A 57115-nucleotide genomic window follows, 5' to 3' on the forward strand; every position below is an offset into this window, starting at 1 on the left:
CGTCGAGGTGACGTGGAAGCCGAGCGCCGGGTCGACGTTCCTCGTCGCGATCCAGGTCGAGGCCCTCGACCGCCACAAGCTCCTCGCCGACGTGACTCGGGTGCTGTCCGAGGAGAAGGTCAACATCCTGTCGGCGACGGTGACCACGACGCGGGACAGGGTGGCCGTCAGCCGGTTCACGTTCGAGATGGCCGACCCGAAGCACCTGGGGCACCTGCTGAGGGCCGTACGTGGCGTTGACGGGGTCTACGACGCCTACAGAGTCACCTCCGGGGCTTAGGCCGTTTGGACCCGCTGAGGACGACGCTGGACTGCGCACTGGCAAAATGCGCAGGGCGAGCCCTGGCGCCTTTCGCCACTGCTTGCCAGCGCCGCCCTCAGCGGGCCACTGCGCCTTAGATCAAAACCTTTTTGACGGTTACGGTGGTTCCTGCTTTGGCATGCATCGGTTCTTCCTGTTCCGCCCGGGGCGGGTATCAGGGGGCGGTCTCGTCGGCTGTGGTGATGTGCTCCGCGATCGTCAGCAGGTCGTGGCGCTGCCGGAAGGTGAACGATTCGGTGGAATCCGGTCGGCGGAGCGCCCGCACGTGCAGGGCCAGGAGTGACCGGTCGGCCGGGTCGAGCCGGCCCGTGGTCAGGCAGGTGGTGGCGAGTCCGCGCAGGTCGACGGCTGCCGGGTGGCCCGTGGCGGTCAGCGCGGCGAAATGCCGACGCGTCCAGCACCACAGTGCGTGCAGGGCGCCCTCGCGGGGATCGGCGTCCCACCGGAGGCTCCGGTGCGGGTAGGGCTCGTCGGGGCCGGGTACCCGGCGGCCGGCCCGCTTGGCGGCCGTGCGCCGGGCCGCGTAGGCCTCCGACGCGCGGTGGCGGGCGGCGCGGCTGGCCGACAGCAGGTCCAGGGCCGCCAGCAGGGTGGCCTCGTCCCGCGCGTACGGACCGGCCAGCCTGGTCAGCAGGCTCAGAGTGATGTTGAAGCCCAGCGGGCGGTAGATCTGCACGCACGATCCCAGGGCGTTGACCCGCCGGCCCCAGGGCAGGTCGGGATTGCGGACCCGCGCGGCCGAGCTGGCGAAACTCACCGGGCATCTCCTGGGCCGAGTCGGTGCGAGGGGAGGTCCCGGGCTGCCCGGTGAGCGCCGGGGTGCCCGGGGGAGTGGCGTGGCGTACCCGAAAAGGAAGGGCGCCCCGGGAGATCCCGGAGCGCCCCACTCTCGTGCGGTGTGACCTGGTGTTACGGCGCCGGGGTGGGGCTGGTGCCCGCGCTCGTCGACGCCGACGGCGCGGCGGTGACCGGGCCGACCGTGAGCGTCTTGATCTCGAACGGCTGCTTGGGCTCGCCGTCCGTGGCGTCCGCGCCCGTCTTGTCCTTGGCGCCCTTGGCCGCCACGGCCTTCACGATGTCGAGACCCTTGGTGACCTTGCCGACGATGGTGTAGTCGGCACCGAGGTCGGTGTCGGCGTACACGATGAAGAACTGGCTGCCCGTGGTGTTGGGGGCCTGGGTCTTCGCCATCGCCAGGGTGCCAGCCGGGTAGGCGGGCTTCTTGCCGGTCGGCAGGTTCTCCTCGGCGAACTTGTACATCGGGCCGCCCATGCCGGACGCCGACGGGTCGCCGCACTGCAGCACGGAGATGCCGGCCGTGGTCAGGCGGTGGCACTTCGTGTTGTCGAAGAACTTCCGCTCCGCCAGGTACGCGAAGCTGGCCGACGCGCACGGCGCGTGCGCGACGTCGAGCTCGAAGGACACGTCACCGAGGTTCGAGGTGATGTCCATCGTCCGGGTGCCGGTGTGCGGCTCGCCGGCAGGCGGCGTGCCGACGTCCTTGAGGCTCGGGTTGCCGCCCTTGTCCTCCGGCAGCCAGTTGCACGCGCCCGCCGACGGGGTCGCCCCCGGCTTGGCCGTGCTGTCCTTCTTGCCACCGCTGAACACCGCGATGCCCACCCAGATGCCGATGCCGACGACCAGGACGAGGGCGATCGCGGAACCGATCGCGGCCTGCAGCTTGCGGCGCTTCGCCGCGGCCTCGGCCTTGACGGTCATGCCCTGCTGGAGTTTGGCGCGCGCGGCGTCCCGCTGCGCGCGCTCCCGCTGAGAACTCACGTGAACTGCTCCTCTGTCGCTCAGGTGGCCGATTCGGTCGGCTTAGCGACGGTCAGGGACTGGATGATGATGTCGTTCTTGGGCTTGCCGTCCTTCACCTTGGCACCGCTGGCGTCCACGGCGCCCGCCTCGGCGGCCTTCGTGATGAGGTCGAGACCCTTGGTGACCTTGCCGACCACGCTGTACGCGGGGCTCGCCGGCGTGTCCTTGTAGAAGATCATGAACTGGCCGCTGTTGGTGTTCGCACCCTTGGTGACCAGGGCGATCGTACCCGCGGCGTAGGTGACCTTCGGCTCGGTCGGCGTCGCCGACGGGCTGGCGGTCGGGTCCGGCGCCGGCACCTGCGGCAGGTTCTCGCTGGCGTAGGTGTACCCGGGCTCGCCCGTGCCCTCGGCGTTGTGACTGCCGCACTGCAGGACGAACAGGTTCTCCGTGGACAACCGGTGGCACGGGCCGTTGTCGAAGTACTTCTTGCTGGCGAGGAAGCGGAAGCTCTCCGCCGCGCACGGCGACTTCGCCACGTCGAGCTCGGCCGAGATCGCGCCGAGGTTCGTCGTGATCTCCATCGGGGCGACGCCGGACTTGGCCATCCCGGTGGTGGCCGGCGTGCCGACGTCCTTCACGCCGGGAGCCTTGTTGGGCTGCCAGGTGCAGTCGCCGATCGCGGCGGGCGGCGTGGGCTTCTTGTCGAAGACCCCGCCCATCCACAACGCGCCGACGACGATGACGAGCAGCGCGATCCCGCCGGCCACACCGGCGCGGATCTGCCGCTGTCGCCGGGCGCGAGCGGTCCGCCGGGCGGTCTGTCGATCGAGCTTCGCCCGGGCCAGCTGGCGCTGCCGGTCTCTGCTGGAAGCCACGTGTGCTCCCTCCCCAAGGTGGGCACGGTGGATCCGTGCCGTAGGTCACATCCGCCCGAGTGTACGGTCGGGTCGGTTCGCTAGGGTACCGGGTCAACCTGTATCTGTGTGCGGCCGTCCGGCCGGGCTCGGTAGGCTCTATGGCGGAGTCGTCGCCTCGCCTGAGAAGGACCCTTTCGTTGTTTATTGTCGGGTTTCCCGCCGCCGCCCTCGGTACGAATTGTTACGTCGCAGCGGGCGACGGGCCGGGCGGCGCGTGCGTGGTGGTCGACCCGGGCGTCGGCGTGCTGGCCGATCTCGACGCGCTCCTCGCCGAGCACCGGCTCACCCCGGTCGCGGTCCTGCTGACCCACGGCCACTTCGACCACGTCTGGTCGGCGGCCGCGCTGTGCGCGGCCCGCGACATCCCGGCGTACGTGCACGCCGGCGACCTCGGGCTCCTCGCCGACCCGACCATGGGTCTCCCGATCAGCCTCGACCAGCTGGTGGGGCCGGGGCGGGACTACACCGGCCTGGTGGAGCCGCGTCTCGTGGCCGACGGCGACGTGCTGGAGCTGGCCGGGGCCGAGTTCACCGTCGACCACGTGCCCGGCCATACCGGCGGGTCGGTGCTGTACCGGACCCTCGGGGCCGAGCCCGTCTGCTTCACGGGCGACGTCCTGTTCGAGGGCACGATCGGCCGCACCGACCTCCCCGGCGGGGACACCGCGACGATGATGGCCAGCCTGCGCGAGCGGCTGCTGACCCTCGACGACGCGACGGTGTGCCTCCCGGGGCACGGCGCCCGGACCACGATCGGGCGCGAGCGGGTGGCGAACCCGTACCTGACCGGCCTGGCCGCGCCGGAGACCCGGCGGACCGGCTTCTAGATCCCGTCCGCGTCGTTGTCCTCCCGGAGGGCGGCGACCCCCGCACGGCGAAGACTCTGATACGAGAGAGAGCACCCGACATGACCCGTCCGACTCCGCTCAGCGGCTTCCCCGAGTGGCTGCCCGGCCAGCGCATCATCGAGCAGACGGTCCTCGACCGGATCCGGGGCACCTTCGAGCTGCACGGCTTCGCGCCGATCGAGACCCGCGCCGTCGAGCCGATGGACCAGCTGCTCCGCAAGGGCGAGACCTCCAAGGAGGTGTACGTGCTCCGCCGGCTGCAGGCCGAGGGCGCCGACTCCTCCGACTCCGGCCTCGGCCTGCACTTCGACCTGACCGTGCCGTTCGCCCGCTACGTGTTGGAGAACTCCGGCAAGCTGGCGTTCCCGTTCCGCCGGTACCAGATCCAGAAGTGCTGGCGGGGCGAGCGCCCCCAGGAGGGCCGCTACCGCGAGTTCTACCAGGCCGACATCGACATCATCGACCGCGAGACCCTGCCGAACCACTACGAGGCCGAGTTGCCCGTCGTGGTGGCCGACGCCCTGGCGAGCCTGCCGGTCCGGTTCACGATGCACGTGAACAACCGCAAACTGTCCGAGGGCTTCTACCGGGGCCTGGGCCTGTCCGATCCGATGGCGGCGCTTCGGGTGATCGACAAGCTGGACAAGGTCGGCCCGGACAAGGTGGCCGTGATGCTCGCCGAGCAGGCCGGCGCGTCGGAGGCCCAGGCGGCCGCGTGCCTCAAGCTCGCCGACATCTCCACGCCCGACAGTTCCTTCGTGGACGCCGTCCGCGCGCTCGGCGTCACCGACCCGCTGCTCGACGAGGGCCTCGAGGAGCTGGCCGCCGTGCTGGACACCGCAGCCGAGCACGCGCCCGGCCTGCTGGTCGCGGACATGCGGATCGCCCGGGGCCTGGACTACTACACCGGCACCGTGTACGAGACGTTCATCGAGGGCCGGGAGAAGTTCGGCTCGGTCTGCTCCGGCGGCCGGTACGACACCCTGGCCCAGTCCGGCAACGACACCTTCCCGGGCGTGGGCCTGTCGATCGGGGTGAGCCGGATCCTCGGCGTCCTGTTCGGCTCCGGCGCGCTGACCGTGAGCCGGCCGACCCCGACCTGTGTCCTGGTCGCGCTGCCCGCCGAGGAGGACCGGCCGGCGTGCAACCGGATCGCGGCGGCCCTGCGCGGGCGGGGGATCGCGGTGGAGGTCGCCCCGGCGGCGGCGAAGTTCGGCAAGCAGATCAAGTTCGCGGAGAAGCGCGGGATCCCGTTCGTGTGGTTCCCCGGGGACGAGCAGCAGGTGAAGGACATCCGCAGCGGCGAGCAGGCCGTGGCGGACCCGGCGACGTGGACGCCTCCGGTGGCGGATCTGCGGCCGACCGTCGCGTGAGTTCGCGGCGCCGCGGGCCTCCGTCGAGGACCGCGGTGCCGCCGACCCGGCCGCCCTACGCTGCCCCCGCGCAGACCCGACAGCCCTTCGCCGCCCCTCCGCGCCGGCCTGGTGGCCCCCGGGCGCGCGGCCGGCCCGGTGGACGCTCAGTCCCGTCGCGCCGGCGCCGTCGCCACCATCCACGCCGCCTGCACCCCGAGGAACACCAGCGCGCACAACAGCAGCGCCTCCACCTGCAGGTTCGTCAGGTCGCCCCGGATCGCGGCCCCCAGCGGGGGGATCGCGGCGACGGCGGCGACCGCCAGGTACACCGGCACGGCGCACAGCAGCACCCTGCCGGCCGCCCGGCGCCCGGTCGCCTGGCGGAGCGCCGGCACGAGCAGCGCCACGGCGAGTGCCCCGACCAGCCCGGCGAACGTGAACGACGACCGCCACAGCGCTGGCACGTCCGGCGCGACCTGGGACAGCAGCGCCATGGTGCCGGGCACGACGAACTGCAACGAGACGAGGTAGGCGGCCTGGTGCACGGCCGAGCCGGGGTCCGCGAGGTCGGCCCGGTCCTTGGTTGTCACCCACCACAGGCCGAGCAGGGTGAAGTTGACCGCCGCGACGACGCCGTAGAACGCGCTGAGATCCACGAGAGCTCCTAGGGGCGCGTGATTATGCACTGATTGTAGGAGTTTGCCTGGTCTGGGCACGGCGCAACGCCCACGTGGTCCGGCGCCGCCGACCCCGGAGGGCGGCCATCGTCCGGGGCCTGCCGGGACCACGGCCCGCCAGGGCCGGTCCGGACAGCGCCCGCCGCCGGCGAGCCCTGACCGTGGCCCGCCCAGGCCGGCGCCGCCGACCGCCCGGCGACGGTCCGGAGCCCCGACAACGGAGCCGGACCGAGGCTGTCGGCCCGGCCCGCCCACGGCGGGGGTGCCCAGCCCAGCGCCCACCGGGCGCTCTGCGAGAATGTTGCGCGACGAAAACGGACGAAGGAGAAGCTCTGTGATCCGCACCCACGAGGCCGGGGCGCTGCGTTCCACGCACGTCGGCGAGCGCGTGACCCTGGCGGGCTGGGTCGCCCGGCGCCGCGACCACGGCGGCGTGATCTTCATCGACCTGCGCGACGCCTCCGGGTTCGTCCAGGCCGTGTTCCGCGGGGAGGACGACGCCGCCCACGGCCTGCGCAACGAGTACTGCGTGAAGGTCACCGGCACCGTCGAGCTGCGCCCCGCCGGCAACGAGAACCCCGAGCTGCCCACCGGCGAGATCGAGCTGAACGTCACCGAGCTTGTCATCCTGTCGGAGGCGGCCCCGCTGCCGTTGCCGATCGACGACCACGTCGAGGTGGGCGACGAGGCCCGGCTGAAGTACCGCTACCTGGACCTGCGCCGCTCCGGCCCGGCGAAGGCGCTGCGGATGCGCTCGGACGCCAACCGGATCGCCCGCGACCTGCTCAACGAGCGCAAGTTCGTGGAGATCGAGACCCCGACCCTGACCCGGTCCACCCCGGAGGGCGCGCGCGACTTCCTGGTGCCGGTGCGGGTCAAGCCGGGTTCCTGGTACGCGCTGCCGCAGTCCCCGCAGCTGTTCAAGCAGCTTCTGATGGTCGCCGGCATGGAGCGGTACTACCAGATCGCCCGCTGCTACCGCGACGAGGACTCCCGCGCGGACCGGCAGCCGGAGTTCACCCAGCTCGACATCGAGATGTCCTTCGTGACCCAGGAGGACATCATCGAGCTCGGCGAGTCGATCGCCGCCGCCCTGTGGCGCGAGCTGGTCGGCTACGAGATGCCCCGGCCGCTGCCGCAGATCACCTGGCACGACGCGATGGACCGGTACGGCTCCGACAAGCCCGACCTGCGCTACGGCGTGGAGCTGGTCGAGCTGACGACCTACTTCCAGGGCACAGAGTTCCGGGTGTTCCAGGCCCCCTACACCGGCGCGGTCGTCATGCCGGGCGGGGCGGCGCAGACCCGCAAGGAGCTCGACGGCTGGCAGGACTGGGCGAAGTCCCGGGGCGCACGCGGCCTGGCGTACGTGCTGTTCGACGCCGAGACCGGTGAGGCCCGGGGCCCGGTCGCCAAGAACCTGTCCGAGGCGCACCTGGCCGGCCTGGCCGACGCGGCCGGCGCGAAGCCGGGTGACGCGGTGTTCTTCGCCGCCGGCGAGCGCCGCGCGTCCCAGGAGCTGCTGGGCGCGGCCCGGATCGAGATCGCCAGGCGGTCGAACCTGATCGACGAGGCCGCGTGGGCGTTCTGCTGGGTGGTCGACGCCCCGATGTTCGAGAAGAACGACGACGGTTCCTGGACCGCCGTGCACCACCCCTTCACCTCGCCGAACGAGGAGTGGGAGCCGAAGTTCGAGGAGTCCCCGGACGGCGCCCTGGCCTACGCCTACGACATCGTCTGCAACGGCAACGAGATCGGCGGCGGCTCGGTCCGTATCCACAAGGGCGGTGTCCAGCGCCGGGTGTTCGACCTGCTGGGCATCACCGAGGAGGAGGCGGCGGACAAGTTCGGCTTCCTGCTGGAGGCGTTCAACTACGGCCCGCCGCCGCACGCGGGCATCGCGTTCGGCTGGGACCGGGTCTGCATGCTGCTCGCCGGCTCGGACACGATCCGCGACGTGATCGCGTTCCCGAAGTCCGGCGGCGGCTACGACCCGCTGACCGGCGCGCCGACCCCGATCACGGCCCAGCAGCGCCTCGAGGCGGGCGTGGACGGCCCCCCGAAGAAGGCATAAACCCAACCCATTTTTCGGGTACGGGGAAGCGTCACCCGAGCGCGGCGGCCGATCGGCCGCCGCGCCGGCGTTAGTCTCCTCCCGTGGACACTCTTCTCATCACGGGCGCGTCCGGCTTCCTCGGCGCGGAGGTCGCCCGCCGGGCGGTCGCCGCCGGCTGGCGGGTCGTCGGCACCTACCAGTCCCGGGTCCCCGAGATCGGCGGCGTCACCTGGCACCGCCTCGACGTCACCGACCGGGTCGCCGTCGCAGCCCTGGTCGAGGACGCGGACCCATCCGCCGTCGTGCACACCGCCTTCGCCCGGAACTCCTGGTCGGTCAACGCCGACGGCGCGGCGAACGTGGCCTTGGCGTCGGTGGGCCGCCGGCTGGTGCACGTGTCCAGCGACGCGGTGTTCGCCGGTCGCACGGCGCCCTACACCGAGCAGGACACCCCGGAGCCGATCACGTCCTACGGCGGGTCGAAGGCCGCGGCGGAGACCGCGATCCACGCCGTACACCCGGACGCGGTGATCGTGCGCAACTCCCTGATCCTCGGCGACGGCGACAGCGCCCACGAGAAGATCATCCGGGATCTGGCGGAGGGCCGCCGCGACGGCGTGCTGTTCACGGAGGAGCTGCGCTGCCCGATCCACGTCGCCGACCTCGCCTCGGCCCTGCTGGAACTCGCCGGCAACGACCACGCCGGCGTCCTCAACGTCGCCGGCCCCGACGCCGTCAGCCGCTACGAGCTGGGCGTCCTGTTCGCCGCGCGGCTCGGGATCGACCCGGACAGACTGCGAGGCGGACCCGCCCCCTTCGCGTGCCCGGGGGAGATCCGCCTCGATACCAGCCTTGCCCTGGACCTGCTGCACACCAGGCTCAGGGGCGTACGCGAACTCGCGGCCTGATCAGCTCAGAGCCGGGAGTCGTCGTTCGTGCAGGACAGCCACCCGCTCGTCGCCTCGCGGGCCTCGGCCGCCTGCGCCGCTGTCACCAGTCCGTTCACGTCGGAGGACCGTCCGAGGATGGCCTCCACCTGGGCGCGCTGTTCGACCGTGATCGCCCAGAAAGCGGACGACGCGCTTCCGTCAGCGTGCCAGTCCACAATGCTCAACGTGCGTCGCTCAACCATCACTGCCTCCCGCAACCGTGTGAGGGCGCGGTCTAACGGCGGGGAGAGCTGGCTGCCGTCAGATCGCTTTGACGTTTTCCGCCTGCGGGCCCTTCTGGCCCTGACCCACATCGAACTCGACCCGCTGGTTCTCATCCAGGCTGCGATAGCCCTGGCTCGCGATAGCGGAGAAGTGCACGAAGAGATCCTGCCCGCCGTCGTCCGGAGTGATGAAGCCGAAACCCTTTTCGGCGTTGAACCACTTCACTGTTCCTTCGGCCATTGACCCGGCCTTCCTGTTGCTACCGCGTGACTTACCCCCCAGCCTAGCCCGGTATCGCCCCGCGAACACGCGAATCGGACGATGCCAACCTGCCGGCGGTCCGCGCGATGGTCCCCCGGTAGCCCAGTCGGCTGTACAGGGCCGCGGCGCGGGCGTTGTCCGAATACACCCCCAGGCCGGTGATGCCGTGCTCGGCGAGCAGGGTCCGGGTCACCGCGGCCGTCAGCGCCGCGCCGAGGCCGCGGCCCTGGTGGGCGGGGTGCACGGCGATCCCGGAGACGACCCCGAACCCGGGGGAGCTCTCGTCGGCGGCGACCGCGGCGAGAGCGCCGGCGACCCGGATCCCGAACCATCCCCGGGCCTTCCCGTCGGTCGGCCGGATCGAACTCTCCGGCAGCGCCAGGTCCAGGACGGCGTCGATCTCCGCCGCGGACGTCGGGCCGTCGAGCCGAAGCACCTCGGGCGCGTCGGGCGCCTCCGGCGGGGCGGACTCCGTCCACAGGAAGTCCCACTCGTGCACCCGTCCCTCGAACCCGGCGGCCACGCCCCGGGGCCCGTTGAACCAGTGCCCGGCGGCCAGCAGCCCCTCTTCGCGGGCGAACGCCAGCAGCGCGGCGCAGGCCCCCGGGTCGCCCAGCCCGTGGCCGCGGGGCTCGCCGTCGGGCCGTCGGCTGAGGACGAGCAGGGCGCCGCCGTGCGCGTACCCCGTGACGGGTGCCTCCTCGAGGAGCACCAGGCGCAGGTAGGGGCTGTCGTCGAGCGCGCGCAACGCCGCGCGGTCGGTGAGGATGACGGGTTCCACGCCCCGACGGTACCGGTGAGCGTCGTCACCGCTCGCCGGGCGATGACCGGGTTCCGTCGGGGGTCGCCGGTAAGGTCTGCGGCGTGGACGCGCTGTTCGAGATGTCGGAGCCCGGGGGTTCGGCCACCGCGTCCCCCGGCGAGTTCGCCGACGTGCCGCCGGGAGCCCCGCTGGCCGTCCGGATGCGACCCCGCGCCATCGACGAGCTGGTCGGTCAGGCGCACCTGCTCGCGCCGGGGGCCCCGCTGCACCAGCTGGTCAGCGGCGACTCTCCGATGTCGGTGATCCTCTGGGGCCCGCCCGGCTCGGGCAAGACGACTGTCGCGCACCTGGTGGCCCGGTCCTCGCAGCGCCGGTTCGTCGCCCTGTCGGCCCTGTCCGCCGGGGTCAAGGACGTCCGCGAGGTGATCGCCGCCGCGAAGGCCGACCGCCGGCGCTCCGGCCGGGCGACGGTGCTGTTCATCGACGAGGTGCACCGGTTCACCAAGACCCAGCAGGACTCGCTGCTGGCCGCCGTGGAGGACCGCACGGTCACCCTGCTCGCGGCGACCACCGAGAATCCCTACTTCTCGATCGTCTCCCCGCTGCTGTCCCGGTGCGTGCTGCTCACCCTGCGGGCGCTGGACGAGGTGGCCGTCGGCGGGCTGGTCGACCGGGCGTTGACCGACGAGCGCGGCCTGGCCGGCACGGTCACGCTGACCCCGGAGGCGCGCGACCATCTCGTGCGGCTCGCCGGGGGAGACGTCCGCAAGGCCCTCACGGCCCTGGAGGCCGCCGCGTCCGCGGCCCGGGCCCCGGGCGACGCCGCGCGGCCCGAACAGGCGTCGGGTGACGCTGCCGCGGCACCCGGAGACGCCGCCCGGCCCGACCCGGCGGCCGACGGTCGCGCGTCGGCCGTGCCGGGGGCCGCGGGGCCTCGTACCCGGATGATCGATCTCGCGACGATCGAGGCGGCCATCGACGTCGCCGCCGTGCGCTACGACCGCGACGGCGACGGCCACTACGACGTGACCAGCGCGTTCATCAAGAGCATGCGCGGCTCCGACGTCGACGCCGCCCTGCACTGGCTGGCCAGGATGCTCGTCGCGGGTGAGGACCCCCGGTTCATCGCCCGCCGGCTGGTCATCTTCGCCAGCGAGGACGTCGGGATGGCCGACCCGACGGCGTTGCAGGTCGCGACGGCCGCCGCGCAGGCCGTGGCGCTGATCGGTCTGCCGGAGGGCCAGCTCAACCTGGCCCAGGCCGTGGTGCACCTGGCCACGGCCCCGAAGTCCAACTCGGTGACCACGGCGATCTTCGCGGCGATCGCCGACGTGAAGGCCGGCCGGACCGGCAACGTCCCGCCGGCCCTGCGCGACGCGCACTACGCGGGCGCGAAGGGCCTCGGCCACGGCGCCGGTTACCGCTACCCGCACGACGACCCGCGCGCCGTCGTCGCCCAGCAGTACGCGCCGGACGAGGTCGTCGGCCGCGACTACTACCAGCCCAGCTCACACGGCGCGGAGCGCGCGGTGTCCGAACGACTCGACAAGCTGCGGACCATCATCCGCTCCCGGGGAGACTCCTAGTGCGCACGAAGTTCCTGGTCGCCCTGTCCGTGGCGGCCCTGGCCCTGACCGGCTGCGGGGGCCCGAGCGGTGCCGCCGAGGCGCTGGACAAGGTCGAGGCGCCCGACTGGCTCGGCAAGCCGGCCGACACGACGAAGGGCGACAACCTGGTCCGGACGTACGTGGGGGTGCCCCGGCGGGCGGCGGAGGCCGAGTCGGCGTACTCGCAGGCGCTGGACCGGGCCGGCTGGCGGTTCCACGACGGCGGCCCGTCGTGCGGGAAGAATCCGACGAAGGACGGCTGCTGGACGGCGGAGGACCTCCTGATCACGGTGTCAGGTGGTGGTAACGACAGTGCCACTCCGGATGCCACTCCGGCGACCACCTTGACCATCATGGTGATGGCGAAGCCCTAGCCGGTGCCTCCGGGGGTCGCGCCGTCGCGGAAGGGCCGTCGCGTGTCCGTGAAGGCCTGGCGCTGGTCGGCCGGGAGCTAGCGATAGGGTCAGCGCGAGAGGTTTGTCACGAAGGGGGACCGCAGTGTCGTTCGGAGAGGTCGCGGCCCTGATCGCGGCCGTCGCATTCGTAGGTCTGGTGGCGGCCCTCGCGGTGCCGATCCTGAGGCTCCGGCACACCGTGGACGCGGCGACCCGGGCGCTGACGGACCTCACCGACCGGACCGGTCCGCTGCTCGGCAACGTCAACACGACGGTCGACAACGTCAACGTGGCCCTCGGCCAGGTGCAGGTGACCCTGGACGGCGTGAACGAGCAGCTCGCCCGGGTGGACACGATCACCAGCCACGCCTCGCAGCTCACCGCCAACGTGGCGAACGTGAGCACCCTGGTGTCGGCGGCGGTGGCCAACCCGCTGGTGAAGGTCGCGGCCCTCGGCTACGGGTTCCGCAAGGCCGCGGCCAAGCGCCGTGCCGCCGACGAGGACCGCGAGGTGCGCGACGAGCTCAAGTCGCGCCGCAAGGCCGCCAGGAAGGGCTGACATGTTCAAGCGACTGCTGTGGCTGGGCGTCGGGGTCGCCGTCGGGGTGGTCGTGGTCCGCAAGCTGACCCGCACCGCGCACGCGTTCACGCCGGCCGGCATCGCGGGCAACCTCGGCCAGTCCGCTGGCGGGCTGCTCGACTCGGTCCGTAGTTTTGTGGAAGACGTCCGCGAGGGCGCGGCCGAGCGCGAGGCGGAGATCGCCGACGCGATCGCGCACGGCCTTCTGATCACCGACCCTGAGATGGAAAGCGAAGAATACTGATGCGGACCGCGGAGATTAAGCGCCGGTTCCTGGCCCACTTCGAGGCGAACGGGCACACGGTCGTGCCCAGCGCGCCCCTGCCAGCGATTGATGACCCGAACCTGCTGTTCATCAATGCCGGTATGGTGCAGTTCGTCCCCTACTTCCTGGGCCAGCAGGCAGCTCCGTGGAAGCGTGCGGTCTCGGTGCAGAAGTGCATCCGGACGCCCGACATCGACGAGGTCGGCAAGACCAGCCGGCACGGCACGTTCTTCCAGATGAACGGCAACTTCTCCTTCGGGGACTACTTCAAGGCCGAGGCCATCCCGATGGCGTGGGAGCTGCTGACGAAGTCCCTGGACCAGGGCGGTTACGGCCTGGATCCGGAGTCCCTGTGGGCCACCGTCTACCTCGACGACGACGAGGCCATCGACATCTGGCACCACACCGTCGGGCTCCCGATGGACCGGATCGTGCGCCGGGGCAAGAAGGACAACTACTGGTCGATGGGCATCCCCGGCCCGTGCGGCCCGTGCTCGGAGATCTTCATCGACCGCGGCCCGTCCTACGGCCGCGAGGGCGGCCCGGAGGTCGACGAGGACCGCTACATGGAGATCTGGAACAACGTCTTCATGCAGTACGAGCGCGGCCCGGGCACCGACAAGGAGAACTTCCCGATCCTCGGGGAGCTGCCGGCGCGCAACATCGACACCGGTATGGGCCTGGAGCGGATCGCCTCCGTCCTGCAGGGCGTGGACAACCTCTACGAGATCGACGAGGTCCGGCCGCTGATCGAGAAGGCCGAGGAGCTGACCGGCAAGCGGTACGGCGCGTCGAAGAGCCACGTGGCCTCCGAGTCCCACCCCGACGACGTGCGGCTGCGGGTCATCGCCGACCATGTCCGCACCGGCCTGATGCTGATCGGCGACGGCGTGACCCCGGGCAACGAGGGCCGGGGCTACGTGCTCCGCCGCATCCTCCGCCGGGCGATCCGCTCGATCCGCCTGCTGGGCTTCGAGGGTCAGGCGATGCCGCACCTTATGCCGGTCGCCCGGGACTGCATGGCCCCGAGCTACCCCGAGGTGGCCAGCGACTACGACCGGATCGCGCGGTACGCGTACGCGGAGGAGGACGCCTTCCTGTCCACCCTGCGGCAGGGCACGACGATCCTGGACCTGGCCCTGACGGAGACCAAGTCGGCCGGCGGCGAGAAGCTCGCGGGTTCCAAGGCGTTCCAGCTGCACGACACGTTCGGCTTCCCGATCGACCTGACGCTGGAGATCGCCTCCGAGCAGGGCCTGTCGGTGGACGTGGAGGGCTTCAAGGCCCTGATGCTCGAGCAGCGGACCCGGGCGAAGGCCGACGCGGCGGCGCGCAAGAGCGGGCACGCGGACCTGTCGGCGTTCCGGTCGGTACTCGACGAGCACGGCCCGACGGACTGGGTGGCGTACACGACGCTGGAGTCCGACGCGACGATCCTGGCGATGCTCAAGGAGGGCCTGCCGACCCGGCACGCCGCCCCGGGCGAGGTCGTCACCGTGATCCTGGACCGGACCCCGTTCTACGCCGAGTCCGGCGGCCAGGACTCCGACGCCGGCCGCCTCGTCGGCACGGACGTCGAGGCCGAGGTGCTCGACGTGCAGCGGCCGGTGAAGAAGCTGGTCTCGCACCAGGTGCGGGTGCTGCACGGCGAGCTGCACGTGGGCCAGAAGGTGCACGCGGCGGTCGACAAGGAGTGGCGGATCGGCGCGCGGCAGGCGCACTCGGGCACACACGTGGTGCACGCGGCGCTGCGCCAGGTGCTCGGCCCGGCGGCCCTGCAGTCGGGTTCGTACAACCGCCCCGGATACCTGCGGTTGGACTTCTCGTGGCGCGGCGCGCTGTCGCCGGAGACCCGCAGCGAGATCGAGGAGGTCTCCAACCTCGCGGTCCGCAGCGACCTGCTGGTCACGGCGAACGTGATGCCGATCGCGAAGGCCAAGGACCTGGGCGCGATCGCCCTGTTCGGCGAGACGTACGACGAGGACGTCCGGGTCGTGGAGATCGGCGGCGAGTGGTCGCGCGAGCTGTGCGGCGGCACGCACGTCGAGCGCTCGGCGCAGATCGGCCCGATGGCCGTGACCGGCGAGTCCTCGGTCGGCGCGGGTTCCCGCCGGATCGAGGCCGTGGTGGGCCACGAGGCGTTCCGCTACCTGGCCCGCGAGCGCGACCTGGTGCTGCGGCTGGCCGAGCTGTTCCGGGTGCCCAGTGACCAGCTGGGTGACCGGGTGGCGCAGATGATGGCCCAGTTCAAGGACACCGAGAAGGAGCTGGAGAAGCTGCGGGCCCAGATGGTGCTCGCCAACTCCGGCGGTCTGGCGGCGGGCGCGAAGGACGTGCGCGGCGTGGCGTACGTGGGCGCGGAGGCCCCGGAGGGCACCGGCGCGAACGACGTGCGGACCCTGGCGCAGGACGTCCGGGGCAAGATCGACCCGAAGCGGCCGGCCGTGGTGGCCGTGACCGCGCGGGCCAACGGCAAGGCGTCGATCGTCATCGCGGTGAACGCCGCGGCCAAGATCGCGGGCCTGTCGGCCGGCGAGCTGGTGAAGGGCGCGCTGTCGGGCAAGGGTGGCGGCAACGCCGACCTGGCCCAGGGCGGCGGCGTCCCGGCGGATCAGGCCGCGGCGCTGCTGCTCGCGGTCGAGAAGCTGGTCGCGGAGCGGCCTTGACCGGCACCGGCTGGCAGCGGGGCGTCCGACTCGGAATTGATGTCGGGAACGTCCGGATCGGGGTCGCGCGCTCCGATCCGGACGGCATCCTCGCGACCCCGGTCGTCACCGTCGCCCGGGACCAGTCCGAGGCGGAATCTCCCACCGATCTGTCGGAGATCGCCAAACTTGTCACCGAATATGATGCAATCGGGGTCGTTGTAGGGCTTCCAATCGCTCTGAATGGCAAAGAGGGACTGGCGGCGAAGGCTGTCCGTGACTACGCTGCGCGTTTGGCCGTGGTGCTGGGGACCGTGCCGATCCACCTGTCCGACGAGCGGATGTCCACCGTCGTGGCGGGACGTAGGCTCGCGGAACGGGGTGTCAAGGGGAAGCGCCAGCGCGCTGTCGTCGACCAGGCGGCCGCGGTGGAGATCCTGCAGGGTTGGCTCGACGCTCAGCGGAGGCTACGCGGATGATGGACGAACTGGGGTTGTACGAGGACGTCGACCCCGGCCGGCACCGCCGCCGGAAGAAGAAGCGCGGCAGGAGCGGCCTCGCGCTGGTCCTCGTGGTCGTCATCCTCGGCGTGCTGGGCGCCGGCGCCTGGTGGGGCGCGAACAAGATCGGTGACATGCTCACCACCCCCGACTACGCCACGGGCGGGACCACCGAGACCACGGTGCAGGTCAAGCCCCGCCAGACGGTCGCGGACATCGCCAACACGCTGTACCACGCTGACGTGGTGAAGAGCGCGAAGGCGTTCGTCGAGGCGGCGGGGGAGAACCCGAAGGGGACGGCGTTTCAGCCGGGCACCTACAAGGTGCACAAGCAGATGCGGGCCAAGGACGCGGTGACCGCGCTGCTCGACCTGAACAACAAGATCACCACCAAGGTGACCCTGCGCGAGGGCCTGACGTACAAGGGCACGTTCGCCGAGTTGGAGAAGGTCACCAAGATCCCGGCCGCGGAGTTCGAGGCGGCGGCGAAGGATCCGGTGGCGCTCGGCGTGCCGGACTTCTGGTTCAAACGCGGTGACGGCAAGCCGGTGGAGAAGTCCATCGAGGGCTTCTTGTTCCCGGACACCTACGAGTTCGAGCCCGGCTTCACGGCGACGTCGATCCTGGAGCGCCTGGTCGCCCGGTTCAACGAGGAGATGGAGTCCAGCGGCTTCATCACCAAGGCGGAGAAGGAGCGGCAGATCTCGCCGTTCGAGGCGCTGATCGTGGCCTCGCTCGCCCAGGTGGAGGCCGGCAACGCCGACGACCTGGGGAAGGTGGCCCGGGTGGCCTACAACCGGGCGTACAAGAAGAACATGCCGCTCGAGTTCGACGTGACGGCCAACTACTGGCTGATCAAGCAGAACAAGCCGTCGAAGAGTTCGTCCGACCTGACCCCGGCGGAGCTGGACGACCCGAAGAACCCGTACAACGTGAAGAGCGTGCGGGGTCTGCCCGCCGGGCCGATCTCCAACCCGGGGGCCGCGGCGCTGAAGGGCTCGATCGACCCGCCGGTCGGCGACTGGGTGTACTTCGTCGCCGTCGACAAGCAGGGCCACTCCGCGTTCGCCGTCACGCTCGCCGAGCACGACGCGAACCGGCGCAAGGCCTGCCAGGCCGGGGTGCTGACCGGGGACGCCTGCCGGTGAGGGCGGCGGTGCTCGGTCGACCCGTCGGCCACTCGCTGTCCCCTGTCCTGCACAACGCCGGTTACGCCGCCCTGGGCCTGTCCGACTGGTCCTACGCCGCGATCGACGTCGGCGAGGACGAGCTGGAGTCCTTCGTGGCCGGTCTCGGCCCGGAGTGGGCCGGGCTGTCGCTGACCATGCCGCTCAAGGAGGTCGCGCTCTCGGTGGCCACGGAGGTGACCCCGCTGACCCGGGTGCTGGGCGCGGGGAACACCCTCGTGCTGCGGGGCGGCGGGCTGTTCCTGGACAACACCGACGCGCCCGGCGCGGTGGCGGCGCTGGCGGACGCTGGCTGCACGTCCGCCGCCGAGATCGCGATCGTGGGCGCTGGCGGCACGGCCCGCGCGGCGCTGGCGGCGGCGTCCTCGCTCGGGGCCCGGGCCACGGTCTACGCCCGGCGTCCCGCCGCCGTGGTGGACCTGCTGCCCGTCGCGGCCCAGCTGGACGTGCCGATCGTCGCCGCGCACTGGGAGGACCTGGCCGACGCCGCGCGCGCCGACGTGATCGTCTCGACGGTGCCGAAGAGCGCCGCCGGCAGCCTCGCAGACCTCAAGCCGCATCCGGACACCGTCGTGTTCGACGTGCTCTACGACCCGTGGCCGACGCCGCTGGCCGCTGCGGCGCTGGCCGCAGGCTGCCGGGTGGTGAGCGGGCTGGACCTGCTGGCCGCGCAGGCGTATCTGCAGTTCGCGCTGTTCACGGGGCTGGCGGCCCCGAAGGCCGCGATGCGCGCCGCCCTCGACGCGGCGGTCGCGGCACGCTGAGAGGCCCGCCCCGCGAAGGGACGGGCCTCTCAGATCATTCGACGGGTACGTCTAGAACGGGCTGTTGTCCGCGGCGCACACGAGGTTCTTCGGCGGCAGGACCCCGGTGAACAGGTAGTCCCGCTTGGCCTTCTCGCCACAGGTGCTCGGCACGTACATGCCGGTGTGCCCGGCGCCCTCGATCACCATCAGCTGCGCGTTGGCGAGCTCGGCGGTGCCGTCCTGCGCGCCGTGCAGCGGGGTGGCGGGGTCGTACCGGTTGTTCACGACCAGGATCGGGGCCGGGGTCCACCGGTTCCACGGGCCCATGAACCGGTCGGTGTCGTGGCCCGGCCAGGTGGCGCACGGCTGGTAGTCGAAGACGCCGGTCCGGCCGAAGTACGGCACCCGCTGGTCCTCGGGGTCCGCGAGCCGGCTGTAGGTGGCGTTGTTGCGGGGCACGACACTGTCGGTGCAGTTGATGGCGAAGTACGCCTCGCTGCGGTTGTCCAGATACTGCTCGCCGAGCAGTGGCTTGGCCGGCCGCGCCGCGAGGAGGGACTTCGCGGCGGCGGGCTGGACGTTCGCGAGCCGGTCGAGCAGGGTCGCGAGGTCCTTCCACCACGCCGGGTGGGCGAGGTTGCCGCCGACGGAGCTGATGATCGTCGTGTACGACCAGCTCTCGCCGTCGAGCACGATCGGCGCGACCCGCGCCCGGTCGGTCAGAGCCTTGAACCGGTCTTTGGGAGAGCCGCCCTTGGCGAACGCGCACCGGTCCGGACCAGCCGCCTCGCACTGGGTGAGGAACTGGTCGAACGTCTCGGCCATGCCCCGGGGCACGTCCTGGCGGGTGTCGATCGGCTTGGTGAAGCCCTCGATGCCGTGGCCGGTGGCGCTGCCGGCGAAGTCCAGCGCGCCGTCGAGGACCAGGGCCCGGAACTTCGTCGGGAACAGGTTGGCGTAGGTCGCGCCGACGTGCGTGCCGTACGACAGGCCGAGGTAGCTGAGCTTGTCGTCACCGACGGCCCGGCGCATCACGTCGAGGTCGCGCGCGGTGTTGGCGGTGGACAGGTGGTTGATCAGGTCCCCGCCGCGTTCCTTGCAGCGGGTGGTGAGGTCGGCGGCCTGCGCGTAGAACGCCGGCTCCTGCGCTGCGGTGGCCGGGAACGCCGGGACGGCGTTGAAGTAGGTCTCCTGCTCGGCCTTGGTCTCGAAACACCGGATGGCCGTGCTCCGGCCGACGCCCCGGGTGTCCCACGAGACGACGTCGAACCGGGCGCGCAGCTCCGGTGAGAACAGCCAGTCCCAGTGGCCGCGCCACTGGAGCCGGTCGACGCCGGACGCGCCGGGACCGCCGAAGTTGACGAACAGCGAGCCGATCCTGTGCGCCGGGTCGGTGGCCGGCATCCGGATCATCGACAGCGAGATCTGCTCGCCGCGCGGCCGGTCGTAGTCGAGGGGGGCGGCGGCGGTCGCGCACTCATAGCCGTCGGCGCAGGTGCTCCAGGTGAGCGTCTGGGCCGGGGGAGCCTCCGCGACGGCCCCGGCGGGCGATGTCACGGCCAGGGTGGCGGCCACGGCCGCGAGGGCCGTGCCCGCCGCCATCCGGAGCCGGGTGAAAGGGGTCATGCAGGCAACTCCTTCGGATGAGGGATTCCTAGTCACAAACGTTATGGCTCCACCCAAGGTTGCACCCTGTGATGTTGATCATGAAACCGTTTGCGCCCGGTCGGTATAACTACGGCGTGATCTGGGTCGCCGTGCTGCTCGGGGTCGGATGCGGGCCGGTCCTCGTCGGGGCCGCCGACCGGTGGTGTCCGACGCCGGCCACCTGGCGGGACCGGTGGATCGGCGCGCTGGTCCTGGCGGGTGCGCTGGTGCTGCTGGTGGCCAGGCCTCCGCTGGCGCCCGCCAGCCCACCAGTGTCCGCCCCCGGCGCGCTGGCTCGGCTCGGGTGGACGGCGGCAGCGGTGGCGCACCTTCCGGCCACTGTGTCCGACTGGAGTCCGATCGTCACAATGTGTTACTTCCCGCTCGCGGGGCTCGGGCTGGTCCTCGCCCGGGTGGACCTGGCCGCGCTGCGGTTGCCGGACGCGCTCGTGCTGCCGGCGTACCCGATGGTGGGTCTGCCCTTGATCCTCGTCGCCCCCGGCGGGACGCCGCGCGCCCTGCTCGCCGCCACCGCCTGCCTTCTCGGGTACGCCGCGCTCTGCGCCACCGGCGGCCTCGGCTTCGGCGACGTCAAACTCGGCGGGGTCCTCGGTCTGGCCACCGGCTGGGTGTCCTGGCGGGCCGTCGCGGCGAGCGTCCTGATCGGCCTCGGGTGCGGCGCGGCGCACGCGGTGACCCGCCGGCTGGCCGGCCGCCCCGGCCCGGCGCCCTACGGTCCGGCGATGCTCGCCGGGGCCCTCGCGGCGCTCGCGGTCCCGTGGTGACCGTTCGCGCTGGGGCGCGAATTGCCCTGATCGAAGCTACTCTGCGGCCCCCCGGTCCCAGAGGCTGAGAAACGCGCGGACACGCCCCGGAGCCGCCCTGCTGACCCGTCCGGGCACGTGAAAGACTCGTCACGTGCTGCGATGGTTCACTGCTGGAGAGTCCCACGGTCCCGCCCTGGTCGCCATCCTCGAGGGGGTGCCCGCCGGGGTCGCGTTGACGACCGCCGAGATCGAGCGCGAGCTCGCCCGACGCCGCCTGGGCTATGGCCGCGGCGCACGGATGAGCTTCGAGCGCGACGTCATCGAGATCATCGGAGGGCTGCGGCACGGTGTGACGCTGGGTAGCCCGTTCGCGGTCCGGGTCGGCAACAGCGAGTGGCCCAAATGGCAGACCGTGATGGCCGCCGACCCGGTGTCCGCCGAGGAGCTCGCCGCCCAGTCGCGCAACGCGCCGCTGACCCGGCCCCGCCCCGGCCACGCGGACCTGGCGGGCATGTCGAAGTTCGGGCACGACGACGCCCGGCCGATCCTGGAGCGCGCGAGCGCCCGGGAGACCGCCGCCCGGGTCGCGATCGGCACGGTGGCCAAGGCGCTGCTCAAGCAGGCCTACGGCATCGAGATCGTCTCGCACGTCGTCGAGCTGGGCTCCGTGGCCGCCAAGCCGGGGGTCCTCCCGCTGCCCTCCGACGAGGAACGGCTCGACGCCGACCCGCTGCGCTGCCTCGACCCCGAGGCCAGCGCCCGGATGGTGGCGGAGATCGACGCGGCGAAGAAGGACGCGGACACCCTCGGCGGCATCGTCGAGGTGCTCGCCTACAACGTGCCCGTCGGCGTCGGCACCCACACCCAGTGGGACCGCCGGCTCGACGCGAAGCTGGCCGCCGCCCTGATGTCCATCCAGGCGATCAAGGGCGTGGAGGTCGGCGACGGCTTCACCCAGGCACGCTCGCGCGGCAGCGTGGCCCACGACGAGATGTTTCCGGCCGCGAGCGGCCAGACGAATCCGCTCACTGTGCGCCGTGAGACCGACCGCGCGGGCGGCATCGAGGGCGGCATGTCCAACGGGCAGCCGATCCGGGTCCGCGCGGCGATGAAGCCGATCTCCTCACTGAACCGCGCGCTGGCCACGTTCGACACCACCACCGGCGAGGCGGCGACCGCGATCAACCAGCGGTCCGACGTGTGCGCCGTGCCTGCCGCGGGGATCGTCGCCGAGGCGATGGTGGCCCTGGTGCTGGCGGACCTGGCGGCGGAGAAGTTCGGCGGCGACTCGGTGGCCGAGATCCGGCGCAACGTCGCCGGCTACCTGGACGGCCTGGCATGACCCGCCCGGTGTGCGTCCTGGTCGGCCCGCCCGGCGCGGGCAAGACCACGGTCGGCCTGGCCCTCGCCGAGGCGCTGGGCGTGGCGTTCCGCGACTCCGACGCCGACATCGTCGCGGAGGCCGGCAAGGAGATCCCGGAGATCTTCGTCGACGACGGCGAGGACGTGTTCCGGGCCCTGGAGCGCAAGGCCGTCGCCGACGCGCTCGCCGACCACCCGGGCGTGCTGGCCCTCGGCGGCGGGGCCGTGCTGGCCGAGGAGACCCGGGCCCTGCTCATGGGCCACGTCGTCGTCTACCTGGAACTGGACCTGTCCACGGCCGTCAGCCGGGTCGGTCTGCAGGGCGGCCGGCCGTTGCTGCTGTCCAACCCGCGCGCGACGCTGAAGTTCCTGCTCGACCAGCGCCGCCCGCTGTACGAGGAGGTGGCCGACGTGATCGTCCCCGCCACCGCGGCCCCGGGCGACATCGTGGCCATGATCCGCGAGGCGTTGAAGGAGTTGGCTGCCCAGTGACGACGATCCCGGTCGGCGACGACTACGAGGTGCGGATCGGCCGGGACCTGCCGGTGGAGATCCCGAAGGCCGACCAGGCGGCCGTGCTGTTCGCGGCCCCGCTGCGCGCGCACGCCGAGCGGATCGCGGCCCGGATCGACGCGAAGGTCACCCTGATCGAGGTGCCCGACGCGGAGGCCGGCAAGAGCCTGGCCACGGCGGAGAGGTGCTGGGCGACGCTGGGCGCGGCCGGGTTCACCCGCCAGGACGTGGTCGTGGGCGTCGGCGGGGGAGCGGTGACGGACCTGGCCGGGTTCGTGGCGGCGTGCTGGCTGCGCGGTGTCCGGGTCGTGCAGGTGCCCACGAGCCTGTTGGGCATGGTCGACGCGGCCGTGGGGGGCAAGACCGGCGTGAACACCGGCGCGGGCAAGAATCTGGTGGGCGCGTTCCACCCGCCGGCCCTGGTGCTGTGCGACCTGGCGACCCTGGAGACGCTGCCGGAGCCGGAGCTGGTCAACGGGATGGCCGAGGTCGCCAAGTACGGCTTCATCGCCGACCCGGTGATCCTGGACCTGATCGCCGACGACTTCCGCCGGCACGTGCCGGAGCTGGTCGAGCGGTCGGTGCGGGTGAAGGCGGAGGTGGTCGCGGACGACCTGCGCGACACCGGCCGGCGCGAGTTCCTCAACTACGGCCACACCCTCGGGCACGCGATCGAGAACCGGGAGAAGTACCGCTGGCGGCACGGTCACGCGGTCTCCGTGGGCCTGGTGTTCGCCGCCGCGCTGGCCCGACTCGACGGCCGGCTCGACCAGGCGACGGCGGACCGGCACCGCGCGGTGCTCAGCGGGCTGGGGCTGCTGACGGCGTACCCGAAGGAGGCCTGGCCGGACCTGCGGGCCGCGATGCGCGTCGACAAGAAGTCGCGGGGCGCTACCCTGCGGTTCGTGGTCCTCGACGGCCTGGCCCGGCCGACCATCATGACGGCCCCGTCGGAGGAGCTCCTGGAAGCGGCCTACGCGGAGGTGGCGTCATGAGCGAGCGACCAGGAGACGCGGTGGTGCGCCTGAGCGGCGCCGCCGGGCGGAGCGAGGTGGCGTCGTGAGGGTGTATGTCCTCAACGGACCGAACCTGAACCGCCTGGGCACCCGCGAGCCCCTGATCTACGGCTCCACCACCTACGCCGACCTGGTCGCGCTGTGCGAGTCCACCGGCAGGGAGCTCGGCCTGGACGTGGACGTCCGGCAGACCAACGCCGAGCACGAGCTGATCGGCTGGCTGCACGACGCCGCCGACGAGGGCGCGGCCGTGGTTCTCAACGGCGCGGCGTGGACGCACTACTCGATCGCGGTCCGCGACGCGTGTTCGCAGCTCACCGGCCCGCTGGTCGAGGTGCACATCTCCAACATCCACGCCCGCGAGGCGTTCCGGGAGCACTCGGTGATCTCCGCGGTCGCCACGGGCGTGATCGTCGGGCTCGGGGTCGACGGCTACCGGCTGGCGCTCCTGCACCTGGCCGGCCGGCAGCCGAAGCCGCTGTCCGCCTAGCCTGCGTACCCGGCGAAGATCTTGGAGAACTCGTACGGGGACTGCGGGATGTTCGTGCACCGGTAGAGCGGGCCGGTGCACGCGTTGCGGTCGCGGGTGGCCTCCCAGAACGCCAGCATGCCCAGGTGCCTGGACTGGGCGAAGGCGACGAGTTGGCGGGCGTCGGCCTGGTCGTACACCCGGCCGTCGTCGTTCTTGCCGAGCATCGGCGTGACGCCGACCATCTTCCAGACCTGAGCGTCGGTCTTGGCCGGGTAGAGCGCCTTGAGCTGGGTGAACGTGCTCTGCGCCGCCTGCACGGCGAAGCCGCCGTAGTCGCCGTCGCGGTAGTAGTCCATCGCCATGATGTTGACGAGGTCCAGGTTCACCCCGGCGTCGCGGGCGGTGCGGACCACGTTGAGGCCCTCGGTGGTGAGACCCTCGGGCAGCACCGGCAGCGTGAGCGAGACCTTCAGCCCCGGATTGGCCCGTTGCAGGTTCGCCATGGCGGTGTTCCGCCGGGCGATCGACGCCGGCTCGGCGATGGCGGCGCCCTCGATGTCGAAATCCACATACTTCAACTGGTACGCGGTCACCACGGCCTGGTACTCCGCGGTCAGCGCCCCGGTGTCGGTGCACGCTTGGGCGAGTTCCGCCCCGGAGGCCCCGCCGAAGGACACCTTCACGTCCCCGCCCCGGGCCCGCAGCTTGTCGATCTCGTCCTTCTGCCAGCCGGTCCGCGGGTCGTACGCGTTGAACCACATGGCCTTGCACGCCGACGCGGTGACGAACCCGAGGCTGTAGCCCTGGGTGGCCTCGTCCGACAGCACCGGCGTGGGCCACGCGCCCATGTCGATGTACGGCGCGACGGGCAGCGGCCCGGCGACCGGCGGCGGCCCGGTGGGGGAGACCGTGGGGGTCGGCGACGGGCCGGCGCCGTCACAGGACGCCCCGTTCACGGTGCAGCCCGTCGGCAGTCCCGTGCCGCTGACGACGAAGCCGAACACGACGCTGGCCCCGGGGGCCACGGTGCCGTTGTAGGTGCGGTTCGCGGCCATGGTGTGCGTGCCGGTCGTGGTGACGAGCGCGTCCCAGTAGGTGCCCATCGTCGTGCCGGCCGGCAGGTCCCAGCCGACGGTCCACGAGCTGATCGACGAGCCCGTGCCGTTCGTGACGGTGTACTGGGCCTGGTACCCGCTGGCCCACACCGACGTCCGCGCGAACGTCGCCGTGACCCTGCCGGCCGCGTGCGCCGTCCCGACCAGGCCGCCGGTGACCAGTAGTGCGATGGTGGCCGCGACGAGCGCGGCACGATGTCTGAGCATGACCATCTCCTTGAGGGGTGGGGGTGATGATCAGCTCTCCTCTCCGTCCGGCCAGCCTAGGCAGGCCCGGGACCCCGGTCAATCGATGGAACGCTATCCAGTGCTTCGTGTCCCAGGTGCGGACCGGCACCCGGGGCGTCTCGGCCACGGCCGGCGCGAACGGCAACGGCGGGGGCGGGGGCAGGGGGCTGGGCCGCGTCGTGGGCGGCGGGGTCGCCGGCGGCGGGACGGCGGGTGCGGCCGGCGGGGGCGCTTTGCTGGCCGGCCGCGGCGCGGCGACGGGAGCACAGCCGGTCGCGTCGCTGGTGGCAGCCAGGGGACCGGACCCGAGCCGGGTCACGGCGGCCGGCCGGTCCAACGGGACGGCGTACCAGGTGGAGTGGCCGGCCCGGTTGTTCTCGAGCGCGTAGAGCACCCGGCCGGGCCCGAGGAACGCCGAACCGTACGCGGACCCCGGCAGTCGGGCGACGGTCCGGGTGGCCCCGGTCGCCGGGTCGGTGCGCAGCAACTGTGCCGGCCCGCGCCCGTCGGCCGTGACGCCGTACAGCCCGCCGTCGGCCGGGTCGTACTCCCAGTCGCCCACCGTGGCCGCCGTGCCCATCGGCGCGCTGCTCAGTACCCGTCCGGTGGTCGGGTCGATGACGTGCATCCGGCCCCCGGCGGCCACGACGTAGTGGCCTGCGACCATCGTGCCGGCGTAGGACTCGATGGTCCCGGTGCCGACGGCGCCGTGGTCGTGGGTCGTGCCGTCCGGGTCGATCGTGACCAGGTGCGCGCCGTCGCCGAAGGGCGCGCCGTGCCAGCGGATCGCGAGCGCGTGCAACCGGGGGCCGTCGACGGCGAGGGCGTTGAGCTGGTACCCGGTCCGCGTGACCCGCCCGTCGGGCCAGGTGAGCCACGAGTCGGTGTACGGCGTCGCCGCGTACACCACGTGGCCGCACGGCAATCCGGCCGGCGGAGCGGCGACCGGCACGCTCCCGACGACAAATATGGCGGAAAACAAGACATTAAACATGATTTCTGGAGTTTATTACCTCAAAATGCTCAAGGTGAACATCTACCTCGAAGGTTTGCTGTGGGTCGTCGGCGCGGGGGTCCTCGCCGGGGCACTCGTCTACCTCCAGCACCGGTACCTCTCGGCGGAGCTGCGGGCGCAGCACAACGACGTCACCGGCGCGTTCTTCGAGATCATCGGCGTGCTCTACGCCGTGATGCTCGCCTTCATCGTCATCGCGGTGTGGGACACGATGAACGAGGCCGAGGACAACAGCTACAAGGAGGCCAACGCCCTGGTCGAGGTCTACTGGGTCGGCCACAACGCGCCCGAGCCCCAGCGCGCCACGATCGAGGCCCTCAGCCGGCTGTACGCGAACACCGTCGTCGACAAGGAGTGGCCGCAGATGGCCGCCCGCGACGAGATCTCCCCGGAGGGCTACGCGATCCTCGACGACCTGCGGGTCCAGGTCGAGAGCCTCAAGTCCACCGACCCGGTGACCACCAAGCGCTACCAGGACACGGCGGACAAACTCCGCGAGGTCGTCGGCGCCCGGGGTGCGCGGCTGTCCGCGGTCGACGGCGGGGTCAACCCGGTGCTGTGGTTCGCGCTGATCGCCGGCGCCGTGCTGTTCGTCGCGTTCGCCTACCTGTTCGGGGTGCCCGGGCGGCTCGCGCACGCGACAATGGTCGTGACGGTCACCATGATGGTGGTGATGCTGCTGTACGCGGTCTACGAGCTGGAGTTCCCCTTCAGTCGGGGGACCGCCGTCGGGCCGGACGCGATGCGGTTCGCTCTGGAGCGGTTCGTGCAGATCGGCGGTGGTGGGTCCGTTCCACCGAGCCGGTAGACTGTCCGACGGCCAGTAGCGGCCACCGTACCGAAGTAGTCAACCCATACGAAAGAGGACGTAGCGAGGCATGGCATCCACTAACGAGCTCAAGAACGGCCTCGTCCTCAACCTCGATGGCGAACTCTGGACCGTCATCGAGTTCCAGCACGTCAAGCCCGGCAAGGGCCCGGCGTTCGTCCGGACCAAGCTGAAGCACGTGCTGTCCGGCAAGGTGGTCGACAAGACCTTCAACGCCGGCATCAAGGTCGACACCGCGACCGTCGACAAGCGCGACATGCAGTACCTGTACGCGGACGGCGAGGACTTCGTCTTCATGGACACGTCCAGCTACGAGCAGCTGCACATCTCCGGCAAGATCGTCGGCGACGACGCGGGCTTCCTGCTCGGCGAGATGATCGTGACCGTCGCCACCCACGAGGGCGCCGTCCTGTTCATCGAGCTGCCGACCAGCGCGCTGTTCGAGGTCACCTACACCGAGCCGGGCATGCAGGGCGACCGCTCCACGAGCGGCACCAAGCCCGCGACCCTGGAGACCGGCGCCGAGGTGCAGGTCCCGCTGTTCATCAGCATCGGCGAGAAGGTCAAGATCGACACCCGAGACAAGCGGTACCTCGGTCGTGCCTGAGTCCTCCCACGACCCGGCGTACAACCCGGCGCGCCGCAAGGCGCGCCGGCGCGCGCTGGACGTGCTGTACGAGGCGGACATCCGGCAGATCGGCATGCTCGGCGTGCTGACCGCGCGGCAGAAGATCTCGCTGCGCGAGCCGGAGGCCCCGAAGTTCTCGGAGTACGCCGTGACCCTGGTCGAGGGCGTCGCCCAGCGGCGCGAGGAGATCGACGAGTTGATCTCGACCTACGCCGAGGGCTGGACCCTGGAGCGGATGCCGACCGTCGACCGCAATCTGCTGCGGATCGCTGTCTTCGAGCTGATGTGGGGCGACGGCATCGACGCGCCGGTCGCGATCAGCGAGGCCGTCGAGTTGGCCAAGGAGCTGTCCACGGACGACTCCCCACGCTTCATCAATGGCGTACTGGGTCGGATATCCGACTATTCCGGCCGCTGGTAACCACAGCCCCGCCGCGCGGACGTCGAAACCGTTCGTGGCGGGTTGGTGTGAAGAGAGTCAAAGGCTCTTCTCTCTTCACGCCAACCCGCCACGAACCCCCGCGCGAGAACCAAAAAACTGAACCGGCCACTACGAGACGGGGGGTTGTCTCACAGTGCCCGGTTCAGGCGTTTTTACAGGGGACCGCCTAGTTCTGGCCACCCTGGTTCTGCATCAGCGAACGCGGATCGGCGACCAGCACGCCGAACTCGTTCAGCTGCTCGACCAGCCCCGACGGGGTCGTGTCGAACACGACGGCGAGGGTGCGCAGGTCGTCGGCGCGGATGGACAGCACCCGGCCGTTGTAGTCGCCGCGCTGCTGCTGGATCCCCCGGGCGTACCGGGCGACCACCGTCAGCTCTTCGGCGGGGTGCTCGTACAACTTCTCAAGATCAAGAATGATCTTGTTGGCCTGCTCATGGCGGACGCTGCTGCCGTCAGGCAACAGTTCACCCACCGGTACCCGGTAGAACTCGGCGAGTTCTGCCAGACGGGCGACAGTTACGGCACGGTCGCCGCGCTCGTAGGAACCGACAACCACGGCCTTCCAACGACCGCTCGACTTCTCCTCGACACCCTGCAGGGACAGCCCCTGCTGCTGCCGGATGGAGCGGAGCCGAGAGCCGAGGGCCTTCGCGTACTCAGAGGGCATGCGGACACTCCCAGTCACTTGCCCGGGGACGCTCCCCAGTTCATCGCTACGGAGCGTGACGGTACGGCTCTTTGAGGGCTCGGTCAAGTAGTTGTTACCCACCCGTTGAGTTCGACCAGGCAGTTGTTAGGCTCGAGCACGCCAGACAACCTTTAACGACCCGTCCAGTGAGGCGGGGAAGGCGGTTTGATTGATATGAATGACACCACTATGCCCGAAATGTCTGACGTGAAGGAGATTCTCTCCGCGTCGGACATCACCCGGATCGTGGACCGGGTCGCGCACCAGATCCTGGAGAAGACCTCCGGGGCAGCCGACACCGTCCTGCTGGGCATCCCCACCCGGGGCACCCCACTGGCCCGTCGCCTGGCCGAGCGGATCCACGCCTTCGAGGGGATCGCGGTGCCGCACGGCACCCTGGACATCACCCTCTACCGCGACGACCTGCGGCTGCACAGCGCCCGCCCGGTCGGCCCCACCGACCTGCCGCCCGGCGGCATCGACGGCCAGCGGGTCATCCTCGTCGACGACGTGCTCTTCTCCGGTCGTACGGTCCGGGCCGCCCTCGACGCGTTGAGCGACCTCGGCCGCCCACGGCAGGTGCAGCTCGCCGTCCTCGTCGACCGGGGCCACCGCCAGCTGCCCATCCGCGCCGACTACGTCGGCAAGAACATCCCCACCTCGCTGTCGGAGAGCGTCCGGGTCTCCCTCGCCGAGATCGACGGCACCGACGCCGTCCTGCTGACCGGGAACATCTGATGATCAAACACCTGCTGTCCGCCGCGGACCTCGATCTCGACTCCGCCACCCTGGTGCTCGACACGGCCACCGAGATGGCCGCGATGGCCTCCCGGGAGGTGAAGAAGCTCCCCACCCTGCGCGGGCGCACCGTCGTGAACCTGTTCTACGAGGACTCCACCCGCACCCGGGTCTCGTTCGAGACGGCGGCCAAGCGGCTGTCCGCCGACGTGATCAACTTCTCGGCCAAGGGTTCCTCGGTGGAGAAGGGCGAGAGCCTCAAGGACACCGCGCTCACCCTGCAGGCGATGGGCATCGACGGGGTCGTGGTCCGCCACCCCGCCTCCGGCGCGCCCACCACGCTCAGCCAGTGGGTCGACGGTTCGATCATCAACGCCGGCGACGGCACGCACGAGCACCCGACCCAGGCGCTGCTGGACGCGTACACGATGCGCTCCCGGCTCGGTCAGCTCAAGGGGCTGCGGGTCACCATCGTCGGCGACGTGCTGCACAGCCGGGTCGCCCGGTCCAACATGCTGCTGCTCACCACCCTTGGCGCGGAGGTGACCATGGTCAGCCCGCCGACCCTGGTGCCGGTCGGCGCGCGGGACTGGCCGGCGAAGGTGTCCTACGACCTCGACGCCGCCCTGCCCGACTCCGACGTGGTCATGATGCTGCGCGTGCAGCGCGAACGCATGACCGAGGCGTACTTCCCCTCCACCCGCGAGTACGCCCGCCGCTACGGCCTCGACGTCCGCCGAATGAAACTTCTTCCGGAGCATGCAATAATTATGCATCCCGGCCCGATGATCCGGGGCATGGAGATCGCCCCCGAGGTGGCCGACTCCCCGCGCTCCACGATCGTCGAGCAGGTCGCCAACGGCGTCAGTGTCCGGATGGCCTGCCTCTACCTGTTGCTCGGCGGGAGATCCCTGTGAACGCCAGTCCCGCCGCCGCGAACGAAAGGCCCCCAGTGACCACGTACCTGATCAAGAACGTCTCGGTTCTCGGCGCGACACCGACGGATCTGCTACTGCGCGACGGCCTGGTGCACGACGGCGCCGGGCAGAGCGCGGACGTCGAGATCGACGGCAAGGGCCTCGTCGCCCTCCCCGGCCTCGTCGACCTGCACACCCACCTGCGCGAGCCCGGCCGCGAGGACGCCGAGACCGTGGAGACCGGCTCCCGGGCCGCGGCGCTCGGCGGCTACACGGCCGTGTGCGCGATGGCCAACACCGACCCGGTGGCCGACACCGCCGGCGTCGTCGAGCAGGTCTGGCGGCTCGGCCAGGCGGCCGGCCTCGTCGACGTGCAGCCGATCGGGGCCGTCACCATCGGCCTGGCCGGCGAGCAGCTCGCCGAACTCGGCGCGATGGCCGATTCGCCGGCCAAGGTGCGGATGTTCTCCGATGATGGGTTCTGTGTCCACGATCCGCGCCTCATGCGACGGGCCCTCGAGTACGTGAAGGCCTTCGACGGGGTCATCGCCCAGCACGCCGAGGAGCACCGGCTCACCGTCGGTGCCCAGATGCACGAGGGCGTCGAGTCGGCCAAGCTCGGCCTGACCGGCTGGCCGGCCGTCGCCGAGGAGGCGATCATCGCCCGCGACGTGCTGCTCGCCGAGCACGTCGGCTCCCGGCTGCACGTCTGCCACGTCTCGACGGCCGGCAGCGTGGAGATCCTCCGGCACGCCAAGGCGCGCGGCGTGCACGTCACCGCCGAGGTCACCCCGCACCACCTGCTGCTCACCGACACCCGGGCGTGCACGTACGACCCGGTGAACAAGGTGAACCCGCCGCTGCGCACCCAGTCCGACATCGACGCGCTGCGCGCCGGGCTCGCCGAGGGCGTCATCGACGCCGTGGCGACCGACCACGCGCCGCACGCGACCGAGGACAAGGAGTGCGAGTGGGCCCGGGCCCGGCCCGGCATGCTCGGCCTGGAGACGGCGCTGTCGATCACCGTCCAGGTGCTCGCCGGCCGCGAGGACGCGGGTGCCGGCGACGGCGGCGTGACCGACGCGGCGCTCTGGGACCTGATCGCCGAGCGGATGAGCCGCACCCCGGCCCGGATCGCCGGCCTCACCGGCCACGGCCACGACCCGGTGCCCGGCGCGCCGGCCAACCTGACCCTGGTCGACCCGGCCGCGCGCTGGACGGTCGACCCGGCGGCGCTGGCCAGCCGGAGCAGGAACACCCCGTACACCGGAATGGAACTCCCGGGCAGGGTCGTCGCGACCTTCCTGCGCGGCGAGGCGACCGTGCTCGACGGAAAGGCTCAGAAGTGACTGACGCGATTCTGGTACTCGAGGACGGCCGCACCTTCCGCGGCACCGCCTACGGCGCGGTGGGGGAGACCTTCGGCGAGGCGGTGTTCTCCACCGGGATGACCGGCTACCAGGAGACCCTGACCGACCCGTCCTATCACCGCCAGGTGGTGGCGATGACCGCCCCGCAGATCGGCAACACCGGCTGGAACGACGAGGACGACGAGTCCTCGCGGATCTGGGTCGCCGGCTACGTGGTCCGCGACCCGGCCCGGGTGCCCTCCAACTGGCGCTCGACCCGGTCCCTGGAGTCGGAACTGGACCGGCAGGGCGTCGTCGGCATCAGTGGCATCGACACCCGGGCGCTGACCCGGCACCTGCGCGAACGCGGCGCGATGCGGGTCGGCATCTCCAGCGTCTCCACTGACGTGGACGCGCTCCTGGCCCGCGTGCGGGACAGCGCGGAGATGACCGGCGCGAACCTGGTCGCCGACGTCACCACCGCCGCCCCCTACGTCGTCCCGGCCGTCGGCGACAAGCGCTACACGGTCGCGGCGATCGACCTGGGCATCAAGAGCAACACCCCGCGCCGGATGGCCGAGCGCGGCATCGAGACCCACGTGCTGCCGGCGACGGCCACGATCGAGGACGTGCTGGCCACCGGCGCGGACGCGGTGTTCCTGTCCAACGGCCCGGGCGACCCGGCCACCGCGGACCTGACCCTGGTCCGCGAGGTGCTCCGCCGCAAGCTGCCGCTGTTCGGCATCTGCTTCGGCAACCAGATCCTCGGCCGGGCGCTGGGCTTCGGCACCTTCAAGCTCAAGTACGGCCACCGGGGCATCAACCAGCCCGTGATGGACCGCACCACGGGCAAGGTCGAGGTGACCGCGCACAACCACGGGTTCGCCGTGGACGCCCCGATCGGCGAGGTGGTCGACACCGAGTTCGGCCGGGTCGAGGTCAGCCATGTCTGCCTCAACGACGACGTGGTCGAGGGGCTCCGGTGCCTGGACGTGCCGGCGTTCTCCGTCCAGTACCACCCCGAGGCCGCGGCGGGCCCGCACGACGCCGACTACCTGTTCGACCGGCTGGTTGAGCTGATCGAAGGGAACCGCAATGCCTAAGCGCGAAGACATCAAGCACGTCATGGTCATCGGCTCCGGGCCGATCGTGATCGGCCAGGCCTGCGAGTTCGACTACTCGGGCACCCAGGCCTGCCGGGTACTGCGCGCCGAGGGCATCCGGGTGTCCCTGGTCAACTCGAACCCGGCCACGATCATGACGGACCCCGAGTTCGCCGACGCCACGTACATCGAGCCGATCACGCCCGAGTTCGTGGAGCAGATCATCGCCCAGGAGCGCCCCGACGCGCTGCTGGCCACCCTCGGTGGGCAGACGGCGCTGAACACGGCCGTGGCGTTGCACGAGGCGGGCGTGCTGGACAAGTACGGCGTCGAGCTGATCGGCGCGAACATGGAGGCCATCCACCGGGGCGAGGACCGGCAGATCTTCAAGGGCATCGTCGCCAAGGCCGGCGCGGCGCTGGGCTGGGGCGACGAGCCCCTGGTGCCCCGCTCGCGGGTCTGCAAGACGATGGAGGAGGTCCGCGACACCGTCTCCGAACTCGGCCTCCCCGTCGTCGTCCGGCCGAGTTTCACCATGGGGGGCCTCGGCTCCGGCATGCCGCACACGCACGAGGACCTGGAGCGGATCGCGGGCGCGGGCCTGGCGGCCTCCCCGGTGCACGAGGTGCTGATCGAGGAGAGCGCGCTCGGCTGGAAGGAGTACGAGCTCGAGCTGATGCGCGACCGCAACGACAATGTGGTGGTCGTCTGCTCGATCGAGAACATCGACCCGATGGGCGTGCACACCGGCGACAGCGTCACGGTCGCGCCGGCGATGACGCTGACGGACCGCGAGTACCAGCGGATGCGCGATCTGGCCATCGCCGTGATCCGCGAGGTCGGCGTGGACACCGGCGGCTGCAACATCCAGTTCGCGGTGCACCCGGAGACCGGGCGGCTGATCGTGATCGAGATGAACCCGCGCGTGTCGCGGTCGTCCGCGCTGGCGTCGAAGGCCACCGGCTTCCCGATCGCGAAGATCGCGGCGAAGCTGGCCATCGGCTACACCCTCGACGAGATCGCCAACGACATCACCAAGGAGACCCCGGCGGCCTTCGAGCCGACGCTGGACTACGTGGTCGTGAAGATCCCGCGGTTCGCGTTCGAGAAGTTCCCCGGGGCCGACGCGGAGCTGACCACCACGATGAAGTCCGTCGGCGAGGCGATGAGCATCGGCCGCAACTTCACCGAGGCGCTGGGCAAGGCGATGCGCTCGATGGAGGAGAAGCGGGCCGGGTTCTGGACCGGCCCGCCGGTCGAGGGCAACCTGCTCGACAAGCTCCGGATCCCGCACGACGGCCGGCTCTACACCGTCGAGGCCGCCCTGCGCGCCGGGCACAGCGTGGAGGAGGTGCGCGACGCGTCCGGCGGGATCGACCCGTGGTTCATCGACCAGATCCTGTACCTGGTGGAGCTGCGCGCCGAGATCCAGGCTGCCCCGGTGCTCGACGAGAAGCTGCTGCGCTCCGCCAAGCGGGCCGGCCTGTCCGACCGCCAGCTCGCGGAGCTGCGGCCGGAGTTCGCCGGCGAGGACGGGGTGCGCCTGCTGCGCCACCGGCTCGGGCTGCGTCCGGTGTACAAGACCGTGGACACCTGCGCGGCGGAGTTCGCGGCGGCGACGCCGTACCACTACTCGACGTACGACGAGGAGAACGAGGTCGCCCCGAGCGACCGGCCCAAGGTGATCATCCTGGGCTCCGGCCCGAACCGGATCGGCCAGGGCATCGAGTTCGACTACTCGTGCGTGCACGCCGTGATGGCCCTGCGCGACGCCGGCTACGAGACCGTCATGGTCAACTGCAACCCGGAGACGGTGTCCACCGACTACGACACCGCCGACCGGCTGTACTTCGAGCCGCTGACCTTCGAGGACGTCCTCGAGGTCATCCACGCCGAGAACGCCTCCGGCGCGGCCGGCGGCGGCCCGGGCGTGGTGGGCGTGGTCGTCCAGCTCGGCGGACAGACCCCGCTCGGCCTGGCCCAGCGGCTCGAGGACGCCGGCGTGCCCATCGTCGGCACCTCCCCGGCCTCGATCCACCTCGCGGAGGAGCGCGGCGCGTTCGGCGCCCTGCTGGCCCGCGCCGGCCTGCCCGCGCCGAAGTACGGCATGGCCACCTCGTTCGCCGAGGCCAAGGCCATCGCGGACGAGATCGGCTACCCGGTCCTGGTCCGGCCGTCCTACGTGCTCGGCGGCCGGGGCATGGAGATCGTCTACGAGGACTCCGTCCTGGAGGCCTACATCGCCCGGGCCACCGACATCTCGCCCGAGCACCCGGTCCTCGTGGACCGCTTCCTCGACGACGCGATCGAGGTCGACGTCGACGCGCTCTGCGACGCCGACGGCGCGGTGTTCCTCGGCGGCATCATGGAGCACATCGAGGAGGCCGGCATCCACTCCGGCGACTCGGCGTGCGCCCTGCCGCCGATCACCCTCGGGGACGCCAACATCGCCGAGATCCGCCGGCACACCGAGGCCCTCGCGCGCGACATCGGGGTCCGCGGTCTGCTCAACGTGCAGTACGCGCTCAAGGACGACATCCTCTACGTCCTGGAGGCCAACCCGCGCGCGTCGCGGACCGTGCCGTTCGTGTCCAAGGCCACGGCCGTGCCCCTCGCGAAGGCCGCCGCCCGGATCGCCCTGGGCGCGACGATCGCCGAGCTGCGCGCCGAGGGCATGCTCCCGGCGACCGGGGACGGCGGCAAGCTGCCCGAGCACGCGCCGATCTCGGTGAAGGAGGCGGTGCTGCCGTTCAAGCGGTTCCGCACCCCCGCCGGCCGGGGCGTGGACAACCTGCTCGGCCCCGAGATGAAGTCCACGGGCGAGGTGATGGGCATCGACGTGGCCTTCGGGCACGCGTTCGCCAAGTCCCAGGCCGCCGCCTACGGCTCCCTGCCGACCAGCGGCACGGTGTTCATCTCGGTCGCCAACCGGGACAAGCGCGCGATGGTCTTCCCGGCCAAGCGGCTGGCCGACCTGGGCTTCGACCTGGTCGCCACCGCAGGCACCGCCGAGATGCTCCGCCGGCACGGCATCGAGTGCCAGGTGATCCCGAAGCACCTCGACGGGGTCGAGGGCGTCATGCACGCCGTCGAGTTCGTCGAGGCCGGCAACGCCGACCTGGTCATCAACATCCCGGCGGGCTCCGGGGCCCGGGTCGACGGCTACGAGATCCGCTCGGCGGCCGTGGCCACCGACACCCCGTGCATCACGACGGTGCAGGCCGCCGCGGCAGCGGTGATGGGCATCGAGGCGCTGATCCACGGCGAACTGCGGGTCCGCCCGCTCCAGGCCCTGCACGCGGCGCTGCGGGCCAAGCCGTGACGACGGGTACGAGGGCCGGCGGCACCGCCGCCGGCCCCGCCCTCCGGCGTGCCCTGACATCGGGGCGAGATGCCTGCTTCACCCTGGTTGCTCAGGATTCGTTCGGAGGTGCCGCGTGATCTACGAGAAGACCCTGCGCCCGGTCCTGTTCCGGCTCCAGGGCGGTGACGCCGAGCGGGTGCACGAGTGGACGATGCGCCGGCTGGCGGCCCTGGCCGGAAGGCCGCGGATGGTGCGTACCCTCCAAAAGGTCTTTTCGATCCAGGCTCCTAGGACGCTCTTCGGGGTGAGATTCCCGTCACCCGTCGGCCTGGCCGCCGGCATGGACAAGGACGGTCACGCCCTGCCGGCCTGGCCTGCCCTCGGCTTCGGCTTCGTCGAGGTCGGCACCGTCACCCGGCACGCCCAGCCCGGCAACGACCGCCCCCGGCTCTTCCGCCTGCGGGAATCCGAGGCGATCGTCAACCGGATGGGGTTCAACAACGCCGGAGCGCAGGCCCTGGCGACCCGCCTGGCCAGGCTCGGGCCGCTGAGCGTCCCGCTGGGCATCAGCCTGGGCAAGTCCAAGGTGACACCCCTGGAAGCCGCCGCGGAGGACTACGCGGCCTCCTACGCGGCTCTAAAGGGCTACGGCGACTACTTCGCGGTCAACGTGAGCTCGCCGAACACCCCTGGCCTGCGCGCACTGCAGGACCGGGCGGCCCTCGGGGACATCCTGGCGGCCCTGCGCGGCGACAAGCCGATCCTGGTGAAGATCGCCCCGGACCTCACCGACCACGCGATCGGCGAACTCCTCGACGTGTGCGCCGAGCACGGCGTCGCCGGCCTGATCGCCACCAACACCACCCTGGGCCGCGGCGGGCTCGCCCCGGCCGACCGGGAACTCGGCGGCGAGGCCGGCGGCCTGTCCGGCCGTCCGCTGACGGAGCGGGCCCGCGAGGTCGTCGCCCTGGTCTCGAAGGAGACCGGCGGTCGGCTGCCGATCATCGGCGTCGGCGGACTCGGCAGCCCGGACGACGCGCTGCGGATGCTCGACGCCGGCGCGAGCCTGCTGCAGCTCTACACCGGCTTCATCTACCACGGCCCGCCGCTGGTCCGCGCGATCAACCGCGCGGTGGCCGCCCGACCCACGGTCTAGGAGAAAACCCATGGATTCTTTTGGTACCCGGCTGCACGCCGCCCTCGACGAGCGCGGCCCGCTGTGCGTCGGCATCGACCCGCACAGCCAGCTGCTGGCCCACTGGGGCCTGGAGGACGACCTGGCGGGGCTGGAGAAGTTCTCCCGCACGGTCGTGGAGGCCCTGGGGGACCGGGTGGCGGCGCTCAAGCCGCAGTCGGCGTTCTTCGAGCGGCACGGTTCGCGGGGGATCGCCGTGCTGGAGAGCGTCGTCCGTGAGGCCCGCGCGGCCGGCGCACTGGTGATTCTCGATGTCAAGCGCGGCGACATCGGCTCGACCATGGCGGCGTACGCCCATGCGTACCTGGACCCGACGAGTCCCCTGGCCGTGGACGCCGTGACGGTAAGCCCTTACCTGGGGTTCGGCTCGTTGAGTCCGATAATTGACACTGCGGCCGCGCACGGGGGTGGCGTGTTCGTGCTGGCCCTGACCTCGAACCCGGAGGGTCCGCAGGTCCAGCACGCGATCACCACCGAGGGGGTCACCGTGGCGCAGACGATGCTGGATGCAGTGGCGGACCTCAATGAAGGTGCGGTACCGCTAGGTTCGTTCGGAGTCGTCGTCGGCGCGACAATCGGGGAGACTGCACACGATATTTCCCGACTTAACGGTCCAATTCTCGTCCCCGGGCTCGGCACCCAGGGTGGCCGTCCCGAGGATCTTCGGCGCATTTTCGGCGAGTCCGCCGCCGCGATCCTGCCCTCCTACTCCCGGGAGGTGTTGGCTCACGGACCCAGCGTGACGGGCCTGCGGGACGCTGCTGGCCGGGCCCTCGAGGAGTGCCGGGCGGCTCTCCAGCCGAATGTAAACGGCTAAAAATTTACGCCCGATAAGTACGTTTTGCCCGGAAATTCCGTCGGAATATCGGTGCGTGGTTAGATGATCACGCGCGGCGACGTTGCCGGAATGGGCCTTTGGCCACTAGGTTTCCAGCGCTGGAACCACCTTTCGCCTGTTCCTCGACCAAAGGAGACCTGGTGTCGCTCCCCACGCTCACCCCCGAGCAGCGCGCCGCCGCGCTGGAGAAGGCCGCCGTAGTCCGTAAGGCCCGTGCTGAGCTCAAGGACAAGCTCAAGCGCGGCGAGACGACCCTCGGTGAGGTCATCGAGCTCGCTGACGGCGACGATGTCGTCGGCAAGCTCAAGGTGTCGGCCGTGCTCGAAGCACTGCCCGGCATCGGCAAGATCCGCGCCACCGCCATCATGGAGCGCCTGAAGATCGCCGACTCCCGCCGCCTGCGGGGTCTCGGCGAGCAGCAGCGCAAAGCACTTCTGGGGGAGTTCCCCGCAGCCGGCAAGTGAGCGGTTGCTAGAAACACCTAGTGAGCTTTGAAGAAGACGCACGTCCGGCCGGGTGGAGTGACGCTCGACTGCTGGTCCTTTCCGGCCCCTCCGGGGTCGGCAAGGACAGCGTGATCGAGTGGGTCCGGAGCCACCCGCACGAGTTCTGGCTGTCGGTTTCGGTGACCACCCGGCCGCGGCGCGCGTACGAGGTCGACGGGGAGCACTATTTCTTCGTCGACAACGCCGAGTTCGACCGGTTGCTCGAGACGGGGCAGTTGCTCGAGTGGGCGGAGTTCGCCGGCAACCGGTACGGCACCCCGCGCAAGCAGGTGCTCGCCCGGTTGGCGGAGGGGGTCCCCGTCCTCCTCAAGATCGATCTCCAGGGTGCCCGGCAGGTCAAGTTGACGATGCCGGAGGCGCTGCTGGTGTTCCTCGCCCCGCCGAGCTGGGACGAGCTGGAGCGCCGCCTGCGGGGCCGGGGCACGGACGACGCCGAGACCATCGCGCACCGTCTGGAGCACGCCCGCGAGGAGCTGGCGTCCGAGGCGGAGTTCGACGTGACGGTCGTCAACGGCTCCGTCGAGAAGGCCGCGGCCGAGTTGATACAATTGCTCGATTCCTCATCCAAGACTCCTGTGAGTCACCGTCGATCCAGAGGTTGATCCGCTTTGTCTGGAACCGTTGCTAACCCCGTAGGCATCACCAACCCGCCGATCGACGAGCTGCTCGACAAGACCCAGTCGAAGTACGCGCTGGTGATCTTCGGCGCCAAGCGCGCCCGGCAGATCAACGCGTACTACAGCCAGCTGGGCGAGGGTCTCCTGGAGTACGTCGGCCCGCTGGTGGAGACCACCCCGCAGGAGAAGTCGCTGTCGATCGCCCTGCGGGAGATCAACGCCGGCCTGCTGACGGCGGAGCCCACCGAGGGCTGATTGCTACGCGATCGCGGGATGCCGCTTCGCGGCGCCACCTGCGATGCTCGACCCCGTGATCCAATAGTGGTCACGGGGTTCGTCCGTTCTTAAGGTGGTGTTCGTGAGAATCGTGCTCGGAGTCGCCGGTGGCATCGCCGCCTACAAGGCGTGTGAGCTGCTCCGGCTGCTGACGGAGGCCGGGCACACCGTGCGGGTCGTGCCGACGGCGGCGGCGCTGCAGTTCGTGGGCGCCCCGACCTGGGCGGCGTTGTCGCACCAGCCGGTGAGCGCCGACCCGTTCCACGACGTGCACGAGGTGCCGCACGTGCGGATCGGCCGCGAGGCGGACCTGCTGATCGTGGCCCCGGCGACGGCGGACCTGATGGCGAAGGCGGCGCACGGCCTGGCCGACGACCTGCTCACGAACACCCTCCTGACTGTGGGCTGCCCGGTGATGTTCGCCCCGGCGATGCACACCGAGATGTGGGAGCACCCGGCCACCGTCGCCAACGTGGCCACCCTGCGCGCCCGGGGCGTGGTCGTCGTCGAGCCCGCCGTCGGCCGGTTGACCGGCTCCGACACGGGCAAGGGCCGGCTGCCGGACCCGACCGAGCTGTTCGCGGTGGCCAACCGGCTGCTGCGCGGGCGGACGGCCCCGGACATGGCGGGCCGGCACGTGCTGGTCACCGCCGGCGGTACCAGGGAGCACCTGGATCCGGTGCGCTACCTCGGCAACATCTCCAGCGGCAAGCAGGGCTACGCGTTCGCCAGGACGGCTGTGGCCCGGGGGGCGCGGGTCACGTTGATCAGCGCCAACGTGTCGCTGCCGGACCCGGCCGGGGTGGAGGTCGTGCGGGTGGGTTCGACGGCGGAGTTGCGGACGGCGGTGCTGGAGCACGGCGACGATGCCGACGTGGTCGTGATGGCCGCGGCACCGGCGGACTTCCGGCCGACGAAGTACGCCGAACAGAAGATCAAGAAGGCCGTCGACGGGACCGCGCCGGTGATCGAGCTGACGACGAATCCCGACATCGCCGCGGAGTTGGGCGCGCAGCGTCGTCCGGGGCGGATTCTGGTCGCGTTCGCCGCGGAGACGCAGGATTTCGTGCGCAACGCCCAGCAGAAGTTGACCCGGAAGAACGCCGACCTCATCGTTGTCAATGAAGTGGGAAACGGCAAGGCGTTCGGCACCGACGACAACGCGGTCACGGTGCTCACCAGGGACGGAACCGAGACCACTCTTTCGGCGGCACCGAAAGAGGACATCGCTGACGCGGTGTGGGATATTGTCCTACCTCTGTGGTAGGGATTACAGATTCAGGTCTGACCAGGCTGCTATGCCGTGGTCAGCGCACGGAGATAGACTTCCCCAAACCCAACAAACCCCGCTAGGAGAGCTGTGGCACGCCGTCTCTTCACGTCCGAGTCTGTGACCGAGGGTCACCCGGACAAGATCGCTGACCAGATCAGCGATGGCATTCTTGACGCGCTGCTCGCCCAGGACCCGAAGAGCCGGGTCGCGGTCGAGACGCTGATCACCACCGGACAGGTGCACGTGGCCGGCGAGGTCACCACCTCGGCGTACGCGGACATCCCCTCGATCGTGCGCGACACAATCCTGCGGATCGGCTACGACTCGTCGAAGAAGGGTTTCGACGGCGCCTCCTGCGGGGTCAACATCGCGATCGGCGCGCAGTCCCCGGACATCGCGCAGGGTGTCGACACGGCTCTGGAGAACCGCAGCGGCGAGTCCGGTGACGCTCTCGACCTGCAGGGTGCCGGCGACCAGGGCATGATGTTCGGCTTCGCGTGCTCGGAGACCCCCGAGCTGATGCCGCTGCCGATCGCGCTGGCGCACCGGCTGGCCCGGCGGCTGGCGGCGGTCCGCAAGGACGGCACCGTGCCGTACCTGCGTCCGGACGGCAAGACCCAGGTCACGGTCGAGTACGAGGGCCTGCGCCCCGTCCGGCTGAACACCGTGGTCGTCTCCTCGCAGCACGCCCCGGACATCTCGCTGGAGTCCCTGCTCACGCCGGACATCCGCGAGCACGTCATCGCGCCGGAGATCGAGGCCCTGGGCCTGGAGACCGAGGGCTACCGCCTGCTGGTCAACCCGACCGGCCGCTTCGAGATCGGCGGCCCGATGGGCGACGCCGGCCTCACCGGCCGCAAGATCATCGTCGACACCTACGGCGGCTACGCCCGGCACGGTGGCGGCGCCTTCTCCGGCAAGGACCCGTCGAAGGTCGACCGCTCCGCCGCCTACGCCACCCGCTGGGTCGCCAAGAACGTCGTCGCCGCCGGCCTGGCCGAGCGCTGCGAGGTCCAGGTCGCCTACGCGATCGGCAAGGCCCACCCGGTCAGCCTCTTCGTCGAGACCTTCGGCACCGAGGTCGTCCCGGTCGAGCGGATCGAGAAGGCCGTCCAGGAGGTCTTCGACCTGCGCCCGGCCGCGATCATCCGCGACCTGGACCTGCTCCGCCCGATCTACCAGCAGACCGCCGCCTACGGCCACTTCGGCCGCGAGCTGCCGGACCTGACCTGGGAGCGCACCGACCGCGTCGCCGACCTCAAGTCCGCGGTTTCGTAAGACCCGCTGAGAACGACGCTGGACTGCACGAAAGGAACACCCGCAGGGCGCTGCCCTAGCGGGTGTTCCTTTCGTTTGCCAGCGCCGCCCTCAGCGGGCCACTTCGCCTGAGATCAAATACCAAGATCATTCTTTTGTCACGGTGGGGACCGGCCCTGCGCGCGGCGGTCGGGGCCCAGTGGGGTCCCGGCCCGTGTCCGGGTGACGGGAGTTCTCGGGATCGGGGCTGTCGGGCCGTCCCGTCGGTGCGGCTCGGTTGCGGGGAAAGTCGTAGGGGTCTGGTAGGACTTTGGGCGTGACTGAAGACGGGCTGTTCGAGCTGCCGGCCGTGCCAGCCCCCCGGGGAGCCCGGTCGGCCGTCAAGCCGCCCGCGTCGAAGACCCCGGCCGAGCACCTGCCCGTGGCGCGGATCTGCGTCGACCTCGCGTTGCCGCATCTTGACCGGCCGTTCGACTATCTCGTGCCCGCGAGCATGGATGCGAAGGTCGTCGTCGGTGGCCGCGTCCGGGTCCGGTTCGCCGGGCAGAAGGTCGACGGCTACGTGCTCGACCGGGTCGCCGCCAGCGAGCACGGCGGCAGTCTGTCGTTTCTCGAGCGGGCGGTGTCCGCCGAGCCCGTGGTGTCGCCGGAGATCGCCCGGCTGGCCAGGGCCGTCGCGGACCGGTATGCGGGCAACCTCGCCGATGTCCTCCGGCTCGCCGTGCCACCCCGGCACGCCCGCGCGGAGGCCGCGGTCCCACCCCGGCAGGCCCGCTGGGAGGCTGTGGTCCCGACCGGTGATGTTCCCGCGGAGACGGAGGTCCCGACCCGGGCCGGGGGGGTGTCGGGCTCTGGTGGGAAGCCGGGTGAGGGGTCCGAGGTCTCCGGGGACGGTGATGGTGGCGGGCCGCCAGGCCGGCCGGCGTTCCCGGCCACGGTTGGCTGGGCGGCGTATCCGGCCGGGGCAGCCTTTCTGCGCGCCCTCGCCGACGGCCGGGCGCCCCGCGCGGTGTGGACCGCCACGCCGGGGGAGGACTGGGCGGCCCGAGTCGCCGAGGCCGTCGGGGCGACCCTGTCGGGTGGCCGGGGCGCGGTGGTGGTGGTGCCCGACGGCCGCGACCTGCACCGGCTCGACCGGGCGCTCCTCTCGCTGCTCGGCGAGGGGCGGCATGTGGCGCTGTCGGCGGCGACCGGGCCGGAGGAGCGCTACACCCGGTTCGTGACGGCGCTGCGCGGCCATGTCGGGGCCGTGATCGGGACCCGTGCGGCGATGTTCGCCCCCGTGGACGACCTGGGCCTCGTGGCCATCTTCGACGACGGCGACGACGTGCACGCCGACCCGCACGCGCCGTACCCGCACGCCCGCGAGGTGCTGCTCACCCGCGCGGAGCTGGCCGGGGCGGCGGCGCTGGTGGCGGGGCACTCCCGGACGGCGGAGGGGCAGCTGCTGTTGGCCACCGGCTGGGCGAAGGAGCTGACCGCCGACCGGGAGTCCCTGCGGACCCGTGCCCCCCGGGTGGTGACGACCGGCGACGACGTGCAGCAGTCCCGGGATCCGGGAGCCGTGTCGTCCCGGCTGCCGAGTGTCGCACTGCAGGCCGCCCGGGTGTCCCTCGCCGCTGGCCGGCCGGTGCTGGTCCAGGTGCCGAGGCGGGGTTACATCCCGGCCGTGGCCTGTGAGACGTGTCGGGCTCCGGCGCGTTGTCCGCACTGTTCCGGGCCGCTCGCGCTGGAGTCCGGGGTCCTGGGCGGGAACGCCGGGGTGGCCGGCGCGTCGCCGGAGCACTCGGGGCCGAGCTGCCGGTGGTGTGGACGTGGTGCGACGGGTTTCACCTGCCCGGTGTGCGGGGGGCGTCGGCTGCGCGCGTCGGTGGTGGGCGCCCGTCGGACGGCGGACGAGATGGGCCGGGCGTTCGCCGGCGTGCCGGTGCGCACATCGGGGCGCGGTGAGCTGCTCGACACCGTTCCGGACGGTCCCGCGCTGGTGGTGGCCACGCCCGGGGCCGAGCCGGTCGCCGACGCTGGCTACGGGGCCGTGCTGCTGTTGGACACCTGGGCGCTGCTGACCCGGGCGGATCTGCGGGCCGGTGAGGAGGCGCTGCGGCGCTGGCTGTCGGCGGCGGCGTTGGCGCGCGCGGACGGCACCGTGGTGATCGTGGCGGACGCGTCGGTACCCGTCGTGCAGGCTCTGGTTCGTTTCGACCCGGCCTGGTATGCGGCCCGGGAGCTCGACGAACGCGCCGAACTCGGCTTCCCCCCGGCCGTCCGGGTGGGCAGCCTGACGGGTTCGCCGGCCGCGATCGCCGAGCTGCTGGCGGGTGCGCGGATGCCGGCGGGGGTGGATGAGCTGGGGCCGGTTCCGGTGTTCGGCGGGGACGAGGGCGTGGAGCGGCTGCTGCTGCGGGTGCCGCGGTCGACGGGGCCGGCGCTGGCGCGGGCGTTGCACGAGGCGGCGGGGGTTCGCAGCGCGCACCGGGCGAAGGAGCCGGTCCGGGTCCAGATCGACCCGCTGGAGCTGCTGTGACCCGGCCCAGGTCCGGCGTGGGGAGTGGGCGTGCGGGTCTGTTTCGGACGTTGGTGTCACCTGTCGTCGGTAGGCTGCGGTGATGAGGATCGTTGAGTGTCTGGCCCCGTTCGTGGGCGACTGGCAGGGCGTCAACCGGCTGCGGCTGATGCCGACGGAGGAGTACCGGGAGTCGGACGCCGGCGCGACGGTCAGTGTGACGGCCGGGGAGTTCGTGACGGTCGCCTACACCTGGTCGGAGGGCGGCAAGCCGCAGAACGGTCTGATGCTGCTCGGTGGCAAGGCCGCTCCGGCCGGGGAGGCCCCCAATCCTGAGGAGGCCGCGGGCCCCGGGGAGGCGGCGGACGGTCCGGGGGAGGCGACGGTGGTGTGGGTCGACTCGTGGCACACGGGGCCGACGTGGATGACGCTGTCGGGGCCCGTCGGCGAGGACGGCGTGGTCAGGCTGACCGGTTACTACCCGGCCCCGACCGGGCCGGACTGGGGCTGGCAGATCCACATCGACCCTGGTCACGGCGACGGCGGGGTCATCACCATGCACAACATGGTGCCGGGGGAGCCCGTCTACCAGGTCGTCGAGATCGTCTGTGACCGGCGGCGGTCCGGGTCGGCGGCCTGACCGGTACGCCGGCCGCGCGGCTGCCCGGGACGCCCTTCAGCGGCTGCCCGGGACCGCGTTCAGCGTCCGCCCGGGTTCGGCGAGCCCAGGGCCGCGGGGGACTCGCCGTCAGGTCGCGTCAGCCGATCACCGGCGGATGAAGGACGTGAGCGTGTCCGCGTACCGGTCGGGTTCCTCGAGGTGGGCGAAGTGGCCCGAGTCGTCGAACATCTCGGTCCGGCCGTGGGGCACCGAGGCGCGGAACGCCGCGACGTCCGCCGGGGCGGTGACGTTGTCGTGCCGGCCCTTGATGAGCAGCGCCGGATGCGTCAGTTCGCCGAGCAGGGGAACCAGGGACTCGTACAGGCTCGGGTGTGCTGAGATCTGGTCGAAGTGCGTGCCGGCGCGGGTCCACGTGTCCCGGGTGAAGGGCGCGGAGTCCAGGCAGGCGGCCATCCGGGCGGCCGCTGCGGCCTGGTGGACGTAGATCTCGTTGCGCCGGTCGCCGAGCAGGCCCAGGGTCCGCACGAACTCGAGCCAGTCGGCGCGGTCGGCGGGGAGCCTGGGGAGTGCGTCAGGCAGGTCAGGGTCGTGAAGCCCTCGTGCGGGGTCCGCGCTGGGCCGAGGTCCGTCGACGGCCGCGCCCGGCCGCAGCCGAGCCTCGGCCCGCTCGGCCTCGGCGTGGTGCCCCAGCTCCCGGAGGACAGGGATCGCCGCCCGCCGCAGGCACGCCATGGCCGACACCAGGTCCCAGCCGGGGTTCTCGAAGACGACGCCGGTGACGGTTTCCGGGTGCGCGAGGGCGTAGCGCAGGGCGATGCGGCCGCCGTGCGACTGGCCGACGACGGTCCAGGTGTCGATGGCCAGGGTCCTGCGGACGGCTTCGAGGTCGTCGACGAGGTCGTGTTCGGACAGTGTGCCGGTGGTGTCCAGCGGGTCGGAGCGCAGTACTCCCCGTTGGTCCAGGGCGATGATCCGCAGGTGTCGGGACAGGAGTTCGCCCTGGTAGGTCATGAACTCATAGGAGCCGTGACCGGGGCCGCCGTGCACGTACACGACGGTGGGCGCGGTCTTCGGGCCCCGGTCGTCCACGAAGAGGCGGGTGGTGCCGATGTCCAGCAGCATGCGTGCCCACTCCCCGCAGGAGACGATGATCAGGTTTCGTACCCTAGCGCGACGGGCGGGCGTCGGTGCGCTCGAAGGACACCGGCCTGAGGCCGAGCCCAGTCGGGAGTACGCGCAGTGAGTTACTACTTCGAGGTCGACGGCGAGACGGTGTGGAATCCTGCGCTGCAGCCGGGCCTGTTGTTCGTGGCCGTGGCGCACCGTCTGGCGGACGTGTTGGAGCTGCCCAGCGGGCTGGCTCCCGGCGTCGACGACATCTGCCGGGTGGACGTGGCGGTGTTCGGCCGTTTCGTCGGGGCTTTGCACGATCGCTATTTCTCCTCCGGCCACAAGGTCCAGCGCGGGCTGCTGCGCGGGGTGCTCCTGCCGTCTCTCGTCGTGCTGGAGCGGGCGGACGCGCCGATCGTGCCGGCGGATGACGGCCAGCGGGCGCTGCGGGAGGAAGCCCTCGTGCTGGCGCGGACGATGGCGACCTGAGTGCCGCGGGGCCTCCCGCCAGGTGAACACCTCACCAACGCGGAGTACCCACACTCTCACTCCACGTGTGGGAATTCTCACTAAAGGCGATGGAACCCTTTCGGAGTGTAACTCCAGTTGGATCCACTGTGGCAGGTCACCGCGTTTCGGGCATAGCGCTGTCACACGTCGGTACAAAATCTAAGCGTTTTCCATAAAATTTCCTTAAGAAAGGGTGTTTGCGGTGGATCCTCCATATAGGCAGGCTGTCGCGTGTCATCCCAACCTTTGGAAGGACATGTCATGCGTCAGTCCCTCACCCGTACGGCCCGCCACATGGTCGCCGTCCTGGGTGCGCTCCTGATCGGTGCGGGCGTCGCGGCGGTGCCAGCGTCCGCAGCCGCACCGGCCCGCGCGCAGAGCGTGACCCTGGAGCAGACCGGAGGCCTGGCCGGCGTCCAACGCCGGTTCACGGTCGACACCTCGACCTCCGACGCCCGGCGCGACCCGCTGCTGGCGACGGTGGCCCGGCCCGACTTCCTCGCCCTCGACCCGAGCTACGTCAGCGACGACTCGTGCTGTGACCGTTTCGTCTACGAGCTGACCGTGCGTTACCCCAATGGTTCCGTGAAGTCCGTCGTCACCGTCGAGGGCGGGGGAGCCCCGGCGCTGGTCGGCGACGTGATCGAGCGGACGAAGAGCGTCGGCACGGTGCGCGAGGTGTCGCCGAGGAGGTCCCTGCTGTTCGTCGAGCGCGCCGAGGACCCGTGGTCCACGCCGGACTGGTGGATCATCGACTGTCCTGCGGACGGGGCGACCCGGCCGGTGTGCGCGGAGCTGACGGCGCGCGCGGAGGCGACGCTCGCCCCGGTGCCGCCGGGCACGGCCTGCACCCGGATCTGGGGCGGCCGGCAGACGGCCCGGATCTTCGGGGTGTGGCGGGGCGCGTGGGTCGACGCCGAGTTCAACCGGCGCGGCGGTTGTGAGATCGCCCGCTGGGACGGGGCCGCCGCGCTGCTGACACCTCCCCTGTAGCGGCAGCGGCAGGTGGTGGCCCCCGATCTGAGGGGGCCGGGGGCCACCATCTGAGAACGGGCCCGGGGCGGCACTGCGCCCCGGGCCCCTTTCCACGATCAAACCCATCATTTCCTACGGTGAGGCCTGACCGGTGAACCCGGCACCCTGCGAGGGCTCAGGCCGAGGCCTGGATCAGGGCCTCGAACAGCCGCGCGTCGCGCATCTCCTCCGGGTGCCACTGCACCCCCAGGTAGAACGGCCGGTCGGGGTCCTCGAGCACCTCGATCATCCCGTCGGCCGCCCACCCGGTCGCCGTCAGGCTCCCCGGGTCGGCCACCCCCTGGTGGTGGTAGGAGTTGACCTCCCCGTGCAGCCCGAAGATCGACTCCGCGAGGCTGCCGGGCGCGAACCGGGCCGGGTGCGAACCGAACACCCCCGGCTCCGGCTGGTGCCCGGTGTGGCCGAGCTCGTCGGGCAGGTGCTGGAACAGCGTCCCGCCGGCGTGCACGGCCATCAGTTGCATGCCCCGGCACACTCCGAGGACCGGCAGGTCGCCGGCCGCCGCGAGCAGGGCCAGCTCGCCCTCGTCGCGGTCGGGCCGGCTGACCGTCCGTTCGTGCGGTTCCGCCCCGTACCGGCCGGGGGAGACGTCCGCGCCGCCGGCCAGTACCAGGCCGTCGAGGCGGGACAGGATCGCCGGGGACGGGTCGGGCGGGAGCACCACCGGGTGCCCGCCGGCCGCCGTCACGCACTCGACGTACGTGGCGGGGATCAGCACGGCGGGCACCGACCAGACCGACCACTGGGCCGGTTCCCGGTACGCGGTGATGCCGATGACGGGCCTCATGACAACGGCGTCACGTACGCGCCGGTGATGCCGCCGTCGACCACGAAGGTGTTGGCGGTCATGAACGAGGAGTCGTCGCTGGCCAGGAACGCGACGGCCGCCGCGATCTCCGACGGCTCCGCGAACCGGCCCAGCGGCACGTGGATGAGCCGGCGGGCGGCCCGCTCCGGGTCGGAGGCGAACAGCTCCTTGAGCAGCGGGGTGTTCACCGGTCCGGGGCACAGCGCGTTGACCCGCACGCCCTGCCGGGCGAACTGCACGCCCAGCTCCCGGGTCATGGACAGCACGCCGCCCTTGGACGCCGAGTACGAGATCTGCGAGGTCGCCGCGCCCATCAGCGCCACGAACGACGCCGTGTTGATGATGGAGCCCTTGCCCTGCTCGATCATGTACGGCAGCGCGTACTTGCAGCCGAGGAACACGCTGGTCAGGTTGACCTTCTGCACCCGCTCCCAGGCGTCGAGCCCGGTGTCGAGGATGGAGTCGTCGTCGGGGGGCGAGATGCCGGCGTTGTTGAACACGATGTCGAGTGAGCCCAGCTCCGCGACGACCTCGGCGAACATGTCGCGGGTGCCGGCCTCGTCGGTCACGTCGAGCACCTTGAAGATGCCGCCGACCTCCTTGGCGGTCGCCTCGCCGGCGTCGGCGGAGATGTCGACCGCGACGACGCGGGCGCCCTCCTCGGCGAACCGGCGGGCCGTGGCCAGCCCGATGCCGCTCCCGGCCCCGGTGATGACAGCGACCCTGCCCTGCAGACGAGTCATGATTCCTCCGTACTGATGAAGACGTTCTTGACATCGGTGAACGCGGCCAGGGCGTCGGGCCCCAGCTCACGGCCGAATCCTGACTGTTTCGCGCCGCCGAACGGTGTCCAGTACCGCACGGACGAGTGGGAGTTGACGCTGAGGTTGCCGGCGTCCACGGCGCGCGCCACCCGCAGGGCGCGCCCGACGTCGCGGGTCCAGATGGATCCGGCGAGGCCGTATTCGGTGTCGTTGGCCAGGGCGACGGCCTCGGCCTCGTCGGCGAACGGCAGCACCGACACGACGGGGCCGAACACCTCCTCGCGCCAGGCGACATCGGACGGGCCGGCGGTCTCCAGCACGGTCGGCGGGAACCAGAACCCGGGCCCGTCGGGCACGGAGCCCTGGAAGGCGACCTTCGACTGCGCCACGTAGGAGGAGACCCGTTCGTGGTGCGCGGCGGAGACCAGCGGGCCGACCTCGGAGGCCGGGTCGGTCGGGTCGAGGACCTTCACGCCCCGCACGGCTGTCTCGAAGTGCGCCATGAACTCGTCGTAGACGGAGGCCTGCACGAGGATCCGGGACCGCGCGCAGCAGTCCTGCCCGGCGTTGTCGAACACGGCGTACGGGGCGGTCGCCGCCGCCTTGGCCAGGTCGGAGTCGGCGAAGATGATGTTCGCGTTCTTGCCGCCCAGCTCCAGGGTGACCCGTTTGACCTGGTCGGCGCACCCGGCCATGATCTGCTTGCCGACCCGGGTGGACCCGGTGAAGCAGATCTTGCGGACCAGCGGGTGGGTGACGAACCGCTGCCCGATGACCGGTCCGTCGCCGGGCAGCACGGTGAACACGCCCTCCGGGAGGCCGGCTTCCAGCGCCAGTTCGGCGAGGCGCAGCGCCGTCAGCGGCGTCCACTCCGCCGGCTTGAGCACCACGGTGTTGCCGGCGGCCAACGCCGGGGCGAACCCCCAGGCCGCGACGGGCATCGGGAAGTTCCACGGCACGATGACCCCGACCACCCCGAGGGGCTCGGCGAAGGTGACGTCCAGCCCGCCGGGCACCGGGATCTGCCGGCCGAACAGCCGCTCGGGCGCGCCGGCGTAGTAGTGCAGCACGTCGCGGACGTTGCCGGCCTCCCACCGGGCGTTGCCGATGGTGTGCCCGGCGTTGGCGACCTCGAGCTGGGCCAGCTCCTCGACGTGGGAGTCGACGAGGGTCGCGAACCGGCGCAGCAGCCGCGCCCGGTCGCCCGGGGACACGTGCCGCCAGGTGCCGAAGGCCCCGTGCGCGCGGGCGATGGCCGCGTCGGCCTCCGGGAGGGTCGTCGCCGCGACGGCGGCGATGTGCTCCCCGGTGGCCGGATTGATGATCTGGTACTCGCTCACAGCCGTTCGAACCCTCTCTTGAGCTCCCAGTCGGTGACCGCCGCGTCGTACGCGGACAGTTCCACCCGGGCGTTGTTGGCGTAGTGCGCCACCACGTCCTCGCCGAACGCGTCCTTGGCCAGTGTCGAGGATTCCCACAGCCCGAGGGCGTCGCGCAGGTTCTCCGGCACGGTCGGCGAGTCGGAGTCATAGGCGTTGCCGACGAACTCCTCCTGCACCGCAGCGTCGCCGGACAGCCCGTGCAGCGCGCCGGCGATCAGGGCGGCGATCGCCAGGTACGGGTTGACGTCTGCCCCCGGCACCCGGTTCTCCACCCGCAGCGAGGGCCCGTGGCCGACGACCCGCAGGGCGCAGGTGCGGTTGTCGCGGCCCCAGCGCAGCGCGGTCGGGGCGAAGCTGCCCGGCTGGTAGCGCTTGTAGCTGTTGATGTTCGGGGCGTAGAGCAGGGAGAACTCCCGCATCGTGGCCAGCAGGCCGGCGTTGACCCGGTCGATCACCTCGGTCATCACGGGGCGGTCGTCGAGGTCGCGCAGGGAGAAGTGGATGTGGCAGGAGTTGCCCTCGCGCTCGTTGGGCTTGGCCATGAAGGTCAGCGCCATGCCCTCCTGGGCGGCGATCTCCTTGGCTCCGTTCTTGTACACCGAGTGGTCGTCGGCGGCGTTCAGCGCGTCGGAGTACCGGAAGGCGATCTCGTGTTGTCCGAGGTTGCACTCGCCCTTGGCGCTCTCCGGGATCAGCCCGGCGCCGTACATCTCGTTGCGGATCCGGCGCAGCAGCGGCTCGACCCGGGCGGTGCCGAGCAGCGAGTAGTCGACGTTGTACAGGTTGGCCGGGTGCAGGTCGCGGTAGCCGCGCTGCCAGGCCTCCTCGTACGTGTCGTGGTAGAGCACGAATTCCAGCTCGGTGCCCGCGAACGCGGTGTAGCCGGCCTCGCGGAGCCGGTCGAGCTGGCGGCGGAGGATCTGCCGGGGGCTGGCCGCGACCGGGGTGCCGTCGTGGTTGGCCAGGTCGGCGATGACCATCGCCGTGCCGGGCTGCCACGGGGTGCGGCGCAGCGTGGAGAAGTCGGGGACCATGGCGAAGTCGCCGTAGCCGGTGGACCACGAGCTCATCTCGTAGCCGTCGACGGTGTTCATCTCGACGTCGACGGCCAGCAGGTACGCGCAGCCCTCGGCGCCGTTCGGGACGGTGTCGGCCAGGAAGAAGGGGGCGTGGAAACGCTTGCCCTGCAGTCGCCCCTGCATGTCGACGATCGCCACCACGACGGTGTCGATCTCGCCACTGGCGACCAGTGCTCTCAGTTCGTCGAGCTCCATGCGTTCACCTTAATGGTCTAATCGCGATCCAAAAAGCCCCTCAGGAGGGCGGATGTTCCCTCGCAGTGCTCGGCCATCTCTTCCCGGGCCCGCACGGAGTCCCCGGCGAGGATGGCCTCCACGATCCGGGCGTGCTGGTTGTCCGAGTGGTCGAGATTGCGGCGCAGCACCGGGATGGCGGCCAGCAGCCGGTCCAGGGTGAGCTGCACGTCCGCGACGGCGGCGGCGAGCGAGGGCGAGCCGCTGGCTGCGGCGATGGCCAGATGTAACCGGGAGTCGGCGATCCGCCGGCCGATCGGGTCCCGCGACCTCGACGCCTCCAGGCAACCCACGAGGTGCTGGCGATCGGTGGCCGGCAGGGTGCGCCCGGCCGCGAGCGCCGCGGCCCCGGGTTCGATCACCCAGCGGAAGTCCAGGGCGTCGGTCAGGTCCGAGCCCATCGAGCGGGCCAGGGCGCCGGCGTCCTCGTGCGGGAGGTCCCCGGCGTACAGGACGAACGTGCCCCCGGCCCGGCCGCGGCGGGACTCCAGCAGCCCCGCCTCGCGCAGTGCCCCGATCGCCTCGCGGAGCGTCACCCGGCTGACCCGTAGTTTCTCGGCGAGCTCCCGCTCGGGGGGTAACCGCTCACCGGCGGGCACCACCCCGAGACGGATCGCCTGGGCGAGCCTCTCCACGGTCAACTCGAAAGCGTTGCCGCCGCGGACAGGCCGCCACATTCCATCAGTCACGCGGTCATTCTCTCGCCCCCGCCTTCGGGGCGACAGCCAGATCGACGTTGGTCCGTGGGCCGGTGAACCAGCGCCGCGCCCCGGCGAACCACCACACGCCCGCCCCGCCCAGTACGACCAGCACCGTGATCGGCGCGTAGTTGAACGTGTCGACGGTGACCGGGTAGTACGGCGGGAGGACGAACAGCACCACGATGAACACCGTCCACAGCACGGCGAGCCAACCGACCGGCTTGCTCCACCGGCCGAGGTTCCACGGGCCCACCGGGAAGTTCTTCGTGCGCAGCCGCAGGAAGACCGGCGTGATGTAGGAGATGTACAGCCCGATCACGGCCACCGACGTCGCGGCCAGGTAGGCGGTGAAGCTCCAGATCGCCGGGAGCAGCAGGATCACCGAGCAGGCCACACAGAGCCAGATCGAGTTCGTCGGGGTACCGGTGCGCGGGTTCACCTTCTTCCACAGCCGCGAGCCGGGCAGCGCGCCGTCGCGGGCGAACGCGTACGCCATCCGGGAGTTGGCCGTCACCGACGCCATGCCGCAGAAGAACTGGGCGACGACGATGATGAACAGCAGCGCCCGGCCCAGGTTGGCGCCGGCGGCGTCGATGAAGATCTGCGCCGGCGGGAACGCGGTCGGCGAGTTGAGTTCCTTGTCGTAGTCCTGGATCGCGGCGGTCACGGCGACCAGGAGCACGAAACCGGCGATCAGGGACACGACGACGGAGCTGACGATGCCGCGCGGGGCGGTGCGGGCCGCGTCGTGGGTCTCCTCGGCGACGTGGGCGCTGGCGTCGTACCCGGTGAAGGTGTACTGCGCCATCAACAGGCCCATCAGGAACGCGTAGACGGAGGCGAACGGCCCGGTCCACCCGGTCGCGTTGTAGGACTCGGTGAACACGTCGCCCAGCGACTTGTGGTGGTCGGGGGCGAAGACGAGCACGCCGACGATCACGGCCACGCCGACGATGTGCCACCAGGCGCTGATGTCGCTGAGCAGCCGGACCAGGCTCACCCCGAAGGTGTTGAGCAGGCCGTGCACGATGATGATCACCAGGAACAGCCCGAACGTGCGGGGCAGGGTGACCGTCCAGCCGAACGTGAGGCTGAAGAACGCGGCCGAGGTCATCGCCGCGCCGTAGTCGATCGCGGCGGTCACGGCGAACTCGCCCACGAAGTTGAACCAGCCCACGAACCACGACCAGGCGGACTTGTTCTTCTTCGCCAGGGCGTGGGTCCACCAGTACAGTGCGCCGGCCGTCGGGTACGCCGAGCACACCTCGGCCATCGACAGCGCCACCAGGATCACGCCGCCGCCGACGAGCAGCCAGCCGAGCGTGATCGACACCGGGCCGCCGGCCTTCATCGCGATCCCGTACGACGTCAGGCACCCTGCCAACACCGAGATGATCGAGAACGAGACGGCGAAGTTGGAGAAACCGGACAGACCCCGGTGCAGTTCCTGTTTGTAGCCGAGCTGGGCCAGCCGTTCCTCATCCGTGTAACTCACGTGTGGTCCTCCTCACAGGTATGTGGGGAGATGTTTCGCCCCGCGACGATCAAAGTCAATATCCACGCGGCTAAAAAAGACCCCTGACCCATACCTTTTAACGCCAGGGAAACACTCGGGCGGGTCGGACTCTCCAAAGAACTCATTGCAAAGGAGTCTTTGCATCGCTATCTTGGGTTGATGACCGACGATCCCGTGGTGCTCGACCCCCGGCTGCTGCGCGGCCTCGCCCACCCGCTCCGCGTGCGCCTCCTGGAGCTGCTCCGCGTCGACGGCCGGTCCACGGCGACCCGGCTCGCCGAGCGCCTCGGCCAGTCCAGCGGCGCGACCAGCTACCACCTGCGCCAGCTCGCCGAGTACGGCTTCGTGGAGGAGGACCCCGAACAGGGCGCCGGCCGGGAGCGCTGGTGGCGGGCCGCGCACCGGTCCACGACGCTCGACAAGGACTCCGGCGTCACGATCGCCGAGGCCGAGGGGTACATGCGCGCCGTCGCCGCGTCGTACTCGGCCCGCGTCGCCCGCTTCCTCGACTCGATGACCACGCTGCCGGCGGAGTGGCAGGCCAACTGGACGATGTCCGACTCGATCCTGCAGCTCACCCCGGAGGACGTGGCGCGGCTCAAGGAGGAGATCTTCGCGCTCGTCCAGCGCTATCCGCGCCGGGAACCGGGGGTCGCCGGGCCCGAGGGCAGCGCGCCGGTCGCCGTCCAGTGGAATGTGCTGCCCGACCTCGGGGACGCCGCGGCCGGCAACGGGCCCGAGGGGGACGCCCAGGGGCGCCAGGGTTTCGACCTCTCGGAGCCGCGCGGGGACGGTACCCGATGAGCCGGGTCCCGTTCTTCGGTGTCCTCGTCGCCCGGTCGGTGTCGCGGATCGGCAGCCTGATGACGTTCGTCGCCATCCCGTGGTTCGTGCTCGTCACCACCGGCAGCGCCACCCGGGCCGGGGTGGTCGCCTTCGCCGAGATGACCCCGTTCGTCCTCGCCGGTCTGTTCGGCGGGCCGTGGATCGACCGGTGGGGGCCGCGCGTCGTCAGCGTCGGCACCGACGTGGCCAGCGCGGCGGCGATCACCGCGCTGCCGCTGCTGCACCAGGCCGGCCGGCTGTCGTTCCCGGCGCTGCTGGCCGTGGTCGCCGCCACCGGGGCGCTGCGCGGCTTCGGGGACGCGGCCAAGGGCGCCCTGCAACCCCGGGCGATCGCCGTCTCCGGGATCGACGTGACCAGGGCCGCCACGATCCAGGACGGGGCGAGCCGGCTGTCGGGGCTGCTCGGGCTGCCCCTGGCCGGCGTGCTGGTCGGATGGCTGCACGCGGACAACGTGCTCTACGTCGATGCCGTGTCGTTCGTGCTCTGCGCGGGCCTCGTCGCGGCCCTGGTGCGGGTCGGTGCCGCGCCGGACGCAGAGGAGCGCGAGCCCTACCTGGTCGCCCTGCGCGCCGGCGTCGCCTACCTGCGCGGCGACCGGCTGATGCTGGGCCTGTCGCTCATCGTGCTGGCGACCAACATGTTCGACCAGGCGTTCGCCGCCGTGTTCACCCCGGTCTGGGCGCACGACGTGCTGCGCGACCCGCGCGCGCTGGGGCTGGTCGGCGGCGTGACGGCGCTCGGCGCGGTGCTCGGCAACCTCGGGTACGCCGCCCTGGCCCTCCGGCTGCCCCGCTACCTCACCTTCACCGTGTGCTTCCTGGCCGCCGGCGGCTCCCGGTTCGTGGCGATGGCGCTCGGCGAGGGGATCTGGCCGGTCCTCGGGGTGGCGTTCGCCGCCGGGGTGCTGATGTCCACGGTCAACCCGATCCTGTCCGCCGTCGCCTACGAGCGGGTGCCCGAGGGCCTGCAGGCCCGGGTGTTCGGGCTCACCGGTGCGGTGTCGGCGGCGGGCATGCCGCTGGGCGGGCTGCTCGGCGGCGGGCTGATCGCCGGGGTCGGGCTGCGCGGCGCGCTCCTCGTCACCGGCGGGCTGTACGTGCTGGTCACCCTCGTCCCGTTCGTCTTCCCCAGTTGGCGGGCCGTCGACCGGGCGCCCGCCGCCGAGCCGGAGCTCGTCGCGGTCGGCTGAGGGGGCCGAGCCGGTCGGGTGACGGGCCGGGCCCGTCGGGTGAGGGGTGGGTCGGGCCGGGAGGACACGGGGCTTCCCGGCCCGGCCGGGGTGCGGGCCAGGGCGGCGACCGGCCGGTGGGAACGCGCCGGGCTCCCGCCGTCGCGCGCCGGTCCAGGGACGCGGCGTCACCGGAACATGATGGTGATCTGGCTCTTGATCCCGGCTGTGGAGATCCCGGACACACGGGGCGGCTCCGGGCGGGGCGTCCGGGCCGACCCGTAGACTGGGTCGGTCCAAAACAGCGCGGTGGTGGGGAGTGGTCGACGGTGCGGCTCGTGTTCGCCGGTACCCCCGAGGTCGCCGTGCCCGCCCTCGACGCGATCGCCGCCGACGGCCAGCACGAGATCCTCGCCGTGCTCACCAGGCCCGACGCCCCGGCGGGGCGAGGCAAGAAGCTGCACCGCTCGCCGGTCGGCGCGTGGGCCGACGAGCGCGGCATCGAGGTGCTGACCCCGGCGAAGCCCCGCGAGCCGGAGTTCCTGGAGCGGCTCAAGGCCCTGGCGCCGGACTGCGTGCCGGTCGTCGCCTACGGCGCGCTCGTGCCCCAGGTCGCCCTCGACATCCCAGCGCGGGGCTGGATCAACCTGCACTTCTCCCTGCTGCCGGCCTGGCGCGGCGCCGCCCCTGTGCAGC

At 71.4% G+C, this 57115-nt stretch carries 58 protein-coding genes and 1 pseudogene (2 of these 59 only partly in view); 41 read left to right on the top strand and 18 right to left on the bottom strand.

The window, feature by feature from the left end:
* On the top strand, positions 1–280 hold the 3' portion of the coding sequence (locus tag IW245_RS39555; RefSeq protein ID WP_372445295.1) for a RelA/SpoT family protein. The gene continues 2174 nt to the left of window position 1, outside the view; 280 of the gene's 2454 nt are visible here — the last part of the coding sequence; the start codon falls outside the window, past its left edge; its stop codon occupies positions 278–280.
* A gap of 196 nt (positions 281–476) precedes the next feature.
* Here IW245_RS39555 and IW245_RS39560 read toward each other — a convergent pair whose 3' ends face one another.
* The 3 genes from IW245_RS39560 to IW245_RS39570 form a co-directional block, all read right to left on the bottom strand.
* Positions 477–1079, bottom strand: coding sequence for a hypothetical protein (locus tag IW245_RS39560; RefSeq protein WP_197008160.1), 603 nt, complete (start codon positions 1077–1079; stop codon positions 477–479).
* A gap of 152 nt (positions 1080–1231) precedes the next feature.
* Positions 1232–2101, bottom strand: coding sequence for a peptidylprolyl isomerase (locus IW245_RS39565; protein WP_197008161.1), 870 nt, complete (start codon positions 2099–2101; stop codon positions 1232–1234).
* A 20-nt stretch (positions 2102–2121) separates the two neighbouring features.
* Positions 2122–2961, bottom strand: a complete 840-nt coding sequence (locus IW245_RS39570; protein WP_197008162.1) for a peptidylprolyl isomerase — start codon at positions 2959–2961, stop codon at positions 2122–2124.
* A gap of 179 nt (positions 2962–3140) precedes the next feature.
* On the opposite strand from IW245_RS39570, the gene IW245_RS39575 reads away from it, so the two are divergent.
* Positions 3141–3830 (top strand): MBL fold metallo-hydrolase, encoded by a 690-nt coding sequence (locus IW245_RS39575; protein WP_197008163.1) that lies wholly within the window; start codon positions 3141–3143, stop codon positions 3828–3830.
* 80 nt (positions 3831–3910) lie between these two features.
* Positions 3911–5224 (top strand): histidine--tRNA ligase, encoded by a 1314-nt coding sequence (gene hisS / locus IW245_RS39580; protein ID WP_197008164.1) that lies wholly within the window; start codon positions 3911–3913, stop codon positions 5222–5224.
* A 146-nt stretch (positions 5225–5370) separates the two neighbouring features.
* Here the strand turns inward: hisS and IW245_RS39585 are convergent, their stop codons facing one another.
* A complete protein-coding gene (locus IW245_RS39585) occupies positions 5371–5862 on the bottom strand; it encodes a hypothetical protein (RefSeq protein WP_197008165.1) in 492 nt (163 codons plus the stop codon).
* Positions 5863–6217: 355 nt separating this feature from the next.
* On the opposite strand from IW245_RS39585, the gene aspS reads away from it, so the two are divergent.
* The gene (gene aspS, locus IW245_RS39590) at positions 6218–7957 is read left to right on the top strand and encodes an aspartate--tRNA ligase (RefSeq protein WP_197008166.1); all 1740 of its coding nucleotides are present in this window, start codon (positions 6218–6220) and stop codon (positions 7955–7957) included.
* Positions 7958–8040: 83 nt separating this feature from the next.
* Positions 8041–8847 (top strand): SDR family oxidoreductase, encoded by an 807-nt coding sequence (locus IW245_RS39595; RefSeq protein WP_197008167.1) that lies wholly within the window; start codon positions 8041–8043, stop codon positions 8845–8847.
* Positions 8848–8852: 5 nt separating this feature from the next.
* Here the strand turns inward: IW245_RS39595 and IW245_RS39600 are convergent, their stop codons facing one another.
* From IW245_RS39600 to IW245_RS39610, 3 genes are read right to left on the bottom strand one after another with little or no spacing between them, the layout of a single operon-like run.
* Entirely contained in the window at positions 8853–9071 is a 219-nt protein-coding gene (locus IW245_RS39600; RefSeq protein ID WP_197008168.1) for a hypothetical protein, read from the bottom strand.
* 58 nt (positions 9072–9129) lie between these two features.
* Positions 9130–9333, bottom strand: a complete 204-nt coding sequence (cspE, locus tag IW245_RS39605; protein ID WP_197008169.1) for a transcription antiterminator/RNA stability regulator CspE — start codon at positions 9331–9333, stop codon at positions 9130–9132.
* Positions 9334–9376: 43 nt separating this feature from the next.
* Positions 9377–10135, bottom strand: coding sequence for a GNAT family N-acetyltransferase (locus IW245_RS39610; RefSeq protein ID WP_197008170.1), 759 nt, complete (start codon positions 10133–10135; stop codon positions 9377–9379).
* A gap of 101 nt (positions 10136–10236) precedes the next feature.
* Here IW245_RS39610 and IW245_RS39615 point away from each other — a divergent pair, with 101 nt between their 5' ends.
* The 8 genes from IW245_RS39615 (at position 10237) to IW245_RS39650 (ending at position 18060) form a co-directional block, all read left to right on the top strand.
* Positions 10237–11703, top strand: a complete 1467-nt coding sequence (locus IW245_RS39615) for a replication-associated recombination protein A (RefSeq protein WP_197008939.1) — start codon at positions 10237–10239, stop codon at positions 11701–11703.
* Positions 11703–12098, top strand: coding sequence for a hypothetical protein (locus IW245_RS39620; RefSeq protein WP_197008171.1), 396 nt, complete (start codon positions 11703–11705; stop codon positions 12096–12098). The genes IW245_RS39615 and IW245_RS39620 overlap by 1 nt, the downstream gene beginning before the upstream one ends.
* Positions 12099–12222: 124 nt before the next feature.
* Positions 12223–12678, top strand: coding sequence for a DUF948 domain-containing protein (locus IW245_RS39625; protein ID WP_197008172.1), 456 nt, complete (start codon positions 12223–12225; stop codon positions 12676–12678).
* Between the two features lies 1 nt (position 12679).
* The gene (locus IW245_RS39630; RefSeq protein WP_197008173.1) at positions 12680–12943 is read left to right on the top strand and encodes a hypothetical protein; all 264 of its coding nucleotides are present in this window, start codon (positions 12680–12682) and stop codon (positions 12941–12943) included.
* Positions 12943–15630 carry an alanine--tRNA ligase gene (gene alaS / locus IW245_RS39635; RefSeq protein ID WP_197008174.1) on the top strand — a complete coding sequence of 896 codons (2688 nt, stop codon included), beginning with the start codon at positions 12943–12945 and terminating at the stop codon, positions 15628–15630. The genes IW245_RS39630 and alaS overlap by 1 nt, the downstream gene beginning before the upstream one ends.
* Positions 15627–16088, top strand: coding sequence for a Holliday junction resolvase RuvX (ruvX, locus tag IW245_RS39640; RefSeq protein ID WP_197008175.1), 462 nt, complete (start codon positions 15627–15629; stop codon positions 16086–16088). The genes alaS and ruvX overlap by 4 nt, the downstream gene beginning before the upstream one ends.
* Positions 16085–17257 (top strand): endolytic transglycosylase MltG, encoded by a 1173-nt coding sequence (gene mltG, locus IW245_RS39645; RefSeq protein ID WP_197008176.1) that lies wholly within the window; start codon positions 16085–16087, stop codon positions 17255–17257. Before ruvX ends, mltG begins: the two co-directional genes overlap by 4 nt.
* Positions 17254–18060 (top strand): shikimate dehydrogenase, encoded by an 807-nt coding sequence (locus IW245_RS39650; RefSeq protein WP_197008177.1) that lies wholly within the window; start codon positions 17254–17256, stop codon positions 18058–18060. The genes mltG and IW245_RS39650 overlap by 4 nt, the downstream gene beginning before the upstream one ends.
* A 51-nt stretch (positions 18061–18111) precedes the next feature.
* On the opposite strand, the gene IW245_RS39655 is transcribed toward IW245_RS39650, so the two are convergent.
* Positions 18112–19668, bottom strand: coding sequence for an alpha/beta hydrolase (locus IW245_RS39655; protein ID WP_197008178.1), 1557 nt, complete (start codon positions 19666–19668; stop codon positions 18112–18114).
* Between the two features lie 80 nt (positions 19669–19748).
* Here IW245_RS39655 and IW245_RS39660 point away from each other — a divergent pair, with 80 nt between their 5' ends.
* The 5 genes from IW245_RS39660 to aroQ all read left to right on the top strand — a co-directional run bounded on the left by IW245_RS39660 (position 19749) and on the right by aroQ (position 23837).
* A complete protein-coding gene (locus tag IW245_RS39660) occupies positions 19749–20474 on the top strand; it encodes a prepilin peptidase (RefSeq protein WP_197008179.1) in 726 nt (241 codons plus the stop codon).
* A 133-nt stretch (positions 20475–20607) separates the two neighbouring features.
* The gene (gene aroC, locus IW245_RS39665; protein ID WP_197008180.1) at positions 20608–21798 is read left to right on the top strand and encodes a chorismate synthase; all 1191 of its coding nucleotides are present in this window, start codon (positions 20608–20610) and stop codon (positions 21796–21798) included.
* On the top strand, positions 21795–22310 hold the full coding sequence (locus tag IW245_RS39670; protein ID WP_197008181.1) for a shikimate kinase: 516 nt from the start codon (positions 21795–21797) through the stop codon (positions 22308–22310). The genes aroC and IW245_RS39670 overlap by 4 nt, the downstream gene beginning before the upstream one ends.
* On the top strand, positions 22307–23326 hold the full coding sequence (gene aroB, locus IW245_RS39675; protein WP_197008182.1) for a 3-dehydroquinate synthase: 1020 nt from the start codon (positions 22307–22309) through the stop codon (positions 23324–23326). Before IW245_RS39670 ends, aroB begins: the two co-directional genes overlap by 4 nt.
* A 64-nt stretch (positions 23327–23390) precedes the next feature.
* Positions 23391–23837 carry a type II 3-dehydroquinate dehydratase gene (gene aroQ / locus IW245_RS39680; RefSeq protein WP_197008183.1) on the top strand — a complete coding sequence of 149 codons (447 nt, stop codon included), beginning with the start codon at positions 23391–23393 and terminating at the stop codon, positions 23835–23837.
* On the opposite strand, the gene IW245_RS39685 is transcribed toward aroQ, so the two are convergent.
* The gene (locus IW245_RS39685; RefSeq protein ID WP_197008184.1) at positions 23834–25141 is read right to left on the bottom strand and encodes a cellulose binding domain-containing protein; all 1308 of its coding nucleotides are present in this window, start codon (positions 25139–25141) and stop codon (positions 23834–23836) included. The two genes, aroQ and IW245_RS39685, sit on opposite strands and share 4 nt — an antisense overlap.
* A gap of 107 nt (positions 25142–25248) precedes the next feature.
* On the opposite strand from IW245_RS39685, the gene IW245_RS39690 reads away from it, so the two are divergent.
* Complete coding sequence (locus IW245_RS39690; protein WP_197008185.1) at positions 25249–25551, top strand: hypothetical protein; 303 nt, start codon at positions 25249–25251, stop codon at positions 25549–25551.
* On the opposite strand, the pseudogene IW245_RS42785 reads toward IW245_RS39690, so the two are convergent.
* A pseudogene (locus IW245_RS42785) lies at positions 25488–25964 on the bottom strand (DUF6923 family protein); the annotation flags it as partial. The gene IW245_RS39690 and the pseudogene IW245_RS42785 sit on opposite strands and share 64 nt — an antisense overlap.
* On the opposite strand from IW245_RS42785, the gene IW245_RS41380 reads away from it, so the two are divergent.
* The 3 genes from IW245_RS41380 (at position 25858) to nusB (ending at position 28055) form a co-directional block, all read left to right on the top strand.
* A complete protein-coding gene (locus tag IW245_RS41380; RefSeq protein WP_197008187.1) occupies positions 25858–26985 on the top strand; it encodes a bestrophin-like domain in 1128 nt (375 codons plus the stop codon). The pseudogene IW245_RS42785 and the gene IW245_RS41380 sit on opposite strands and share 107 nt — an antisense overlap.
* 70 nt (positions 26986–27055) lie before the next feature.
* A complete protein-coding gene (gene efp / locus IW245_RS39705) occupies positions 27056–27613 on the top strand; it encodes an elongation factor P (protein WP_197008188.1) in 558 nt (185 codons plus the stop codon).
* On the top strand, positions 27606–28055 hold the full coding sequence (gene nusB / locus IW245_RS39710; RefSeq protein ID WP_197008189.1) for a transcription antitermination factor NusB: 450 nt from the start codon (positions 27606–27608) through the stop codon (positions 28053–28055). Before efp ends, nusB begins: the two co-directional genes overlap by 8 nt.
* 187 nt (positions 28056–28242) lie before the next feature.
* Here nusB and bldD read toward each other — a convergent pair whose 3' ends face one another.
* A complete protein-coding gene (gene bldD, locus IW245_RS39715) occupies positions 28243–28746 on the bottom strand; it encodes a transcriptional regulator BldD (protein WP_197008190.1) in 504 nt (167 codons plus the stop codon).
* A gap of 210 nt (positions 28747–28956) precedes the next feature.
* On the opposite strand from bldD, the gene pyrR reads away from it, so the two are divergent.
* The 14 genes from pyrR (at position 28957) to IW245_RS39785 (ending at position 45283) form a co-directional block, all read left to right on the top strand.
* Complete coding sequence (pyrR, locus tag IW245_RS39720; RefSeq protein WP_372445296.1) at positions 28957–29505, top strand: bifunctional pyr operon transcriptional regulator/uracil phosphoribosyltransferase PyrR; 549 nt, start codon at positions 28957–28959, stop codon at positions 29503–29505.
* Positions 29505–30422, top strand: a complete 918-nt coding sequence (locus tag IW245_RS39725) for an aspartate carbamoyltransferase catalytic subunit (RefSeq protein ID WP_197008192.1) — start codon at positions 29505–29507, stop codon at positions 30420–30422. Before pyrR ends, IW245_RS39725 begins: the two co-directional genes overlap by 1 nt.
* Positions 30423–30457: 35 nt before the next feature.
* A complete protein-coding gene (locus IW245_RS39730) occupies positions 30458–31771 on the top strand; it encodes a dihydroorotase (RefSeq protein WP_197008193.1) in 1314 nt (437 codons plus the stop codon).
* Entirely contained in the window at positions 31768–32874 is a 1107-nt protein-coding gene (gene carA / locus IW245_RS39735) for a glutamine-hydrolyzing carbamoyl-phosphate synthase small subunit (RefSeq protein ID WP_197008194.1), read from the top strand. Before IW245_RS39730 ends, carA begins: the two co-directional genes overlap by 4 nt.
* Positions 32867–36196, top strand: a complete 3330-nt coding sequence (gene carB, locus IW245_RS39740) for a carbamoyl-phosphate synthase large subunit (protein WP_197008195.1) — start codon at positions 32867–32869, stop codon at positions 36194–36196. Before carA ends, carB begins: the two co-directional genes overlap by 8 nt.
* 115 nt (positions 36197–36311) lie before the next feature.
* On the top strand, positions 36312–37334 hold the full coding sequence (locus IW245_RS39745) for a quinone-dependent dihydroorotate dehydrogenase (protein ID WP_197008196.1): 1023 nt from the start codon (positions 36312–36314) through the stop codon (positions 37332–37334).
* Between the two features lie 10 nt (positions 37335–37344).
* Complete coding sequence (pyrF, locus tag IW245_RS39750; RefSeq protein ID WP_197008197.1) at positions 37345–38190, top strand: orotidine-5'-phosphate decarboxylase; 846 nt, start codon at positions 37345–37347, stop codon at positions 38188–38190.
* 161 nt (positions 38191–38351) lie between these two features.
* Positions 38352–38675 (top strand): integration host factor, actinobacterial type, encoded by a 324-nt coding sequence (mihF, locus tag IW245_RS39755; RefSeq protein ID WP_197008198.1) that lies wholly within the window; start codon positions 38352–38354, stop codon positions 38673–38675.
* A 20-nt stretch (positions 38676–38695) separates the two neighbouring features.
* On the top strand, positions 38696–39319 hold the full coding sequence (gene gmk, locus IW245_RS39760; RefSeq protein ID WP_233472952.1) for a guanylate kinase: 624 nt from the start codon (positions 38696–38698) through the stop codon (positions 39317–39319).
* 6 nt (positions 39320–39325) lie between these two features.
* Positions 39326–39589 carry a DNA-directed RNA polymerase subunit omega gene (gene rpoZ / locus IW245_RS39765; RefSeq protein ID WP_197008199.1) on the top strand — a complete coding sequence of 88 codons (264 nt, stop codon included), beginning with the start codon at positions 39326–39328 and terminating at the stop codon, positions 39587–39589.
* Between the two features lie 97 nt (positions 39590–39686).
* On the top strand, positions 39687–40877 hold the full coding sequence (gene coaBC / locus IW245_RS39770) for a bifunctional phosphopantothenoylcysteine decarboxylase/phosphopantothenate--cysteine ligase CoaBC (protein WP_197008941.1): 1191 nt from the start codon (positions 39687–39689) through the stop codon (positions 40875–40877).
* A 93-nt stretch (positions 40878–40970) separates the two neighbouring features.
* A complete protein-coding gene (metK, locus tag IW245_RS39775) occupies positions 40971–42161 on the top strand; it encodes a methionine adenosyltransferase (protein WP_197008200.1) in 1191 nt (396 codons plus the stop codon).
* Positions 42162–42561: 400 nt separating this feature from the next.
* Positions 42562–44664, top strand: coding sequence for a primosomal protein N' (locus IW245_RS39780; protein WP_267920045.1), 2103 nt, complete (start codon positions 42562–42564; stop codon positions 44662–44664).
* An 82-nt stretch (positions 44665–44746) separates the two neighbouring features.
* Complete coding sequence (locus IW245_RS39785) at positions 44747–45283, top strand: hypothetical protein (RefSeq protein ID WP_197008201.1); 537 nt, start codon at positions 44747–44749, stop codon at positions 45281–45283.
* Between the two features lie 126 nt (positions 45284–45409).
* Here the strand turns inward: IW245_RS39785 and IW245_RS39790 are convergent, their stop codons facing one another.
* Positions 45410–46387: an alpha/beta fold hydrolase gene (locus IW245_RS39790; protein ID WP_197008202.1), complete on the bottom strand. Its 978-nt coding sequence runs from the start codon at positions 46385–46387 to the stop codon at positions 45410–45412.
* 117 nt (positions 46388–46504) lie between these two features.
* On the opposite strand from IW245_RS39790, the gene IW245_RS39795 reads away from it, so the two are divergent.
* Both IW245_RS39795 and IW245_RS39800 read left to right on the top strand, forming a co-directional pair.
* Positions 46505–46864 carry a DUF6086 family protein gene (locus IW245_RS39795; protein ID WP_197008203.1) on the top strand — a complete coding sequence of 120 codons (360 nt, stop codon included), beginning with the start codon at positions 46505–46507 and terminating at the stop codon, positions 46862–46864.
* 282 nt (positions 46865–47146) lie between these two features.
* Positions 47147–47878, top strand: a complete 732-nt coding sequence (locus IW245_RS39800; RefSeq protein ID WP_197008204.1) for a protealysin inhibitor emfourin — start codon at positions 47147–47149, stop codon at positions 47876–47878.
* 157 nt (positions 47879–48035) lie between these two features.
* Here IW245_RS39800 and IW245_RS39805 read toward each other — a convergent pair whose 3' ends face one another.
* Genes IW245_RS39805 through IW245_RS39830 form a run of 6 tightly spaced genes read right to left on the bottom strand, consistent with a single transcriptional unit; the run spans position 48036 to position 54383 of the window.
* Entirely contained in the window at positions 48036–48707 is a 672-nt protein-coding gene (locus IW245_RS39805; RefSeq protein WP_197008205.1) for a gamma-glutamyl-gamma-aminobutyrate hydrolase family protein, read from the bottom strand.
* Positions 48704–49471, bottom strand: a complete 768-nt coding sequence (locus IW245_RS39810) for a 3-oxoacyl-ACP reductase (RefSeq protein ID WP_231399096.1) — start codon at positions 49469–49471, stop codon at positions 48704–48706. Before IW245_RS39810 ends, IW245_RS39805 begins: the two co-directional genes overlap by 4 nt.
* Complete coding sequence (locus tag IW245_RS39815; protein WP_372445325.1) at positions 49468–50817, bottom strand: aldehyde dehydrogenase family protein; 1350 nt, start codon at positions 50815–50817, stop codon at positions 49468–49470. The genes IW245_RS39810 and IW245_RS39815 overlap by 4 nt, the downstream gene beginning before the upstream one ends.
* An 11-nt stretch (positions 50818–50828) precedes the next feature.
* Positions 50829–52148, bottom strand: coding sequence for a glutamine synthetase family protein (locus tag IW245_RS39820; RefSeq protein ID WP_197008207.1), 1320 nt, complete (start codon positions 52146–52148; stop codon positions 50829–50831).
* A gap of 17 nt (positions 52149–52165) precedes the next feature.
* Positions 52166–52876 (bottom strand): FadR/GntR family transcriptional regulator, encoded by a 711-nt coding sequence (locus IW245_RS39825; RefSeq protein WP_197008208.1) that lies wholly within the window; start codon positions 52874–52876, stop codon positions 52166–52168.
* Between the two features lie 4 nt (positions 52877–52880).
* Positions 52881–54383 (bottom strand): amino acid permease, encoded by a 1503-nt coding sequence (locus tag IW245_RS39830; protein WP_197008209.1) that lies wholly within the window; start codon positions 54381–54383, stop codon positions 52881–52883.
* Between the two features lie 180 nt (positions 54384–54563).
* Between IW245_RS39830 and IW245_RS39835 the strand changes: the two genes are divergently transcribed.
* The 3 genes from IW245_RS39835 to fmt all read left to right on the top strand — a co-directional run.
* Positions 54564–55208: a winged helix-turn-helix domain-containing protein gene (locus IW245_RS39835; protein ID WP_197008210.1), complete on the top strand. Its 645-nt coding sequence runs from the start codon at positions 54564–54566 to the stop codon at positions 55206–55208.
* Complete coding sequence (locus IW245_RS39840) at positions 55205–56440, top strand: MFS transporter (RefSeq protein ID WP_197008211.1); 1236 nt, start codon at positions 55205–55207, stop codon at positions 56438–56440. The genes IW245_RS39835 and IW245_RS39840 overlap by 4 nt, the downstream gene beginning before the upstream one ends.
* Before the next feature lie 308 nt (positions 56441–56748).
* Positions 56749–57115, top strand: the 5' portion of a protein-coding gene (gene fmt, locus IW245_RS39845) for a methionyl-tRNA formyltransferase (RefSeq protein ID WP_197008212.1). The gene runs 584 nt beyond the window's last position; 367 of the gene's 951 nt are visible here — the first part of the coding sequence; it begins with the start codon at positions 56749–56751; the stop codon falls past the right edge of the window.

It is taken from the genome of Longispora fulva, assembly GCF_015751905.1.
Taxonomy (GTDB): domain Bacteria; phylum Actinomycetota; class Actinomycetes; order Mycobacteriales; family Micromonosporaceae; genus Longispora; species Longispora fulva.

What these genes read in the sequence shown, in the direction of transcription:
- IW245_RS39805 (WP_197008205.1), bottom strand. Translation starts at nt 48,707, where the DNA reads ATGAGGCCCGTCATCGGCATCACCGCGTACCGGGAACCGGCCCAGTGG.
- pyrF (WP_197008197.1), top strand. Translation starts at nt 37,345, where the DNA reads ATGGATTCTTTTGGTACCCGGCTGCACGCCGCCCTCGACGAGCGCGGC.
- cspE (WP_197008169.1), bottom strand. Translation starts at nt 9,333, where the DNA reads ATGGCCGAAGGAACAGTGAAGTGGTTCAACGCCGAAAAGGGTTTCGGC.
- IW245_RS39785 (WP_197008201.1), top strand. Translation starts at nt 44,747, where the DNA reads ATGAGGATCGTTGAGTGTCTGGCCCCGTTCGTGGGCGACTGGCAGGGC.
- IW245_RS39840 (WP_197008211.1), top strand. Translation starts at nt 55,205, where the DNA reads ATGAGCCGGGTCCCGTTCTTCGGTGTCCTCGTCGCCCGGTCGGTGTCG.
- IW245_RS39660 (WP_197008179.1), top strand. Translation starts at nt 19,749, where the DNA reads ATGAAACCGTTTGCGCCCGGTCGGTATAACTACGGCGTGATCTGGGTC.
- IW245_RS39600 (WP_197008168.1), bottom strand. Translation starts at nt 9,071, where the DNA reads ATGGTTGAGCGACGCACGTTGAGCATTGTGGACTGGCACGCTGACGGA.
- pyrR (WP_372445296.1), top strand. Translation starts at nt 28,957, where the DNA reads ATGCCCGAAATGTCTGACGTGAAGGAGATTCTCTCCGCGTCGGACATC.
- IW245_RS39790 (WP_197008202.1), bottom strand. Translation starts at nt 46,387, where the DNA reads ATGCTGCTGGACATCGGCACCACCCGCCTCTTCGTGGACGACCGGGGC.
- IW245_RS39670 (WP_197008181.1), top strand. Translation starts at nt 21,795, where the DNA reads ATGACCCGCCCGGTGTGCGTCCTGGTCGGCCCGCCCGGCGCGGGCAAG.
- bldD (WP_197008190.1), bottom strand. Translation starts at nt 28,746, where the DNA reads ATGCCCTCTGAGTACGCGAAGGCCCTCGGCTCTCGGCTCCGCTCCATC.
- IW245_RS39800 (WP_197008204.1), top strand. Translation starts at nt 47,147, where the DNA reads ATGCGTCAGTCCCTCACCCGTACGGCCCGCCACATGGTCGCCGTCCTG.
- IW245_RS39615 (WP_197008939.1), top strand. Translation starts at nt 10,237, where the DNA reads ATGTCGGAGCCCGGGGGTTCGGCCACCGCGTCCCCCGGCGAGTTCGCC.
- IW245_RS39685 (WP_197008184.1), bottom strand. Translation starts at nt 25,141, where the DNA reads ATGCTCAGACATCGTGCCGCGCTCGTCGCGGCCACCATCGCACTACTG.
- IW245_RS39820 (WP_197008207.1), bottom strand. Translation starts at nt 52,148, where the DNA reads ATGGAGCTCGACGAACTGAGAGCACTGGTCGCCAGTGGCGAGATCGAC.
- carB (WP_197008195.1), top strand. Translation starts at nt 32,867, where the DNA reads ATGCCTAAGCGCGAAGACATCAAGCACGTCATGGTCATCGGCTCCGGG.
- IW245_RS39810 (WP_231399096.1), bottom strand. Translation starts at nt 49,471, where the DNA reads ATGACTCGTCTGCAGGGCAGGGTCGCTGTCATCACCGGGGCCGGGAGC.
- mltG (WP_197008176.1), top strand. Translation starts at nt 16,085, where the DNA reads ATGATGGACGAACTGGGGTTGTACGAGGACGTCGACCCCGGCCGGCAC.
- alaS (WP_197008174.1), top strand. Translation starts at nt 12,943, where the DNA reads ATGCGGACCGCGGAGATTAAGCGCCGGTTCCTGGCCCACTTCGAGGCG.
- IW245_RS39630 (WP_197008173.1), top strand. Translation starts at nt 12,680, where the DNA reads ATGTTCAAGCGACTGCTGTGGCTGGGCGTCGGGGTCGCCGTCGGGGTG.
- hisS (WP_197008164.1), top strand. Translation starts at nt 3,911, where the DNA reads ATGACCCGTCCGACTCCGCTCAGCGGCTTCCCCGAGTGGCTGCCCGGC.
- IW245_RS39725 (WP_197008192.1), top strand. Translation starts at nt 29,505, where the DNA reads ATGATCAAACACCTGCTGTCCGCCGCGGACCTCGATCTCGACTCCGCC.
- IW245_RS39655 (WP_197008178.1), bottom strand. Translation starts at nt 19,668, where the DNA reads ATGACCCCTTTCACCCGGCTCCGGATGGCGGCGGGCACGGCCCTCGCG.
- efp (WP_197008188.1), top strand. Translation starts at nt 27,056, where the DNA reads ATGGCATCCACTAACGAGCTCAAGAACGGCCTCGTCCTCAACCTCGAT.
- IW245_RS39835 (WP_197008210.1), top strand. Translation starts at nt 54,564, where the DNA reads ATGACCGACGATCCCGTGGTGCTCGACCCCCGGCTGCTGCGCGGCCTC.